General features: G+C 45.8%; 43 protein-coding genes and 1 pseudogene (1 of these 44 running past the window's edge). 31 read left to right on the forward strand and 13 right to left on the reverse strand.

All coding sequences use genetic code 11. From position 1 onward, the window contains the following. Positions 1 to 425: 425 nt before the first annotated feature. Both QUA34_RS18525 and QUA34_RS18530 read right to left on the reverse strand, forming a co-directional pair. Positions 426 to 2753 (reverse strand): S8 family serine peptidase, encoded by a 2328-nt coding sequence (locus QUA34_RS18525; protein WP_333388863.1) that lies wholly within the window; start codon positions 2751 to 2753, stop codon positions 426 to 428. A gap of 210 nt (positions 2754 to 2963) precedes the next feature. Further along, positions 2964 to 3362 (reverse strand): transcriptional regulator, encoded by a 399-nt coding sequence (locus QUA34_RS18530; protein WP_333388864.1) that lies wholly within the window; start codon positions 3360 to 3362, stop codon positions 2964 to 2966. Between the two features lie 325 nt (positions 3363 to 3687). On the opposite strand from QUA34_RS18530, the gene QUA34_RS18535 reads away from it, so the two are divergent. The 3 genes from QUA34_RS18535 to grxD all read left to right on the forward strand — a co-directional run bounded on the left by QUA34_RS18535 (position 3688) and on the right by grxD (position 5155). Beyond that, positions 3688 to 4311, forward strand: a complete 624-nt coding sequence (locus QUA34_RS18535; protein WP_333388865.1) for a hypothetical protein — start codon at positions 3688 to 3690, stop codon at positions 4309 to 4311. Positions 4312 to 4353: 42 nt separating this feature from the next. Beyond that, entirely contained in the window at positions 4354 to 4614 is a 261-nt protein-coding gene (locus tag QUA34_RS18540) for a BolA family transcriptional regulator (protein ID WP_333068825.1), read from the forward strand. 217 nt (positions 4615 to 4831) lie between these two features. Then, a complete protein-coding gene (grxD, locus tag QUA34_RS18545) occupies positions 4832 to 5155 on the forward strand; it encodes a Grx4 family monothiol glutaredoxin (protein ID WP_006634036.1) in 324 nt (107 codons plus the stop codon). Positions 5156 to 5455: 300 nt separating this feature from the next. On the opposite strand, the gene QUA34_RS18550 is transcribed toward grxD, so the two are convergent. Continuing rightward, the gene (locus QUA34_RS18550) at positions 5456 to 5704 is read right to left on the reverse strand and encodes a DUF6761 family protein (protein WP_006634037.1); all 249 of its coding nucleotides are present in this window, start codon (positions 5702 to 5704) and stop codon (positions 5456 to 5458) included. Positions 5705 to 6299: 595 nt separating this feature from the next. Between QUA34_RS18550 and QUA34_RS18555 the strand changes: the two genes are divergently transcribed. Continuing rightward, positions 6300 to 7034 (forward strand): response regulator transcription factor, encoded by a 735-nt coding sequence (locus tag QUA34_RS18555; RefSeq protein ID WP_333324629.1) that lies wholly within the window; start codon positions 6300 to 6302, stop codon positions 7032 to 7034. 26 nt (positions 7035 to 7060) lie between these two features. Here the strand turns inward: QUA34_RS18555 and QUA34_RS18560 are convergent, their stop codons facing one another. Beyond that, on the reverse strand, positions 7061 to 7411 hold the full coding sequence (locus QUA34_RS18560; RefSeq protein ID WP_333324631.1) for a 4a-hydroxytetrahydrobiopterin dehydratase: 351 nt from the start codon (positions 7409 to 7411) through the stop codon (positions 7061 to 7063). Positions 7412 to 7675: 264 nt separating this feature from the next. Next, positions 7676 to 9043: an aldehyde dehydrogenase gene (locus QUA34_RS18565; protein ID WP_333388866.1), complete on the reverse strand. Its 1368-nt coding sequence runs from the start codon at positions 9041 to 9043 to the stop codon at positions 7676 to 7678. A 163-nt stretch (positions 9044 to 9206) separates the two neighbouring features. Between QUA34_RS18565 and QUA34_RS18570 the strand changes: the two genes are divergently transcribed. Next, the gene (locus QUA34_RS18570; RefSeq protein ID WP_333324635.1) at positions 9207 to 10112 is read left to right on the forward strand and encodes a glycine betaine ABC transporter substrate-binding protein; all 906 of its coding nucleotides are present in this window, start codon (positions 9207 to 9209) and stop codon (positions 10110 to 10112) included. Positions 10113 to 10342: 230 nt separating this feature from the next. On the opposite strand, the gene QUA34_RS18575 is transcribed toward QUA34_RS18570, so the two are convergent. Then, positions 10343 to 12616 (reverse strand): bifunctional (p)ppGpp synthetase/guanosine-3',5'-bis(diphosphate) 3'-pyrophosphohydrolase, encoded by a 2274-nt coding sequence (locus tag QUA34_RS18575; RefSeq protein ID WP_333388867.1) that lies wholly within the window; start codon positions 12614 to 12616, stop codon positions 10343 to 10345. Between the two features lie 462 nt (positions 12617 to 13078). Between QUA34_RS18575 and patD the strand changes: the two genes are divergently transcribed. The 6 genes from patD to QUA34_RS18605 all read left to right on the forward strand — a co-directional run bounded on the left by patD (position 13079) and on the right by QUA34_RS18605 (position 18330). Next, on the forward strand, positions 13079 to 13465 hold the full coding sequence (patD, locus tag QUA34_RS18580; RefSeq protein WP_333324639.1) for a heterocyst frequency control protein PatD: 387 nt from the start codon (positions 13079 to 13081) through the stop codon (positions 13463 to 13465). 57 nt (positions 13466 to 13522) lie between these two features. After that, positions 13523 to 14107 (forward strand): zf-TFIIB domain-containing protein, encoded by a 585-nt coding sequence (locus tag QUA34_RS18585; RefSeq protein ID WP_333052547.1) that lies wholly within the window; start codon positions 13523 to 13525, stop codon positions 14105 to 14107. 262 nt (positions 14108 to 14369) lie between these two features. Further along, a complete protein-coding gene (locus QUA34_RS18590) occupies positions 14370 to 16043 on the forward strand; it encodes an ABC transporter ATP-binding protein (protein WP_333324641.1) in 1674 nt (557 codons plus the stop codon). Positions 16044 to 16169: 126 nt separating this feature from the next. Then, complete coding sequence (locus tag QUA34_RS18595) at positions 16170 to 17243, forward strand: RNA polymerase sigma factor, RpoD/SigA family (RefSeq protein ID WP_333324643.1); 1074 nt, start codon at positions 16170 to 16172, stop codon at positions 17241 to 17243. Between the two features lie 175 nt (positions 17244 to 17418). Then, positions 17419 to 17904, forward strand: a complete 486-nt coding sequence (locus QUA34_RS18600; RefSeq protein ID WP_333324645.1) for a GNAT family N-acetyltransferase — start codon at positions 17419 to 17421, stop codon at positions 17902 to 17904. 219 nt (positions 17905 to 18123) lie between these two features. Then, positions 18124 to 18330 carry a glycogen debranching protein gene (locus QUA34_RS18605; RefSeq protein ID WP_333038077.1) on the forward strand — a complete coding sequence of 69 codons (207 nt, stop codon included), beginning with the start codon at positions 18124 to 18126 and terminating at the stop codon, positions 18328 to 18330. A 151-nt stretch (positions 18331 to 18481) separates the two neighbouring features. Here QUA34_RS18605 and QUA34_RS18610 read toward each other — a convergent pair whose 3' ends face one another. Beyond that, complete coding sequence (locus tag QUA34_RS18610; RefSeq protein WP_333388868.1) at positions 18482 to 18637, reverse strand: hypothetical protein; 156 nt, start codon at positions 18635 to 18637, stop codon at positions 18482 to 18484. 67 nt (positions 18638 to 18704) lie between these two features. Here QUA34_RS18610 and QUA34_RS18615 point away from each other — a divergent pair, with 67 nt between their 5' ends. The 4 genes and pseudogenes from QUA34_RS18615 to QUA34_RS18630 all read left to right on the forward strand — a co-directional run bounded on the left by QUA34_RS18615 (position 18705) and on the right by QUA34_RS18630 (position 21957). Then, positions 18705 to 19700 carry an AEC family transporter gene (locus QUA34_RS18615; RefSeq protein ID WP_333324649.1) on the forward strand — a complete coding sequence of 332 codons (996 nt, stop codon included), beginning with the start codon at positions 18705 to 18707 and terminating at the stop codon, positions 19698 to 19700. 74 nt (positions 19701 to 19774) lie between these two features. After that, positions 19775 to 20616: pseudogene (locus QUA34_RS18620) on the forward strand (Uma2 family endonuclease). 76 nt (positions 20617 to 20692) lie between these two features. Further along, a complete protein-coding gene (locus tag QUA34_RS18625) occupies positions 20693 to 21106 on the forward strand; it encodes a nuclear transport factor 2 family protein (RefSeq protein ID WP_332978470.1) in 414 nt (137 codons plus the stop codon). A gap of 362 nt (positions 21107 to 21468) precedes the next feature. Then, on the forward strand, positions 21469 to 21957 hold the full coding sequence (locus tag QUA34_RS18630; protein WP_333324651.1) for a hypothetical protein: 489 nt from the start codon (positions 21469 to 21471) through the stop codon (positions 21955 to 21957). 123 nt (positions 21958 to 22080) lie between these two features. Here QUA34_RS18630 and QUA34_RS18635 read toward each other — a convergent pair whose 3' ends face one another. The 3 genes from QUA34_RS18635 to QUA34_RS18645 form a co-directional block, all read right to left on the reverse strand. Beyond that, positions 22081 to 22749, reverse strand: a complete 669-nt coding sequence (locus QUA34_RS18635) for a 2OG-Fe dioxygenase family protein (protein ID WP_333139431.1) — start codon at positions 22747 to 22749, stop codon at positions 22081 to 22083. Positions 22750 to 22936: 187 nt separating this feature from the next. Continuing rightward, positions 22937 to 23701: an aldolase/citrate lyase family protein gene (locus QUA34_RS18640; RefSeq protein WP_333324653.1), complete on the reverse strand. Its 765-nt coding sequence runs from the start codon at positions 23699 to 23701 to the stop codon at positions 22937 to 22939. Between the two features lie 92 nt (positions 23702 to 23793). Then, positions 23794 to 24306 carry a hypothetical protein gene (locus QUA34_RS18645; protein ID WP_333324655.1) on the reverse strand — a complete coding sequence of 171 codons (513 nt, stop codon included), beginning with the start codon at positions 24304 to 24306 and terminating at the stop codon, positions 23794 to 23796. 134 nt (positions 24307 to 24440) lie between these two features. On the opposite strand from QUA34_RS18645, the gene QUA34_RS18650 reads away from it, so the two are divergent. The 11 genes from QUA34_RS18650 (at position 24441) to QUA34_RS18700 (ending at position 47510) form a co-directional block, all read left to right on the forward strand. Then, on the forward strand, positions 24441 to 26576 hold the full coding sequence (locus QUA34_RS18650) for an FAD-dependent oxidoreductase (protein ID WP_445242831.1): 2136 nt from the start codon (positions 24441 to 24443) through the stop codon (positions 26574 to 26576). Between the two features lie 292 nt (positions 26577 to 26868). Continuing rightward, complete coding sequence (locus QUA34_RS18655; RefSeq protein ID WP_333388869.1) at positions 26869 to 32685, forward strand: HAMP domain-containing protein; 5817 nt, start codon at positions 26869 to 26871, stop codon at positions 32683 to 32685. Between the two features lie 180 nt (positions 32686 to 32865). Beyond that, the gene (locus QUA34_RS18660) at positions 32866 to 33693 is read left to right on the forward strand and encodes a protein-glutamate O-methyltransferase CheR (RefSeq protein ID WP_333324664.1); all 828 of its coding nucleotides are present in this window, start codon (positions 32866 to 32868) and stop codon (positions 33691 to 33693) included. Further along, positions 33647 to 34372, forward strand: coding sequence for a chemotaxis protein CheB (locus QUA34_RS18665; protein WP_333388870.1), 726 nt, complete (start codon positions 33647 to 33649; stop codon positions 34370 to 34372). Before QUA34_RS18660 ends, QUA34_RS18665 begins: the two co-directional genes overlap by 47 nt. Before the next feature lie 7 nt (positions 34373 to 34379). After that, positions 34380 to 36449 (forward strand): response regulator, encoded by a 2070-nt coding sequence (locus QUA34_RS18670; protein ID WP_333388871.1) that lies wholly within the window; start codon positions 34380 to 34382, stop codon positions 36447 to 36449. A 138-nt stretch (positions 36450 to 36587) separates the two neighbouring features. Next, on the forward strand, positions 36588 to 37415 hold the full coding sequence (gene map / locus QUA34_RS18675; RefSeq protein ID WP_333080703.1) for a type I methionyl aminopeptidase: 828 nt from the start codon (positions 36588 to 36590) through the stop codon (positions 37413 to 37415). A 159-nt stretch (positions 37416 to 37574) separates the two neighbouring features. Then, on the forward strand, positions 37575 to 38267 hold the full coding sequence (locus QUA34_RS18680; RefSeq protein ID WP_333080704.1) for a response regulator transcription factor: 693 nt from the start codon (positions 37575 to 37577) through the stop codon (positions 38265 to 38267). 131 nt (positions 38268 to 38398) lie between these two features. Continuing rightward, on the forward strand, positions 38399 to 38560 hold the full coding sequence (locus QUA34_RS18685; RefSeq protein WP_333324670.1) for a hypothetical protein: 162 nt from the start codon (positions 38399 to 38401) through the stop codon (positions 38558 to 38560). A gap of 344 nt (positions 38561 to 38904) precedes the next feature. Continuing rightward, positions 38905 to 39264 (forward strand): hypothetical protein, encoded by a 360-nt coding sequence (locus QUA34_RS18690; protein WP_333324672.1) that lies wholly within the window; start codon positions 38905 to 38907, stop codon positions 39262 to 39264. Between the two features lie 571 nt (positions 39265 to 39835). Beyond that, positions 39836 to 45022 (forward strand): nSTAND1 domain-containing NTPase, encoded by a 5187-nt coding sequence (locus QUA34_RS18695; protein ID WP_333388872.1) that lies wholly within the window; start codon positions 39836 to 39838, stop codon positions 45020 to 45022. 211 nt (positions 45023 to 45233) lie between these two features. Beyond that, the gene (locus QUA34_RS18700) at positions 45234 to 47510 is read left to right on the forward strand and encodes an FdhF/YdeP family oxidoreductase (RefSeq protein ID WP_333388873.1); all 2277 of its coding nucleotides are present in this window, start codon (positions 45234 to 45236) and stop codon (positions 47508 to 47510) included. A 158-nt stretch (positions 47511 to 47668) separates the two neighbouring features. On the opposite strand, the gene QUA34_RS18705 is transcribed toward QUA34_RS18700, so the two are convergent. Next, entirely contained in the window at positions 47669 to 48901 is a 1233-nt protein-coding gene (locus QUA34_RS18705) for a glycosyltransferase family 2 protein (RefSeq protein WP_333388874.1), read from the reverse strand. A gap of 422 nt (positions 48902 to 49323) precedes the next feature. Between QUA34_RS18705 and QUA34_RS18710 the strand changes: the two genes are divergently transcribed. Beyond that, the gene (locus tag QUA34_RS18710; protein WP_333388875.1) at positions 49324 to 49731 is read left to right on the forward strand and encodes a hypothetical protein; all 408 of its coding nucleotides are present in this window, start codon (positions 49324 to 49326) and stop codon (positions 49729 to 49731) included. Then, positions 49725 to 52268, forward strand: coding sequence for a protein kinase domain-containing protein (locus tag QUA34_RS18715; RefSeq protein ID WP_333388876.1), 2544 nt, complete (start codon positions 49725 to 49727; stop codon positions 52266 to 52268). Before QUA34_RS18710 ends, QUA34_RS18715 begins: the two co-directional genes overlap by 7 nt. 241 nt (positions 52269 to 52509) lie before the next feature. Here the strand turns inward: QUA34_RS18715 and QUA34_RS18720 are convergent, their stop codons facing one another. Next, the gene (locus tag QUA34_RS18720; protein ID WP_333388877.1) at positions 52510 to 53922 is read right to left on the reverse strand and encodes a hypothetical protein; all 1413 of its coding nucleotides are present in this window, start codon (positions 53920 to 53922) and stop codon (positions 52510 to 52512) included. A gap of 77 nt (positions 53923 to 53999) precedes the next feature. On the opposite strand from QUA34_RS18720, the gene QUA34_RS18725 reads away from it, so the two are divergent. Further along, complete coding sequence (locus tag QUA34_RS18725) at positions 54000 to 55025, forward strand: hypothetical protein (RefSeq protein ID WP_333388878.1); 1026 nt, start codon at positions 54000 to 54002, stop codon at positions 55023 to 55025. A 188-nt stretch (positions 55026 to 55213) separates the two neighbouring features. Here QUA34_RS18725 and QUA34_RS18730 read toward each other — a convergent pair whose 3' ends face one another. Continuing rightward, a complete protein-coding gene (locus QUA34_RS18730) occupies positions 55214 to 55537 on the reverse strand; it encodes a TMEM14 family protein (RefSeq protein ID WP_333080715.1) in 324 nt (107 codons plus the stop codon). Positions 55538 to 55663: 126 nt separating this feature from the next. Between QUA34_RS18730 and QUA34_RS18735 the strand changes: the two genes are divergently transcribed. Both QUA34_RS18735 and QUA34_RS18740 read left to right on the forward strand, forming a co-directional pair. Further along, a complete protein-coding gene (locus tag QUA34_RS18735; protein ID WP_333388879.1) occupies positions 55664 to 56968 on the forward strand; it encodes an ATP-binding protein in 1305 nt (434 codons plus the stop codon). A 385-nt stretch (positions 56969 to 57353) separates the two neighbouring features. Continuing rightward, positions 57354 to 57671: the 5' portion of a tellurite resistance TerB family protein gene (locus tag QUA34_RS18740; protein WP_333388880.1), read on the forward strand. The gene runs 129 nt beyond the window's last position; the window shows 318 of its 447 coding nt (coding positions 1–318); its start codon is at positions 57354 to 57356; the stop codon falls past the right edge of the window.

Raw genomic sequence — 57671 nt, forward strand, 5'->3', positions numbered from 1 at the left:
GAGATTGCACTCACTTTTTTCACTTCTCTATTTTATTGCGATCGCATTCCTCTTTAAAAACTGTCCGGAGTATTGATAGGTCTGTTCCACAGTAATGTTCACGATTGGCGCAAACCTTTACAAAAATTAATTCACCTTGACAATCGGCTTACCGAATATCTCTGATTCACTACGCACAGTTTTGGCTCATATTTCGCAGATGTAACTCATCTTATTGCAATAGTCCGGACAGTTTTTAATTCGCAGTCTGAAACCCGGGATTTCCGGGAAAGTAACTCGATATGTAAAGCTATCATCAAAAAAGCGATATTTTCGTCAGGACTTACGCAAAAAGTGGTTTGACTCGCCGCGAATTATAGTGGCTTCAGTCCTCGAATTTTATGAGGACTGAAGTCCGAACGATCGAACCAGTTTTCTGTTCTTAGCTAGACAATGTAGGGAGAATCGATCGCCTTTGCCCGATTAATCGCCACCAAAGTCTGGTAAATCAAAGCCGAAATCTCAGCGCGGGTAATATCCCGCTGCGGCGAAAGCCAATCGCGGGAAGGATAATTAACCACAATCTTCAAAGCAGTTGCTGTGGCGATCGCACTTAAAGCAAAATTAGGAATTTGAGAACGATCGTTGTAAACTTTCAAAGAATCAGGATTGCCGCCCTTGAGTTCCAAACCGTTAACCAAAGACACGATCGCCTCACTCTTAGTCAAATTCTGATTCGGCCCGAACTTCAACCCCGGAAACCCCGCCAAAAACCCCCCCCGATTTGCCCGTTCGATCGCACTTCTCGCCCAAAAAGTAGCAGAAACATCAATAAAATTTGTAGCCGGAACCCTCGGAATCGGACTAAACGCACTCACCAACAGCGCCGCATATTGAGCACGATTTAAACTGTCATCAGGCCGAAAAGAACCGTCAGGAAAACCGCTAATTATATTCGCCGCAGCCAAAGCTTCAATAAACTTCTGTGCCCAATGTCCAGAAATATCACTGAACACCGCACCGCCGATATTCGGATTGCCGCCACCCTTTCTCACCGCAGCTTGCACAGCTTTAAAAGCATTCACTTTCCCGTAACCAAACCAATCGCTGCGGCCGTTGTTAGGATCGTAATTTCCCAGGCGATTGCCCAACTGGGGATCGGGATCGGGATCGACAATTTTCTCAGCAGTTTGTTCGAGAATTCCCCGCACTTCCCGCGCCGTCAAACGGGGGTTAGCCGAAAGTATCAACCCTGCAACCCCAGCGACTACGGGAGTGGCGCTGGAAGTACCGCCAAAAGTATCAGTATAGTCCCCCCAGTCGTAGCCCCGATCGCCGACTCGATCGGCAGTAAACACCCCCAAACCGGGCAAATACTGCGTCACCTCCGGCGGCGTGCCGATAAATCCGGTTTCGGGCAACCAAGTTCCCGGCGGTGCGTTGTTGCTGGGGGCGCAAACCGAGATGCTGCTGCCCCAATTGCTGTAGGCTGCTTTTTTGTTGAGGGAAGTGGAAGCGCTGACGGCAATTACGTCGGGGTGAACGGCAAATCCGTTTAGCCATCTAGTTTGACCCTCCACAACGTTGTTTGGCCAGCCTTTCTCGTTAATTGTGCCGTTAACTGGGCGGTTGGCATTCCCCGCCGCGAACAGAATAACGCAGCCTCTGCCGCCCCGCCCTTGGGTTGCTGCTTTGGTGATAACGGCACTCTGCCGCAGGGAAAGGGGATAGTAAACTGCCGCAGGCCCCCAACTGCAAGAAATGACGGCGGCACCTTTTTCGATCGCCCAATTAAATATTTTTTCGACAGAATTGTCATCGAGAAAACCACTGGTACGGATGGGCATCAGGGCGCATCCGGGGGCGACGCCGACAATGCCATTGCCGTTTTCTTCAGCAACGGCCACGCCGGCACAACTTGTGCCGTGGTTGTCTGAGTCGGCGACTGGCATCGGGGAAGTGTCGCCGTCTTTGAAATCGATGGGGGAGACGATTTTGCCTTGGCCTTGAAAATCTGGGTGGGTGATGTCAACTGAATCGTCGGCGATCGCAATTACGATCGATCGAACTCCGCGAGTCATGTCCCAAGCTGGTTCGGCATAAATTTGAGCACCGCCGACAAGTTCCTTGCCGCCTTTGTTATTGAGATACCACTGTTTGGGATAAAGCGGATCGCGGGGCGTGTAATGCTGCTGTGTCTCTACTAAAATGTTTGGTTCCGCTACGAGAACTTCTGGATATCTTGTCAGGCGGTTGGCAATTTTGACCGGGTTTTCTGTTGCTTGTTTGGTGACTTCGCAGACGAAAGTGTTGGGAATTCCTTCTACTGGTCGGACTATTTTTAAAGCTGCTGCATTGGCGATCGTCTTTCGCGATTGTTCATCTACTTGTTCGCCAAATTGAATAGTAATTTGGTCGGTTAAATAAAAGAATGTACTCGGATTGTTCGCGGGGCAATAGACGTGGCTGGCAAAAGCTACGGCATCGCTGGCGCGGGCTGCTTGCATTGCTGCTTCTAGGCTAGAGGGCGCAACGAGATATTCTTCGAGATTACTTTGGCCGACGCGACGGTTGAGTTTTGCCCCAGTTGTTGCAGCCCAATCGTTTGAGGCTGATGCTGTTGATGAGGGGCGGACTGTAAAGCGATCGTCCGCTTTTGACAGCAGCAATTCATCACCGCCACGCTGCAAAATCACTGCCAGACTTTCATCGGGAACTCCAATCCCTTGATAGTTTTGGAGAGTCTCGGAGGTGGGTTTGCTTGGTTGTACCATCAGAAATGTTCCTGTTTGATTTTGATGTAGATTTATCACACATATTTATAAGCTGTCAGGGAGGTTTTTGCTATGAGGGGTTTGAAGCTGTAACTAACAGCGGTAGTTTTTCCATCAGTCCGCGTCGGACTTAGTTTGTGCGATCGCGTTGCTAGCGGTTTCAACCGCCGAGTCTTTTTCTATATCAGCGAGTTTTTCAGATAAACACGCTCAAATAAACACGCTAGGATTAACATTAAAAAATTCTCCCAGCGCGTTAGCTTGCGCCTTGCTAATCGCCCGTTTCCCATTAACCACCTCAGAGACTACTCCTTTGGAACCAATCACCCCCACTAAATCGGCTTGTTTGAGTTCACGAACTTCCATGAGATGCAATAGAACATCCTGGGGAGTCGCTTCTGGAATTGGGTAATATTTTGATTCGTATTCTTCGATCAACAGCCCCCAGAGACTCAGTAAAGTTTCTTCTTCTAGTGTTAATTCTTCCTGGGACATCAGAGATCCTAATTCTGCGAGGGCAAGATCGTAATCTTCTTCGTTCAGGATTGGCTTAGGCTGCGATTTCGCCAGCAGTTGACCGTAAGCTGTTCTTTGAATTGCGATATTCATGGTTCGTTCGATTCTTGAATTAGATGGGGACTTACCCATCAAAACCAAAAAAACCGGGTTTTCCACCATTTTTCAAGCCTCAAAGGCAGTATTTAGGTAAAAAAACCGGTTTCTGCATCCAGGACTATATTGCCGGGATCTGTCCAATCCCCCGCGATTTCTTTTTTCAATCCAAAATCTAAAATCCAAAATCTAAAATCCAAAATCGATCGCACCCTTTGACATTTCAACAAATTTGGTTTACACTTAGCCGGTTGCGATCGCCAATGGTAAGATCGGCTCAAGCTAAATATTTTTTTAAAGCGCACAGGCGCAAAGTAATTTCATGGTATACTCTGGAACTGTTTGCTGGCTTCGCTCCACTGCCCGGATTACGATCGGGGCGATCGCAGCTTTTACCCTATTGCAACCGCTCCAAGTCCAAGCACAACAACCTTCTGGGCCAGAGAACCAACAGCAAATCGAGCCCGCCGACGACCCCACAGACCCCAACAATCTTCGCCCTCTGACGCAAGACAGCAGCTTGCTGAGCGTCCCAGGAGGCCAGCGTTTGATGACAGAAGCCAGCAGTGCTATTTCCTCTCAGAATTACGCACTCGCTACTCAAAAGCTCCAAGAATCCCGCCAAATTTTCAATCAACTGTCCAACTTCTACCAACAACTGGGTAGCAGTTTTGCCGGAATTGACATTCGCTTGGCCGAAAGCCACCGCACCAAAGCTGTAGAAACGGCTCAAATGCGCGACGAAGCTACCTACCGGCTGGCGTTGGTACACCGGGCGCAAAATAAGCCCGAACTGGCTGTACCCCTGCTAATTCAGATTATTCGATCGCAGCAGCCAACTCGCGACTTGGGCAAGAAAGCTTACCAGCAGTTACTGGAATTGGGTTTTGTGGATTCGCCCTTTCCCCGGCCGGCCAGCGCTCAACCGAGTTCATCGACAAAATAGTTCCACTAAAATCTAAATTACAGCCGTTTATCAGAGAAACCAATGGTTACACCGTCTCAAGTAGCAGAAATGATTAAGGCAGGGTTGCCCGACGCTAAAATACAAGTTGAGGATTTGACCGGTGGCGGTGACCACTACCAGGCGAGAGTCGTCTCTGCAGCCTTTGAAGGAAAAAGCCGAGTACAGCAGCACCAACTGGTTTACGGCGCTCTCAAACAGGCAATGGCTAGTGAAGCCATCCACGCTTTGGGCTTGGAAACCTTAACTCCCGCAGAATGGGAAGCGAAAAGTCAAGTTGCTTAATTGTTGAGTAGCAATTGGATATCACAAGTTTGTGCTTGTGTCAATAGTTGCTTGAAATATAGTTGCTTGAAATACAACTGCTGCACTTACGCACAAAAACCACAAAAACCCGGTTTTTTTTACCGGAATCTATGGCTGTAACGAAAGATTTTCGTAAAAAACGCGGTTTCTGCGTCAGTCAACGTTTAAAAATTTTCAAACAATATTAGGACCTACCATGAGTACAACAGCACATCAAAGAATTGACGAGTTGGTTAAGCAAAACAAAATCATGGTGTTTATGAAGGGCAATAAGTTAATGCCCCAGTGTGGTTTTTCTAATACTGTGGTGCAAATTCTCAATACTTTGGGAGTGCCTTACGAAACTGTTGATGTTTTGGCAGACCAGGAAATTCGTCAAGGCGTTAAAGAGTATTCTCAATGGCCGACAATTCCCCAAGTTTATATCAACGGGGAGTTTATTGGCGGCTCGGATATTATGATCGAGATGTATCAAAAGGGCGAATTGCAAGAAGTTGTAGAAGTGGCTTTGGCTTCTTAAATTAGACCTAAAAAACATTTCCCCGACTTCTTTAAGAAGTCGGGGAAATAACAGCAATCGCGTTTTACGTTGAATTAGGTTGATTTACTTAATTATTCGTTACCAGGCAAAGCCTAGGAACGCAATGCAGTGGGCTAGGCATCGAATTTTTAGGCTCCCAAAGCGAGGCCGAGCCTGTGGACATCGGTTCCGAGGCATAGCCAGGGAACCCGTTAAAATTGCCAATTCCCAATTCCCAATTCCCAATTCCCAATTCCCAATTCCCAATTCATCAAGGGTTTATCAAACCGAATTTGCTATTTAATAGTAGTCTGCTTCAGTTTGGGTCTGTGGCATTGCAAAATTGGAGGGGTCGTGAATGTAACGCGCTGCTTCTTCCTCTAGTCTATGAATCAGATAGGGTTCCAGGCCGTTGGAATGCCGCAGGGCTGCTAAATAGCCGTCTAAGTAAAGCCGCAGGTCATCGAAGCGATAACCTCTATTCCACATTTCGACGAGGGCGTCGGTGAGTTTTTGGTAGTGCCGGATTGTTTGGGTGTCTTGTAGCATGGTATGAGCTTGAAATCCTTTGTGGTTTGTATAATGACGGCGGGATTTAGGAAAGGCCTCGATTGATGCTGAGTGGCTCAGCTTGAGGCTATTTCTAAATAAAAGTTTTTACCCTGCTCAACAGGCTACCCTCCATAAAAAATTTCACTCGTTGCAATGCAGTTGCTCGACTTTTTGCGCGCACCTAGATAATTCGCTGTGCGTTTAATTAAGTCGGGATGTGGCTGAATTTGACGGTCAAAGTGGCTGAGTGTTCCGGCTACCGAGCGAACGGTTGGAGGAATTCTAGTTTCACTTGCGCGATTTGTCAACCTCCTGGGAGTGGGGGCTGGGTCGGGGGGATCGCTTTTAGCAGGCGGTTGGGGCATGGGATCGATCGGCTTTACACTGTCTTATTTTCATTGTAAGCTTACCGCCAGAATGATTTCACCTTTCTGCAGGCTGACCCTGCCAAATTAACCCAATCTTTAAAATTCGTACCCTAGGTATGTCCGCTGCTTTAAATGCAGCTAATGCTTGAGTAGCGATGGTTACAAAAGCTTGACAAAAGCTCTGTTAACCTTGTAGCAATTAGTGATATGGGAAGCTCGCCTCTGTGGAATCTGCAAGTATTTCAATTGTTGAAGGGAATCCGCACCTGCGATCGCTCTTGGGCTGGCATCTACAGCAAGTCGGTCACTGGGTGCACCAGTCAGCGGATATCAGTCACGCTAGGGAAATATTTTTCAGCCGTCAGCCAACCCTAGTCATTCTGGATGCCCAATTGCCGGATGGGGATGGTTTGGAATTTTGCAACTGGCTGCAACAGCAGCAGCAGTCGCTGATTTTGATGCTGTCGGCGCGGAATTCGGAATCGGATATTGTTGAAGGTTTGAAGGCGGGCGCAGACGATTACCTGACTAAACCCTTTGGGATGCAAGAGTTTATGGCCAGGGTGGAAGCTCTGATGCGCCGTAACCGCACGATGGTACCGCCGGCGACGCTGGAGTGCGGGCTGCTGAAAATTGATTTGGTGCAGCGCCGAGTCAGGTTGTACGAGGAACATATTGAGCTGACTCCCCAGGAATTTAGCCTGCTGTACGTGCTAGCTCAAGCTGGAGGAGTGCCGCTGTCGCGCTCGGATTTGCTGCGTCGGGCCTGGCCCGATGCGATTGATAACCCCCGGACGATCGACACTCACGTACTCTCTCTGCGTAAAAAAATCGAAATCGACCCGCGACAACCGAGCCTGATTCAAACTGTGCGGAATGTCGGCTACCGACTCAATCTGGAGTTGTTGAATGGGAATCAACGGCTTTCTCCGCTGGTACCGGGAGCTGTGAGTTCTTAGACTACGATCGAGCTATAAGTAGGATTTTATTTTGAGAATTGATTGGCGATCGCATCTGTTTTCGCAGCCATAATAAAATCATTGCGATGCAGTCCAGAAATCGCGTGAGTCCACCAAGTCACGGTAACTTTTCCCCACTCGGTTAACAGTGCGGGGTGATGTCCTTCGGTTTCTGCTGCTTCGCCGACGCTGTTTGTAAAGGCGATCGCACTTTTGAAATCCGGGAATTCGTAGGTACGTTCTATTTTGGGAATGCCATTTTTTTCGATTAAATTCCAATCGGGAATTTGAGGTTTGAGTTGGACAATTTCGTAAGCTGTGACGCGGGGAGAGTTTGGGCGGCAGGCGGCACAGCGTTCTGTTGCTAAAGGTTCCATAAATTGCTTGTTAGCGAGAAGATGCTAAAAGATATTATAGACATTTCTAATCTGAATTATTTTGGGCGGGGCAACTGTCCTTTAGGAGTGACGTAGAGAGTGCGATCGAAATCGTTCAAAAAACCGATGAGCAATCATTTAAAGCTTTTGGAAATAATAGTTCACAGTGGAATCGCTTAAACCGATAATATCAGGAAGGGGCGGGTTGATTTGGCTATCTTTCTGAGATTGTAAACCTTGGTGAAGCCGCCCCTCCAAGTGCGCTTAACCGATAATTTTCTTAATCAAATCCAACTTACCTAGATAGGGAGCGTACCGCCATTTTAAGTCAAGTAAAAATGACTTTTGCAGCACGCTTTTGTAATGAGAAAAAGTATCAAAACTCGCTTTTGCGTGATAGCTACCGATGCCGCTTTCACCAACTCCGCCAAAAGGTAAATCTTTTACTCCCACTTGCATAACCGTGTCGTTGAGACAAACTCCCCCCGAAGAAGTTTCCCGCAAAACTCGCTCTTGTTTCTCTTTATCCTTCGAGAACAAATACAAAGCTAAGGGTTTGGGACGGGCGTTGATTTGGGCGATCGCCTCTCCAAAATCATCATACTCCAAAACTGGCAAAATCGGCCCAAAAATCTCATCCTGCATCACCGGCGAATCCCAGGAAACACGATCTAAAACCGTCGGTGCAATATATCTATCTTCCGGCTTAACTTCCCCACCGACGACAATTTCTCCATCTTTGATAAACGCACTCAAACGGTCTAATTGCCGCTGGTTGATAATCCGCGAATAGTCGGGACTTGTTTGCGGATTGTCGCCGTAAAATTCGTGAATGACTGTTTTAATTGCTGTCATCAAAGCAGGTTTAACTTTTTTATCAACTAATAGGTAATCGGGAGCAATGCAAGTTTGTCCTGCATTGATAAATTTGCCCCATGCAATGCGTTTTGCGGTGTATTCAACCTGAATGTCGGAGTCTACAATGCAAGGACTTTTGCCACCTAATTCCAAGGTTACAGGTGTCAGGTGTTTAGCGGCAGCTTCCATGACAATTCGACCGATTTTTGTGCCTCCGGTAAAGAAGATGTGGTCGAATTTTTCCGCTAATAATTGTTGGCTGATTTCGACTCCTCCTTCGACGGCGGCTACGTAGGCGGGATCGAAGGTTTTGGATATCATGTCGGCGACAACTGCCGAGGTGTGTGAGGCGATTTCCGAAGGTTTGAGAAGTGCACAGTTGCCGGCGGCGATCGCCCCGACTAAAGGTGATATCATTAGCTGAAATGGGTAATTCCAAGGCCCGATGATTAACACTACGCCCAAAGGTTCAGGGTAAATGCGGGCTGATGCTGGGAATTGATCTATCGAAGCAGGCACTTTTCTCGGCTTTACCCACGATTTGAGGTTTTTGAGGGCATAATTAACTTCGGCAATCGATGCGATTTCAAGATAAGCCTCGAATTCCGGCCGACCCAGGTCTGCCTTGACAGCCTCGACTATTCGTGATTGATTAAGTTCGATCGCACTTTTAAGATTCTTGAGTTCTTCGATCCGAAAATCGACATCCTTAGTTTTCCCAGTTGCAAAAAATTGCCGCTGCTGCTGGATAATATCGCTGACGCTGATTACCATCTTTTGTCCTCCATGTCTATAAATAAATGTTACAACAGTAAAAGGAAAGTCGGGTAAAGTGCGATCGGTGTTAAAGCGTAGACTTCTGGAATAAGTCTGCGATCTGGGCTTTATGCTATAACTTATAAGGTATTAATTGTAGATTTTTAATGTGAGTTAAGTCATGAAAATATCTAAGAACGATTTTTTTTTCTATTCCTGCTGGCTGCTTTGCTTGCTTGCAGTAGCAGGATGTACCTCTAAGCCCGCAAAGCAAGTTGTCATCTGCTCAAAAGACTTTACCGAACAAGCCATTCTCGCAGAAATTTTAGCACAGCACATCGAAGCTAAAACAGATATCAAAGTAGAACGAGAACTGAATCTCGGAGGTTCGCTTTGCCATCAATCCCTAACAGCAGGTAAAATCGATTTGTACGTCGAATATACGGGTACTGCTTACGCCAACCTGCTCAAACAGAAACCGATTTCTGACCCCAAAAAAGTCCTCGATTACCTCAAACAAGAATATCCCAAACAGTTTAAAGCAGAATGGACGGAACCGCTAGGATTTAATAACAGTTTTGCGATTATTGTGCGGGGAGACGATGCCAAAAAACTCAATTTACAAACTCTCTCGCAACTTGGGAAAGCTTCACCTAACCTCCGGGCTGGTTTCGGCCCAGAATTTAACGAGAGAGAAGATGGCTTTCCCGGATTGGCTAAAACTTACGGGATTAAATTTCGAGAACAACCGAAGGAATTGCTGTTAGGATTGCTTTATCAAGCGCTGCAACAAAAAGAAGTAGATGTGATTGCTGGTAATACGACGGACGGTTTGATTCAAAGTTTGGGTTTAGTAGTTCTCAAAGATGACAAGAACTATTTCCCGCCCTACGAAGCAGTTCCGGTTGTGCGATCGCAAGTTTTGGAAAAATACCCGGAATTGCGTCCAGTCCTCGCACAATTGGGTGGCAAAATCTCTGAGGAAGATATGCGACGACTCAACTATCAAGTTGATAAGAAACAGCAGGAAGCCGGACAAGTGGCGCGGGAGTTTTTGCAGCAAAAGTTGGGCGTGTCAAAGCCATAAGACCTGTTGCATAAATCTTTGATTGATAGGTCAACCGCAGATGTTAGGCAGATAAACACAGATAAACGCAGATAATGTTAAGAAGACCGGGCGCTGGAAACCGCGTCTATAAAAAGAAAACCCGCCTGGTGCGGGTTGAAGAACAGGCGGTTAAAATTACCTTATTTTTTTCAGTCCGCTTGGAGTGGAGTTCGTTTTTGTAGGCGCGGTTTCAACCGCCGTCTTTGCTCTTAATTCACTTCACTCAGCCTCCGCAAATTCAAAATATCGCTCATCTTTTTAATTTGCATACAAGTCCGCTCAAACTGTTGTTTATCCTGGATATCCATGCACAAGTCAATTAATGCCGGCAATCCGGGGTAGGTTTTGACTTGAGCGCTGCGGACGTTTACTTGGTTGTCCTTTAAATGCGATAAAACATCATTGAGAACTCCCACTCGATCGAGGGCTTCAATTTGAATGTTAACCGGATAAGTGTTGGGTCGAGATTCATTGCGGTTGCTGGAATTCCAACTCACAGGAACCAACCGATCCCCAGGTACGCTTTCAACATTTGAACATCCTTGCCGGTGAATCGAAATTCCGCGAGTGCGAGTCACAACTCCAATAATTGATTCCCCAGGAATCGGACAGCAACAGCCGGATAAATGGTAAAGCAATCCCTCTACCCCTGCGATCGGCGATTTGCTCGGAGACGAACTCGGTACTGGTTTCGGTGTCGTCGATGCAGGTATGAGCATGGGCACTTCGTGGGTTCCTGCGGGAGCAGCTTCAATTTTTTGCTGCACTTTTACTAAATCTCGCAGTCGATTTACTACGAGATTTAGGGTGACTTCGCCGTAGCCCAAACCGGCGATTAAATCTTCGACGCTGTGGTAGTTGCAGCGCTGAGCCACAGACTGCATGGGTTCAGATTTCAGCAAAGATTCTAATCCGTTTTTACCTAATTCTTTTTCCAGCAATTCCCGCCCGCGAGCAAGATTTTCATCTCGGTGCGATCGCTTCAACCACTGACGAATTCGGTTTTTTGCTCCGTTTGTCTTGACAAAATTCAGCCAGTCGGAACTGGGATGACCATTTTTTTGGGTCAAGATTTCTACAATATCGCCATTCTTTAAAACCTTGTCTAGTGTTACCATTCGCCCGTTGACTCTGGCACCGGTGCAGTGATTACCAATTTCGGTGTGAATGCGGAAAGCAAAATCTACGGGAGTTGACCCGCTATTGAGAGCAATTACGTCTCCGTTAGGAGTAAAAACGTAAATATCTTCGTCGAATAAGTTGTCCTTAATGCTTTGTAAATATTCGCGATCGTCTTTGAGGTCGCTTTGCCATTCTAGGAGTTGTCGCAGCCAAGTAAATTTTTCGTCATCGCCGGTGACTTTTGTGTTAGAACCGCCAGTTTCTTTGTATTTCCAGTGCGCGGCAATGCCGTATTCTGCAATGTGGTGCATTGCTACGGTGCGAATTTGCACTTCGATGGGGCGGCCGCTGGTTCCGATTACTCCGGTGTGCAATGATTGATAGCGGTTGGCTTTTGGTAAACCGATATAATCTTTAAAGCGGCCGGGAATCGGGCGGAAAGAATCGTGGACGATCGCCAAAGCCCGATAACAGTCATCATTAGTTTCTACTATGATCCGCACCGCCGCAATATCGTACACTTGCTTAAACCCTTTTTGGCGGCGCTGCATCTTCCCGTAAATCCCGTACAAATGTTTGGGACGACCGCTAACTTCATAGCATTTAATGCCTAAATTGTCAAGCCTTTCTCGCAAACTATCTGTGACTTCTGCGAGTTGAGTTTCTCGATCGGCCCGCTTCTCGGCCACCAATTCCTGAATTTCGCGGTAAGCTTCGGGTTCCAGGTATTTAAACGCTAAATCTTCCAATTCCCACTTAAAGCGGCCGATACCCAAACGGTTTGCTAGGGGAGCAAAAATATCTCGGGTTTCTAAGGCAATACTGCGCTGCTTTTCTTCGGACAAATGCTCCAAAGTCCTCATGTTATGCAGCCGATCTGCCAGTTTGACGACAATGACGCGAATATCTTTAGCCATTGCTAGAAACATTCGGCGGAAATTTTCCGCAAGGCGCTCTGTTTTGCTGGAAAAATTAAATTTAGAAAGCTTGGTGACACCTTCAACCAACTGTCGCACTTCGGCGCCGAACCGTTGTTCTATTTCTTCGAGAGTAATATCTGTATCTTCAACAATGTCGTGGAGGAAGCCCGCGGCAATCATGACGTTGTTGCCGCCCATATACCGGAGTATTCCAGCCACAGCTACCGGATGGCAAATGTAAGGTTCTCCCGATTTGCGGTATTGTCCTTCGTGCAAGTCGCGGGCAAATTCAAAGGCCCGACAAATTAAGCTGTCGTCAGTCGAACAATTCGGGTTAGAGCCCCCATCCGGCTGCGATCGATTATTCAGGCATTCTTGCAGCCAATCGGGAACTACGGCAGGATCGATCGAAGGAGAGGGAGTCAGAGTGTTCGCGTTCATGGGGTACACCTTTAAAACTTAGAAATACAAATGGTTAAAAGCCGGTTTCCGGTTGAATTGCCGAAATTATGTGTTTAGCTATACTAAACTAATTGAATGCCACAATTTGCAATTCAAAAAAATAGTCGATTTTTCTCAAACTATACCTATGTAATCCGGAGTCGCCCCCCCTCGGAGGTAGGAAAATATAGTGACACCACTGCCGCCGCCGCAGTCTGTCGAACGAGGAAAATCGGGTAAAATCAGCAGATTTGGGCGGTAGCCGTGGAGGTTGCGGGGGATCGGCATTTACCGGCAACGCTAAACTAAAAGCAGCAGCCAGAAGGGTAGAGTTAGGGCAGAAAATCGAAAAAAGTTCTCACAAAACAGGGAATTGCTCCAAAAACGCACCGCTTCCCTCCATATGAGCAAACTTAAGTAAGTATCTACTTTGATTATAAATACAAATTTGTTTACAAAATCATGATATTGTCCGAAGACCGCCGCCAGTGCTACCAAGAATTACAGCAAGCACTAGAACAACTACAAAGAACTGCTGCACAGGATAATGTGGATCGGGTCGCGCTGGCGATCGAATACACAAAAGTGCAACAATTTTTCGGAAACCAAATTATGAGAGCCGAAAGCGATGAGTTAGACGCCTCAGAAACACCCCCAGAGCAGTCCTATTTGACGGAAATTCACAAGCAACTGCGGTTATTGGGGACAGATGTCACCTTTTTGCAAGCGTCGCGCCAGCCAGCGACAGCAAAGGCGAGGCAAACTGCGGCGATCGCGCGGCTTAACACGCTAATTGGCTACTGTGGCGCGCTGCTGCAAAAAAATTCTGGTTCTTCAGGGCCCGCCTAGATACAGAATTAATAATTGAATTAACAGGGAATTAATAAGGCAAGGAGAAATAAAGCGGTGGAATGTCCAAAATGTAAACATCCCAATTTAGAAGGCGGTACCTTAGCCGGCCGTATGTCGGTGCAGTGGTGTCCCAACTGTTACGGTATCTGGATTCCAGGCCGAGAATACGAAGCTTGGCAAAAAGAGCAAAGCCAGTGGTACAACAAATCCGAGAAGCCTGATGCGACAGCGACTCTCGGCATAGAATTCACGCCGTCTCCCTACGACAGCAAAGCAGCGCTGTGTCCCGAAGACGGTCACTATCTGTCGCGGGCGAAAGTTCCTTTCAGCAGAGTGCCCTTTTACATAGAGCGCTGTATGTTGTGCGGGGGCATTTGGTGCGATAACGGCGAGTGGGACATTCTCGAAAGTCTGGGATTCCACACCGAGATTGACAAGATGTTTTCTCCGAATTGGCAAGCTAAGGCCCGCGTGCAAGAACTCGCCTCTAGGGAACGTCAAGTGCTGACTGAGAAGCTGGGGCCGGATATCGCCGGATATGTATTGGAACTCGCGGAAGTTTTAGCAGACCATCCTCACGCAGATTGTGCCGCTACTTACATACTGCGGAGAGCTGAGTTGAAGCGAAGGGAAATTTAGTCAGTTGATGGTTGTCAGTTGTCAGTTGTTAGTTGTCAGTTGTCAGTTGTCAGTTATCAGTTGCTCGGTGAATGATGTACTAATAAAAGCTTTGTTTGTAGCTATTTTTATTTGTATTTACAAACAGCAGAGCAGTCTCTTGCCAATAACTAATAACTCTGGAACACTAAGAAGTAACAACTAACAGCCAGTATATTGACCATTAAATAACAAATAACAAATAACAACTGACCACTGACTACTGACTAAGGACTAATGACTAATGACTAATGACTCTTCTCTATTTTCCGTTGACAATCTGCGAGTAGCTTATCCTCAGCGGCGGGGCCAATCCGGTTGGGCCGTTGACGGGGTTTCCCTGACGCTGAAACCGGGGGAAAAGCTCGGATTAGTTGGGGAGTCTGGGTGCGGTAAGTCAACTTTGGGAAGAGCGGCGATGCGGTTGCTGCCGGATTCAACGCTGATTGAGGGGCGAGTTAGTTTTGCTGGAGAGTCGGTGTTCGATATGAATGCTTCGCGGCTGAGACAATTTCGGGGCGAAGCTGTAGCATTGATTTTTCAAGATCCGATGACTCGTCTCGATCCTTTGATGACTGTAGGAGAACATTGCATCGAGACTTTGCAAGCTCACAGACCGAATTTGGATCGCAAGCAAGCTAAGAAACGGGCGATAGAAACTCTGGAAGCTGTGAAAATTCCCGCGTCTCGCTGGTCGCAATTTCCCCACGAATTTAGCGGCGGAATGCGGCAAAGAGTAGCAATTGCTTTGGCTCTTTTGCTCGATCCCAAATTAATTGTGGCGGACGAACCGACTACAAGTTTGGACGTAACTGTAGCTGCTCAGATTTTGCAGGAATTAACCAGACTTTGCGAGGAACGGGGAACGGCTATTTTGTTGATTTCTCACGATTTGGCGATGGTGGCTGAGTATTGCGATCGCATTGCGGTGATGTACGGCGGTAAAGTCGTAGAAACAGGGCCGGTGCTAAACGTGTTTGAAAAGCCGCAGCACGAATATACTCGATCGCTCCTCAAAGCAGCTTTGCACATTCAAGCCGATTCTGACAAAGGATTAGCATTCGAGGAAATCAGGACTGAAGCCGTTACTGCAAACTCAACAAATTCGCCTCTTTTGACCGTAACGAATTTGCAGCAACACTACAGTTTAGAAAGCAATTTATTAGATCAGTTGTTTTCCAGGAATCGCCAGGTAATTAAAGCAGTAGACGGCGTTAGTTTAGAGCTACAACGGGGAGAAATCCTAGGGCTGGTGGGGGAGTCCGGCTGCGGCAAAAGTACCTTGTCACGCACGATTTTGCAGCTAATTACCGCGACTGGTGGCAAAGTGGAATTTCAAGGAATAGATATAACTGCCCTGAACCGCGATGCTGTGAGGAAGCACCGCCGCGAAATGCAAATGATCTTTCAAGACCCCCACGCTTGCCTGAATCCGATGATGACTGTCGGGCAAAGTATTGCTGACCCTTTGTTTATTCACAAATTAGCTAATGGCAGCGAAGCTAAAAAACAAGTAATCCAAATGTTAGAGCGGGTAGGTTTAAGTCCAGGGGAGGATTTCTTTCGTCGCTATCCGGGGGAATTGTCAGGAGGACAACAGCAGCGAGTTTCGATCGCCCGCGCTTTAATTACTCGGCCGCAACTGATAATTTGCGACGAACCTGTGAGTATGCTGGATGCCAGCGTGCAGACTCAAGTTTTAGAGCTGATGTTGGAGTTGAAGCAGGAATTTAATTTGACTTATCTGTTCATTACGCACGATTTGTGGGTGGCGAGATTTTTTTGCGATCGCATTGCGGTAATGAATGCCGGAAAAATTGTTGAAATCGGTAAGACTAGAGATATTTTTACTAATCCGCAGCACCCTTATACTCAGCAATTATTGCAGGCAGCTCCTTTACTGGCTCGAACTCAATAGAAAGGTATAAAATTGGGGCCATCTAATTTCTGTCACGGGCTTCTAGATGGATTTCGGAAATTTCCGGTTAAATTGGTTAAAGTTAAGGGATACTTTTCAAATCCTTCCACCGACACCAAGCACGATATGGCAGAATCTGACCTAGGCAGTTTTGCGGTGGCACCCGAAGCCTCATTCGCGATCGCACAAGATGAAGACACTGAGATCGATCGTCCGACGGTAACTCGATCGTCAGCATACAACAACTGGTCTGCCGACGATCCAGTGGGAGCTTTGTTCAAGGAAATGGCTCGGTATCCTCTACTGACAGCAGCCGAAGAAGTAGAGTTAGCGCGCCGCGTTCAAGAATTGGTAGCCCTGGATGAACTAGAACAGCGTTTGCAGCAGGAATTCGACAGAGTGCCGACAAAAGCTGAACTCGCAACGGCTTTGGGGATAAGCGAAACTCAACTGCAACAGCTTCGCCACCAGTGTCAGTCGGCGAAACGGAAAATGATCAGCTCGAATTTGCGCTTGGTGGTTTCGATTGCCAAACGCTATCTTAATCGGGGCGTGCCTTTTCTCGATTTAATTCAGGAAGGAGCTTTGGGTTTAAACCGGGCCGCCGAAAAGTTCGATCCGGAGAAGGGTTACAAGTTTTCTACTTATGCCTATTGGTGGATTCGCCAAGGAATTACCCGGACAATTGCCAATCAAGGGCGGACGATTCGCTTGCCGGTTCACATTGTCGAACAGTTAAATAAACTCAAAAAAGTTTATCGCGATTTGAGGCGTTCTCTTCAACGCAATCCAACTGAAACTGAACTTGCTAGAGAAATGCAAGTTTCTTGCGAACAGCTTCGCTACCTCCAGCAAGTACGTCGGCAATCTTTGTCTCTCAACCACCGCATCGGCTCAGAAGAAAGTTCGGAACTTTTGGATGTTCTGGAAGATAACGCGACGCAATCTCCCGAAGCTCAGATGAATGAGATGATGATGCGCCAAGATATTTTGGAGGTGTTGGACAGTATTTTGACTGAGCGGGAAAAAGAGATTGTTGCTATGCGTTACGGTTTGCTGACGGGCGAACCTTACACTTTAGAAGAGGTCAGCAGTTTGTTCAATTTGTCCCGCGAACGAGTCCGTCAAATTCAAAATAAGGCAATGCGAAAGCTGCGCCGCCCTCAAGTGACGGAACGATTGAAGGGCTGGTTGAAATAAGCAAAAAAAATTGAGTTGGCATTGTGAAAAATATTAAAATTATTGTGGGTGGGCACTCCAAGGCTGCCCTAAATATGCTAATTCAAGGTTGACAAACTTAATTAAAAATTACAAATCAAAAATGTCTTGATGTGGTATTTTTAATTGTTGATTGTCGCGTCCTACTTACTTATTTATGTCTTCTGAGGTAATTTTGCGCCCAGCTACCCGCGCTGACGTGCCGGTGCTGTTTGATTTGATTAAAGCTTTAGCTGACTACGAAAAATTATCTCATGCCGTTACTGGCAATGCCGTTGATTTGGAGCATCATTTGTTTGGCGATCGACCTTTTGCTGAAGCGATTTTAGCCGAGTGCGAAAATCGAGTTGTGGGCTGGGCGCTGTTTTTTTACAATTATTCTACTTTTTTGACTCAGCCGGGAATTTATTTGGAAGATTTGTTTGTGATCCCTGAGTTTCGAGGGCGGGGAATTGGCAAGTCTTTGATAGTTTATTTAGCGCAGTTGACGGTGGAAAGGGGCTGCGGGCGTTTGGAATGGAGTGTTTTGGATTGGAATGAATTGGCGATCGGATTTTACAAGGGTATCGGTGCTGATGTGATGCCCGACTGGCGGATTTGCCGGGTTGCGGGCGAGTCTTTGGCAACTTTGGCATCGAAGTAATTCAGGGTGGGCTAGGAGCAACGCCCCACAAAAAATTCATCTGTTCCACACACAGGCATCTTGCCTGTGTGTGGAACAGGCATCTTGCCTGTGTGCGGAACAGGCATCTTGCCTGTTAAGCTAAAAGGCCGCACTCCGGTTAATTAATACCGACCTACTTAAGTGGCAAAAATATAGGAAAATTTAAGTAACAGTAGATTTTGATTGAGAGAGTAGATCGTGATTATTTGGGTAAACGAGCAAATCGATCCGTCTGGTATTCTTTATTCTTGCATTGCTTGTTGCGATGAGACTCAAGCGAAGGATTGCCACGAATCTTTTGAGAAGAATTTGACGGCAGAGCAAAAACAGCAGGGCTGGGTTGCTACTTTGCGGACTGTTAGTTCTTGGGATGAGGTGCCTGTTAATGCTTTGAAATTGAATTAATGAGTGCAAGTCATCAGCAGCTTTAGTGTCGCCCTGTTTCCGTTCGCTCGAAACGGTAGGAAAACGGGGGACATCTGTTTGGAAAAGGCAAGATAGCTCGATCGCACATTTGTCAAATTAAAAAAGGTTGTGTGAATCAGAAGGCAAAAAGCTACAAGCGTTTGGGGCTGCCAGTCTGAGCATTTTGCCCTGCAAGGTGGGGGAATTGGGGCGGAAATTTTCCGGCTTGCACTGCTGCGAACACGCTAGGACGAAAAAGCGTGCAAGTGCGCTCCTCTTCGAGGGCTCCGCTAACGACAATTCGCATTTCTTAAACGGATTTTAGCATTACTATTAATAGATAGAGGCATTTCCAATTGTCTAGTTAAATTTTTATGATTGAAACCTTATTTCACGCTTATACGCCTCTAGTTATCTGGACTGGCTTAGGACTGCTGCTGTTTCGGTACATCCCAGTTGACTTTCCCAAGCTGCTGAGCTACTTTCTTTTCTGGATTGGGATACCGCTGCAAATTCTAGTTTTAGCCCGTCACAGCGAATTTTCGGGTGCTGTGGGATTCACACCTGCGATCGCCATATTCGTGTTATTTCTGAGTACGAGTTTTGCTTGGCTGACTTGGGTATTATTGCGTAGGCTGAGTGCGGCCCACATCAAAAAGCCCTATTTTCAGGGCAAAAATTCTCTGGTAAATTTATTTTTATTAAATTTTAATTCCCTGAAGCGATCGAGCGAAGGGAGTTTTATCCTAGCTTCGATGTTAGGGAATACGGGCTTTGTTGGATTAGCAATCACCCCGTCTATCATCAGCACCGATAACACCAACTGGGCTGTCTTGTACAGCGTCACTAACAATGTTATTGGAACTTATTGTTTCGGTGTATTTATTGCTAGCTATTTCGGGAACTCCGAGCAAAAAAATCACTGGTGGACTCAGATCCGGGACGTGCTGACAGTTCCCGCTCTGTGGGCATTTTTAATTGGTTTTTATACTAGAAACATCCCCCTGCCCGAGATAGTGGAATCGGGATTGCAGACTGCTGTTTGGGTGGTAATTGCCAGTGCTTTGCTGCTGGTTGGCATCCGGCTGAGGTCTATTAAGAAATGGGAAAGTTTTGAACTGGCGTTAATCCCGTCGCTGTTAAAAGTGGTAATTGTGCCGGTGCTGATCGGATTGGGTGCTAGTTATTTCGGATTGAGCGGCGATCCGAGGTTCGTGTTGGTGTTGATGTCGGGAACGCCCACAGCTCTTTCTGTGCTGATTTTAGCAGAAGTCTACGAGCTCGATCGCGATTTGTTAGCTAGCAGCATCGCCATAACTTCCGTCGGGTTGCTGTTGATGCTTCCGCTGTGGTTAGCTGGGTTTAGTTAATATTAGCTAAAATTTCAAATCAGATGGCTCTAAAATTTCGCAGTACAATCAACAATAGCTGCACGGAAAAGACTATGAACGAGACAATAACTGCTACAGGTCTGCCTCCTGCATTCCCCGATCATACCCAATTGCCAGACGAAGACGGTACATTTGTAAAAAATTTTCAGGAGCATCCCCAGAGCATCATTCTGACAGATTCGATCGGGCCGGTTGTAGAGCGGCTGCATCCAGACGGACAATATGCGGGCAAGATTGCGGCATTTACTGGCGAGAAACTGACCCGCCAGAGCGAGGCGCAGAAGCACCGGATTGGTTTTACGTGCCGAATGTACCCGCAACACTTGACGGTTTTCGCCGTTCTTATGTACTTTGGCGGGAACACATGGCTCCGTTCATTGCTTTAGAATTTGCTAGCGGTAATGGAGATGAAGAGCGCGATTCCCTACCCTTCGGGAACCCCTACGGGGAACGGGATAGCTTCGCTTCACGTACTCCCTTGAGTGTGGCCGCTGACGGTACCACCACTAAACCGGGTAAGTTTTGGGTGTACGAGAGAATTATCCGCATTCCTTACTACGGCATTTATGAAATGAGAACGGGCAATTTAGAGGTCTATCACCTGATAGATTTTGTGTATCGAAGGATGGAGCCAAACGAACGCGGTCACTATCCCATTCCTGTACTAGATGTAGAATTGGGACTGTGGCAGGGAAGCTATCAAAATCAAGAACTGCTTTGGCTGCGGTGGTGGGATTCCCAGGGGAATTTGCTGTTAACTGGCTCCGAACAAGTTGAAATTGAGCGGGCTAGAACCGAGCAAGAACGGGAAAGAGCCGAACAAGCAGAGCGAAAAGTTACCCAGTTAGCCGATCGAATGCGAGCAATGGGAATCGATCCCGATGCTGAGGACTGATATCAAATTTTCAAAACTCTCTCTGTAGCGCGAGCATCCCGCACCTAATCTTTTATAATCACAAAAAACAAAGCTGATGGAAACTAAACCACCTCTACCGCCCTTTACGTTGGAAACGGCTAAAGCCAAAGTTCAAGCTGCTGAAGATGCCTGGAATACCCGCGATCCAGAACGAGTAGCCTTAGCTTATACGGAAGATTCTCAGTGGCGAAACCGTGCCGAATTCTTCAGCGGACGGGAACAAATCAAGGCTTTTTTAAGACGAAAATGGGCAAAGGAATTAGATTACCGTTTAAAGAAAGAACTGTGGAGTTTTACAGACAATCGGATTTCTGTTCGATTTGAGTATGAGTGGCACGATGATTCTGGCTACTGGTATCGCGCCTATGGTAATGAACAGTGGGAATTTGCAGAAAATGGGTTAATGCGAAGACGTGAAGCTAGCATTAATGATGTTCCCATTCAAGAGTCTGAACGGAAGTTTCGATAAAATTTATCTGTGAGTTGCTAGAGGCATAAACCTGGCTTTTTAGGAAAATATGCAGGTTTGTAGTGAGAACTTTAGTCATGATTGACTAAACGCCAGAAAGACGAATAAAGTCCTCACTACTAACGAAAGGTTTGTAGTAAGGACTTGAATCATGATTAGATTTATTGCAAAAATACAAGACACCCCACCCCAACCCTCCCCTTGAATCAGGGGAGGAGGCAAGATTATTCTTGTTTCCCCCCTGAATAAGGGGGGACTTGCGGGAGGTGAATTTGACTTTTGCAAGAACTCTAGAGAAGTTTATAGAGCATCTGCGATCGTGTAGAATCTGAAAAAACAATTTTAATGGAGTTTTGTTGCAAATGAAATTTTTGGCGATCGAAACACTAATTTTTAGTTCTATCCTTCTGTCAATCTCATCATTGTCCTCTGCTCAAAGTAATCAACAGGGATCTACAATTCTACCCACAGGAGCTTACTACGCTCAAGGAACAATGTTCAATAACTCCCGTAGAGAGATTGCACATCAAAACAATAGAATCTGCATCAAGATCGTCGATGGCCCTGCAACTCCCTACAAAGGAGTCGAATCTATCACAATTAGCAGCGTGTCTTTGGAAAATGGGAAATACTATATTGATGCAACTGGCACGGAGCTAGTATTAAAAAACAATGGAAAAGCATTCTCTGGCGACATTCGCGGTACATGGGAGTATAGAGGTATCTCCTCCGATCGCAGGAGTCAACCCATACAAGCTGAAAAAATGGCAGAATGTGTAGCTGCTCAAGGACGATATGTGCAGAAGATGGAAGGAATATCCATTTCAGGAATCGATTTTCCCAAGCATTAACCACGATCGAGATGGGTAAGGGCGCAACCAAAAGGTGCTCTGTGGGATGCAGTAATGGGTAATCGAAGTAAGGTGCGCGGCGCGCACCCTACATCATTAGGTTATTCGTGCCAGACTGTATCCTCAATCGGTAAGCAAACTCGGAGAAGTCAGCACAAAGACATCCCTGGTTCCCACCCCTTCAGATTCCGGTTTAATCGGTGTAGTGAAGTGGAAAAACTCGTGGTCGTTAACTAACAGCAATTCTCCCGGATGCAGAATTTTATTAAAAACAGGCTTCTCTTTTTTAGCCAAGTACAAATGCGTTTCCCCGCCTACAATATTAGTTCTGTCAACTGAGAAAATCCCGATAAAATCAGTACCGTCTTGGTGAATGCCTTCCGGTGCGGGGTTGCCAAAATTGTTTGGCGAACAAGTCGTCCTGATTTGATGGATGCCGATTTCAGCTTCCGGGTGAATTTTGCAGGAATCGAAAAAAGCAAAAATCATCTGTTTGAAATTATCGAGGGCGATTAGTCGATCGTCCAATTCGGCAAATTCCCGCCTGATATCACCCACTAGCGGATTGTATGTTTTGCTTTGATACAAATAGCCGTGAGGTAACTTAACTAACTCATTTCCGTTGACTGCAAACCGCGACAATCTTCTCGAACGATACTTACCTTTCACATACGGATCGACAGGCATATCGTCAAAAAATTCCTTGAAGCCTTCTAGCTTAATCGAGTTTACTTTTTTGAAAGTAAACATGAAGGCATAATCCAAATGAATGGATTCTAATACGGTTTTCATAGATTTTACTCCCTGAAGCCTTGCTCCCCTCCCTAAATTTGCCTGGAGGAGGTGTATGCTTCTACTCTAGCGCAGGATTTTTGTATGTGTCGTAAAAAACACTACAAAAATTGCAAAGATATCGTAAAGACGACAAGATGAATTGGGGGCTGGTTCTTCTTTTAATCCAAAATCCCCAATCTAAAATCTAAAATCGATTGACTGCTTTCACCAGCGACTGACAGGCCCGCAGGAAAACGGCAACATCGACCCCAAGTGCGACGTACTGAACGCCAGCATCAATCCACTGCTGGGCGATTTCGGGGTTTTCGGCAAAAGTACCGGCGGCTTTGCCTGCTTTGCGGATGGTTTGGACTGCCTCTTGCATCATGTCGATGACTCGGGGATCGCGGACTTGGCCGGGAATGCCGATCGACTGTGACAAATCGTAAGGCCCCAGAAAAATCACGTCCACCTCTGGCACAGTAACAATTTCTGCCAGGTTGTCGATGCCGCATTTGCCTTCGACATGAATCACAACTAAGGATTCTTCGTTGAGTCGATCGGTGATATTTGTACCTGCAGCGGTGTAAAGTCCTGCCCGCGTAGCAAAGGAAAGGCCTCGCGTGCCCAGAGGACTGTATTTAGCACTTTTGACAGCGGTTTCGGCATCGATTTTGCTTTCAATTTGAGGTACTTGAACTCCTGCACTGCCGATGTCGAGAGCTCGTTGAATTTGCGGCCCGTCGTTTTTGCGGACACGAACAATCGGTGCAATTCCGGTGCAGTCGGCGGCGCGACACAAATCTTCAGCAGCAAGCGGGTTCAGGGGGCCGTGTTCCATATCGATAACGGCGAAATCAAATCCAGCGTGACCGCAGATTTCCATGAATGCGGGATAAGCGCAGTTCATAAATAAACCGAGGACTGTTTCGCCTTGTTTAATTTTTTGTTTGAGTTTGTTTTGACGCATGGGTAATCCCGGAAAGTTTAGTTGTTTTTTACCGCAGATGAAGCCAGATTGTTTTTAATAATACAGCTCAAATATGGTCGTAATAAATTACTTTATGTTAAGAGAATAGACAAAAATTTTATAGCTGCTTTTGCCTCTATCTTAAATGGAATCAAGCACAAAATCCAGCCAAAAATAAACATTCCTAAAATTGGTAAAAATATGGCTCCCACGGATGGTTCAACTAACCAAGCAAATAAAGAAAACATTCCAATACTGCCAGTTGTCCACAGCCACAGAATCAGAAATCCTATAACTGTTGTATGTAAACTCATCCTAATTCTGATGGAACAACCGAACTGTTGATTATGTATATCTCCTTGTATAATTGGGAACAATAAATGTCTACCGATGATGATGCGATTAATTTTGAAGTTTTTGCCATAAATCGTTCCTTCATAGGGTTTCGCAGGGGGCTGACCAAAGGGTAAAATTATTCTAAAAACTTTGGGAGGAGTAACAACTTCGTCCAACCTGCGTAAAACTTCCGAATAAGTTAAACTGGTGGTAATTGTTAAAGTCTCAAAAGGAATAAATAACCTAAAAAATTTGACTATCTTGAGCATAAGGTTCATCCGGCTGTTCAATAGTTGTTGCTGGTATTAATGCCTCTTCTCTAAAAAAATTTTCCCTGACAACAGCGCGAAATACCAGTATACTGCAAAATAAACATTTAGATGGGATGAGTGTTTTTCGCGCTATGTCAAAATTAATTCCACAATCTCCGATGAAACTTCGACAGTATCTATTTTTGCTCAAAGGTCGATCGATCCTTAGCCTCACCCTCGGCATAATCTCCGCGATAGGGAGCATTTCGCCAGTATTTGCTGCACCTCCCCGCAATCCCGACACTGCTGAAACTTGCGACATTCTAGTAGCAGGCGGCGGGCTCGCAGGCGCTGCTACCGCTTACGAAGGTTTGCTGGCGGGGCGCACAGTTTGCCTCACTGAAATTACTGACTGGGTAGGCGGTCAAATTTCCTCCCAGGGAACTTCCGCACTCGATGAAAGAGATACTCAGCGATCGCTCTTATTTTACCCCCGTGGCTACCTCGAATTGCGGGAGCGGATCAAGGAACATTACGGCCGGCTAAATCCCGGAGGCTGTTGGGTTAGCTATTCGTGTTTCATGCCCTACGACGGTCACAAAATTCTCTTTAACATCTTGCAGGATGCCGCTAGAAAAGGCAAAGGCACGCTGAAATGGTTTCCCAATACGGTTATTAAAGAACTAGCAATTACTCCTGCTGTAGCGGGGAATACGGTTGGGGGTCAACAAATTAAAAGTGCGATCGCCATTCAACACAAACCGGCCACCAACACCCCACCACTCAACACCGAAACTCTTTCTCAAACTATCGAAGATGCCTATCGCTACGAAAATTCTCCGCGATTTAATAAAACTATTATTCGGTTTATTTCTAAATCATCTGGAACCCCCCCTAACCCCAGAATGGTGGGGAATGCCACAAGTTCCCCCCCTTTACAAGGGGGTGCTGGTTGGTACGTTGTAGATGCCACTGAAACAGGTGAATTGATCGGACTTGCCGATGTTCCCTACCGCCTCGGAATTGACCCGCGTTCCCCTCTGGAACCTTCCTCCGCTAGCCCAACCGGCGACCCTTACTGCACTCAAGGTTTTACCTACACCTTTGCGATGGAGGCAACGAAGGAACCGCAGCAGCATCAAGTGCCGTCTTTTTATCAACAATACGCTCCTTACTACAGCTACGAATTGCAGAGATTGGCGAGCTTTCCCTTAGTTTTCAGCTACCGCCAAATCAGGACCAGGAGACCGGATGAAAAGCGACCTTTAGACCCGAAGCAATTCCCGATTTATCCGGGGGATATTTCGATGCAAAACTGGACTTGGGGCAATGACTATCGTCCCGGTTCTGCTGAGGATAATTTAATTTATTCTCGCAAGCAGTTGGAAGAGTCCGGTCAACTGCAACCGGGGGGATGGATGGGCGGTTTGCGAACCGAAACTTTGCGAAAGGGAGAGGAAAATGCCAAAGGATTTTTCTACTGGCTGGTAACAGGAACTACTGACTCGCAGCTAGGAGAGGGAGTCAAAAAGCCTAATCCAAACAATCGTTTTTTGAGCGGGTTGGATTCGCCGATGGGGACGGTGCACGGACTTTCTAAATATCCTTATATGCGGGAGGGCCGACGTATTATTGGGCGGCCGAGTTTTAATCAGCCTCAAGGTTTTACGGTGTGGGAAGTTGATATGTCTCGCACTGACTTTACGGCTGATTTTTATCGCCAGAATTTGTCGGAGGAAGAGTATCGGAATTTGTGGTTAGCTGTGGGTGGTTTGAATGCGCCGGCTTTGGCTGTGGGAAGTCAATCTGTTGAGGATACAAAATCGCGATCGCGCGCTACGATTTATCCTGATTCTGTGGGTATCGGTCATTATGCGATCGACTTTCATCCCTGCATGACCAACAGTCCGCCGGAAGCACCGGGAAATACCGAACGCGAAGGCACTCGCAAAGGTCAAGGGCAAGCTTATCCCTTCCAAATTCCCCTGCGGGCAATGATTCCCCAGAAAATTGACAATATGTTAGTGGCGGGTAAAAGTATTGCTGTTAGCCACACAGCGGCCGCTGCTTATCGAGTGCATTCTTTTGAATGGTCTGCCGGTGCGGCGGCGGGAGTTACGGCTGCTTTTTCCTTGGAAAAAGGGATTCTACCTTATGAATTAGTGGACGAATTGCCGTCCCGCGAGCCGAACTTGGAAGTATTGCAGTTGCGGTTGCAACAAAATGCCAATCCGATCGCCTTTCCGGGTACTTCTATTTTCAATAGTTCGTGGCAAAATTGGAAATAATCGCAGTTGATAATCTGTAGGGCCGGCATCCTGCCCGCCTTACAATAAAATTCACTCTGTGTGGAACAGGGTGGAACAGGCTTTCGGGCTTGTTCCTGACACCCCACAATTAACTCGTTAGCAAGAAGAGTTTGCTAACCAGTATAAAATAACCAATAACAAAATAGCTGATAAACAGCAATTTGTCATCCATCTTTCGACAGAAGCAATCAGACACTGCTTTAGTTGGATAATATCAATAATCTCAAAAATATTCCCCCCTTCCCCTTCAAACTCGTCAAAGGTAACGCTCATGTCAACTGCACAGATAACCAGCCCCAATTCCAATAATTATGCCAAACAGTTACTTAGAACCTTAGTGGCAGTCAAAAAAGGGGACTTTTCAGTTCGGATGCCCATAGACCAGACCGGTCTAGCGGGGAAAATTGCTGACGAACTTAACGACATTATCGAGCTCAATGAGAGAATGGCGGCCGAACTCGATCGCATCGGCACAGTTGTCGGTAAAGAAGGCAAAATCGCCCAGCGTGCCACCATCGGCAGCGCCGAGGGGTCATGGGCAGCTAGCGTCAACTCTGTCAATACCCTAATTACAGATTTAGTGCAACCAACCTCTGAAACCGCCAGAGTAATTCGGGCCGTAGCAAAAGGAGATTTATCGCAAACCATCGCCTTAGAAATAGAAGACAGACCCCTCAAAGGAGAATTCCTCCAAACAGCGCAAATTGTTAACACAATGGTAGACCAGTTGAGCTCCTTTGCGTCGGAAGTAACGCGGGTGGCAAGGGAAGTGGGAACCGAAGGGAAATTAGGCGTGCAAGCTGAAGTTAAAGGAGTTGCTGGAACCTGGAAAGATTTAACGGATTCAGTTAACTCGATGGCGGGGAATTTAACAGCACAAGTGCGTAACATTGCCGAAGTGACGACGGCTGTGGCCAATGGCGATTTATCCAAAAAAATTACAGTAGATGTAAAAGGTGAAATTCTCGAACTGAAAAACACGATTAACATCATGGTGGATCAGTTGAGTTCCTTCGCATCTGAAGTAACGCGGGTGGCGAGAGAAGTAGGAACGGAAGGCAAATTAGGGGTGCAAGCTGAAGTGCGGGGAGTTGCAGGAACCTGGAAAGATTTAACGGATTCAGTTAACTCAATGGCCGGCAATCTTACCGCACAAGTACGGAACATTGCCGACGTGACGACTGCTGTGGCAAATGGTGACTTATCTAAAAAAATTACAGTAGATGTTAAAGGTGAAATTCTGGAGTTAAAAAACACGATTAACATCATGGTGGATCAGTTAAATTCCTTCGCATCTGAAGTAACGCGGGTGGCGAGAGAAGTAGGTTCCGAAGGCAAACTTGGCGGTCAAGCTGAGGTGAAAGGAGTTGCCGGAACTTGGAAGGATTTAACAGATAGCGTTAACTTCATGGCAGGCAGTTTGACAGCACAAGTGCGGAACATCGCTGAAGTGACAACCGCTGTGGCAAAGGGCGATTTATCTAAAAAAATTACCGTAGATGTTAAAGGGGAAATTCTCGAACTAAAAAACACCGTCAACACGATGGTTGACCAGTTAAATTCCTTCGCATCTGAAGTAACCAGGGTTGCTAGGGAAGTGGGAACGGAAGGGAAATTAGGTGTGCAAGCTGAAGTGCAGGAAGTAGCAGGAACCTGGAAAGATTTAACGGATTCAGTTAACTCAATGGCCGGAAATTTAACAGCACAAGTCCGCAACATTGCTGAGGTGACGACGGCTGTTGCTAACGGTGACTTATCTAAAAAAATTACGGTACAGGTAAAAGGCGAAATTTTAGAACTGAAAAACACCATTAACGTGATGGTCGATCAGCTTAATTCCTTTGCATCTGAAGTAACCAGGGTTGCTAGGGAAGTGGGTTCCGAAGGTAAACTCGGCGGTCAAGCGGATGTGCGAGGCGTAGCAGGAACTTGGAAGGATTTAACGGATAGCGTTAACTTCATGGCGGGTAGTTTGACAGAGCAAGTACGGAATATTGCGGCTGTTACTACTGCGGTGGCAAATGGCGACTTGTCGAAGAAAATTACTGTAGATGTTAAGGGTGAAATTCTGGAGTTAAAAAACACCGTAAACACGATGGTGGATCAGTTAAATTCCTTCGCTTCGGAAGTAACCAGGGTTGCTAGGGAAGTGGGGACGGAAGGGAAATTAGGTGTGCAAGCTGAAGTTAAAGGAGTTGCCGGAACTTGGAAAGATTTAACGGATTCAGTTAACTCGATGGCGGGGAATTTAACAGCACAAGTGCGTAACATTGCCGAAGTGACAACGGCGGTGGCCAATGGCGATTTATCCAAAAAAATTACAGTAGATGTTAAAGGCGAAATTCTCGAACTGAAAAACACGATTAACATCATGGTGGATCAGTTGAGTTCCTTCGCATCTGAAGTAACGCGGGTGGCGAGAGAAGTAGGAACGGAAGGTAAATTAGGTGTGCAAGCTTACGTGCGGGGTGTAGGGGGAACTTGGAAAGATTTAACCGACAACGTAAACTTGATGGCGGGGAATTTGACGGCGCAGGTGCGGAATATTGCGGAAGTGACGAAAGCGGTGGCAAATGGCGATTTGTCTAAGAAAATCACCGTGGATGTTAAAGGCGAAATTCTGGAGTTGAAAGACACTATTAACGTGATGGTGGATCAGCTTAATTCCTTTGCTTCTGAGGTAACGCGGGTGGCGCGGGAGGTGGGAACTGAGGGTAAATTGGGCGGTCAAGCTGAGGTGAAAGGAGTTGCGGGAACTTGGAAAGATTTAACCGACAACGTAAACTCGATGGCGGGGAATTTGACAGCGCAAGTGCGGGGTATTGCTAAGGTTGTGACGGCGGTGGCGAATGGCGATTTGAAGCGCAAATTAATGCTGGAAGCTAAGGGAGAAATTGCGACTCTGGCAGATACGATTAATGAGATGATTGATACGCTCGCGACGTTTGCAGATCAAGTTACTACAGTGGCGCGGGAAGTGGGAATTGAAGGGAAATTGGGTGGCCAGGCGAAGGTTCCGGGCGCGGCGGGGACGTGGCGAGATTTGACGGATAATGTGAATGAGTTGGCGGCGAATTTGACTACTCAGTTGCGGGCGATCGCAGAAGTGGCAATTGCTGTTACCAGAGGCGATTTAACGAGGTCAATTTCCGTCGCCACGGAAGGAGAAGTTGCGATCGTTAAGGACAACATTAACCAGATGATCGCCAATCTGCGGGAGACTACGCAGAAAAATACTGAGCAAGATTGGCTGAAAACAAACCTTGCTAAGTTCACTCGAATGCTACAAGGTCAGCGGGATTTAGAAACTGTTTCTAAACTAATTCTCTCAGAATTGACGCCGCTGGTGTCTGCTCAGCATGGCGTCTTCTTTATGATGGAATCAGTCGAACATGATCCGTTTCTCAAACTGTTAAGTACCTACGCCTACCGCGAACGCAAACAGTTAGGAAATAGATTCCATTTAGGCGAAGGTTTGGTAGGGCAGTGCGCCCTGGAAAAGGAACGGATACTGTTGACAGAAGTGCCGGAAAACTACGTTAAAATTGGTTCGGGACTGGGAGAATCTACGCCGCTGAATGTGGTAGTTTTACCCGTATTATTTGAGGGACAAGTGACGGCAGTAATCGAGTTAGCTTCGTTCCGCCGATTCAGCGAAATACACTTGACATTCCTCGACCAACTTACAGAAAGTATCGCCATTGTCTTAAATACAATTGCGGCGAGTATGCGGACGGAAGAGTTGCTGAAACAGTCACAGTCTTTGGCAGAAGAGTTACAAACTCAGCAAAAAGAACTAACGGAAACTAACAAGCGTCTTGAACAACAAGCGCAGTCGCTCCGCGCATCTGAGGAACTGTTGAAGAGTCAGCAGGAAGAGTTGCAACAAACCAATGAAGAACTAGAAGAACAAGCGGAATTGCTAGCGCTGCAAAATAAGGAAGTTGAGCGGAAAAACCGAGATATCGAACAGGCGAGAGGGTTGTTGGAAGAAAGAGCCGAACAGTTGGCTCTAACTTCTAAGTATAAGTCGGAGTTTCTGGCAAATATGTCTCACGAGTTGCGAACTCCGCTGAATTCGCTGTTGATTTTGGCTCGATTACTTTCTGACAATACAGAGGGTAATTTGACTCTGAAGCAAGTTGAATACACGCGCACAATTTACTCGGCAGGAAATGATTTGCTGGGGCTGATTAATGACATCTTGGATCTGGCTAAGATTGAATCGGGCACGATGTCGGTGGAAATTGAGCAAGTGTTGTTTACGGACTTGCGAGATCATTTGGATCGGACTTTCCGCCAAATCGCCCAGGATAAGAAGTTGAGTTTTAAAATAGAGCTTGAGGCTGGGTTGCCAAAAGGTCTCTATACTGATGCTAAACGGCTGCAACAAGTTTTGAAGAATCTCCTCTCTAATGCGTTTAAGTTTACAGAGCGAGGTGAGGTGAAATTGCGTGCGGAAGTAGCGCGGGAAGGGTGGAGTTTAGAGATAGAAAGTTTAAGGAGTTCCCCTACTGTTTTGGCTTTCTCAGTTAGCGATACCGGGATTGGGATTTCTGCTGAAAAACACAGGGTTATTTTTGAGGCTTTCCAACAAGCAGATGGTAGCACTAGCCGCAAATACGGGGGCACGGGTTTGGGTTTGTCAATTAGTAGAGAAATCGCTAATTTGCTAGGCGGAGAAATTAAATTAACAAGTAGCCCTGGTGAGGGTAGTAGGTTCACGCTTTATCTGCCACAAACTTACCAAGAATCGCGAATAATAATCACTGATACGGGCTCGGGAACGGGCAAGCAAACGCCTCAATTACCCTCTGCTAATTCTCCCGCACTTCCTTTGCCGAATTTCCACTTGCCGATCGCGCCTTACCCCTCACCTTTAATCTCTGATGATCGAGAAAATATTGAGAGTGACGATCGCGTGCTTTTGATTATTGAAGATGATGTAAACTTCGCTCGAATTCTGTTGGATATGGCGCAGGAACAGGGTTTTAAAGGTTTGGTGGCTTTGCGGAGCGATATCGGTTTGGCGATGGCGCGAGAGTTCAAGCCAACTGCGATTATGCTGGATCTAAATTTGCCTGTGATGGATGGCTGGACAGTGCTCGATCGCTTGAAGCACGATCCAAGTACGCGCCACATTCCGGTTCACATTGTATCAGTGGAAGAAGGGCGGCAGCGCAGTTTGCAGTTAGGGGCGATCGCCTACTTACAAAAGCCTGTCAGTCGCGAAGCCTTGAGCAAAGCTTTGACTGATATTAAGGGTTTTGTGGAGCGGCCAGTGAAGAATTTGCTAGTCGTGGAAGACGACGAAACACAGCGTCTGAGCATTGTGGATTTAATCGGCAATCACGATGTTTCTACAACGGCTGTGGGGAGTGGTGCAGAGGCACTAGCAACTTTGAAATCCGGGCATTTTGACTGCGTTGTACTCGATTTGGGACTACCAGATATGACTGGTTTTGAACTGATCGAGCAGATCAAGCAAGAGGCTAATTTGAAAAGTCTGCCGCTTATTATTTATACGGGCAAAGAGTTGACACGATCCGAAGAAACTCAACTCAAGCGCATGGCGGAAACAATCATTGTTAAAGATGTGCGCTCGCCGGAACGTTTGTTAGATGAAACCGCTTTGTTTTTGCACCGAGTTCAAGCAAATTTGCCGGAACCCAAGCGCCAAATGCTAGAGCAATTGTATCAAACAGATTCGACGCTCGCGGGCAAAACAGTCTTGATTGTTGACGACGATATGCGGAATATTTTCGCCCTCACAAGTATGCTGGAGCGCCATAAAATGGAAGTTGTGTATGCTGAGAATGGCAGAGAGGGCATTGCTAAATTGCAAAATACCCCTGGCATAAATATTGTGTTGATGGACGTGATGATGCCAGAGATGGACGGTTACGAAACAATGCAAGCTATTCGTAGTATGCCTCAATTTGCTTCGTTGCCAATGATTGCTCTTACTGCGAAAGCTATGAAGGGCGATCGGGAAAAATGTATCGAAGCTGGTGCGTCTGACTACATTACCAAACCTGTTGATACGGAACAGTTGCTCTCGCTGCTGCGTGTCTGGCTTTATCGATAATGGAAGTCCGTTGTCAGTTGGCAGTTGACTGTTGGCAGTTGTCAGCAGTCAGCAGTCAGCAGTCAGCAGTCAGCAGTCAGCAGTCAGCAGTCAGCAGTTAGCAGTCAGCAGTCAACAGTCAACAGTCAACAGTTAACAGTCAACAGTCAAAAATGCCCAATAACCAATTAGTCATTAAAAATGTCCGAAAGCCATGAACTTGAAACAATCGAAATTCAACTCCTACTAGAGGGAATGTTTCGCTATTACGGATTTGATTTTCGTAATTATGCTCTTGCCTCTCTCAAGCGCCGTATTAGGAACACTATTCGCTCGGAACAGCTCACCACTGTCTCTGCACTTCAGGAAAAGGTACTTCACAATCCTGCTTACCTAGATCGTTTACTGCTGGATATTTCTGTCAATGTAACGGCGATGTTTCGCGATCCCAGCTTTTACATTAGTTTCAGAAATAAAGTGGTGCCGCTGCTGCGTACTTATCCTTTTATTCGGATTTGGCACGCTGGATGTTCAACGGGCGAAGAAGTCTATTCTATGGCAATCTTGCTGCAAGAAGAAGGACTTTATGACCGTTGTCGGATTTACGCTACGGACATGAATGAATTAGTGTTGAAAACAGCCAAAACAGGGATATTCCCGCTGAAACAAATGCAAGAATATACGCAACTATACCACCAAGCGGGGGGCAAGAAAGCGTTTTCTGAGTATTACACTGCTGCCTATGAAAATGCGATTTTTCGCTCTTCACTTAAAGATAATATTGTCTTTGCTCACCACAACCTAGCAACGGATAATTCTTTTAATGAATTTAATGTTATTTTGTGCCGTAATGTGCTGATTTATTTCAATTCACACCTCCAAGAGCGGGTACACAAGCTTTTTTATGAGAGCCTGGGAATGTTTGGAGTTTTAGGACTAGGACATCAGGAGTCTCTGACTTTTACACCTTATGAAAAATACTATGAACCAATTGAAAGTAGTGAGAAACTCTACCGGAGAATTAAATAAGAAAAATTTTCAAATAGTGGTTGTGGGTACGTCTTTGGGAGGGCTAGAGGCTCTGACTGTGCTGCTGGCAGATTTGCCCCAAAGCTTTCCTTTGCCTGTAGTTATTGTCCAACACCGCCATAAGACTTCTGAGAATAGGCTTACTTATTTTTTACAAAAGCAAAGCTCTCTCCAAATCACAGAGGCAAAAGACAAAGAGCCGATCGCACCTGGACGGGTTTACTTGGCTCCCGCTGACTATCACTTGCTAATAGAATCTCCCTGTGAGGAGGAGTTTAGCCTGTATCAAAACAACTTTACAGAATGGGGGAGCGTGGCAGTGGAGTCAATCCATAATTCAAAATCCCCAATCCCCAATCGCGGAACTCCTACATTTGCACTATCAACTGAGGCTCCTGTCTGCTACGCGCGGCCCTCAATCGATGTGCTGTTTGAGTCTGCTGCGGATGCCTTTGGGGAGAAAGTTATCGGCATAATTTTAACGGGAGCGAATTCGGATGGTAGTAAAGGGCTGGCAAAAATTAAAGCTGAAGGAGGATTGACATTTGTGGAGGAACCGGCTTCAGCTCTGTGCCCGACCATGCCAGCGTCAGCGATCGCAAATGTTGAAGTAGACTGGATTTTACCCCTCTCTAAAATTGCTCCCTGTTTAGTCAATTTGCTAAGAATTAAAGATTAAAAAAATTATGAATCAGCAGTCCCCCCATCGAGTAAATGTCCTTTTAGTTGACGATCGCCCAGAAAATTTGATAGCTCTAGAAGCTATTCTCAACAGCCCCTCTTATAATCTAGTACAAGCTAGTTCGGGCGCGGAGGCTCTGAGATGTCTGCTTAATGAAGATTTTGCAGTAATTTTGCTTGATGTGCAGATGCCGGGAATGGATGGATTTGAGACAGCAACATTGATTCGCTCTAGAGATCGATCGCGAGCGACTCCGATTATTTTTATCACAGCATTCAGCAGTAATGACACCCACGTGTTTAAAGGTTATTCTCTGGGTGCAGTGGATTACCTGTTCAAACCCTTGGAACCGGAAATATTGACATCGAAGGTGCAGGTATTTGTGGAATTGTTCCAAAAAACCGTCGAGGTGAAGCAGCAAGCAACACAGTTAGCGGCTGTTAATAGTGAACTAAGTAAAAGTGAAGAGCGGTTTCGCACTTTGTGTGCTTGTTCGCCACTGGGAATTTACTTAGCTGACGTTGAAGGCCGCTGTACTTACATTAATCCCCGTTGTCAAGCGATTTGCGGGTTAGCTTTGGACGAAAGCTTGGTAGAGGTTTGGCAGCGGGAAGTTCATCCAGAAGATCGCGATCGCGTAGTCACAGATTGGTTAGCTTGGATTAAAGAAAGTCAGGAATATTCTAACGAGTTTCGATTAGCTGGTAGCGAAAGCGTGCGTTGGGTTCACGTGCAGTCGTCACCAATGTTTTCGGATTTGGGAAAACTTATCGGTCATGTGGGCACGGTTAGAGATGTCACAGACCGCAAGCAAGCAGAGGAAGAACGCGGGAGACTAATCCGCGAACAAGTGGCGCGGCAAGAAGCGGAGAGAGCTAACCAGATGAAGGATGAATTTCTAGCTATTCTCTCTCACGAACTCCGCACTCCTTTAAATGCAATTCTCGGCTGGTCTAGGCTGCTTCGTACCAAAACATTTGACCAAGACACTATTGAGAAAGCCCTAGAAACAATTGAGCGCAATGCTAAATCTCAAGCTCAACTCATCGAAGATATTTTAGATGTTTCGCGGATTTTGCGGGGTAAACTAAATTTAAATAAGCATCCGATTCGGTTGGAATCTGCGATTAAGCTGGCAATAGATTCTTTGGAGCCGCTGACTGAGGAAAAATCCATAGTCATAGAATTAACGTGCAGTCCCAATGTAGGTGAAGTTATCGGCGATCCCGATCGCTTGCAGCAAATTGTGTGGAATTTGCTGTCAAATGCGATTAAGTTTAGTCCGCAAGAGGGTAAAGTAGAGGTGCGGTTAGAGTCAGTTGGAGATGAGGCTCACATTCAGATAATTGATAGCGGCATTGGTATTGAGCCTGATTTTCTGCCTTATGTTTTCGATCGCTTCCGCCAAGCTGATAGCAGCACAACTAGGTCTTACGGAGGTTTGGGACTGGGATTGGCGATCGTCCGTCACTTGGTGGAACAGCACGGCGGTAAGGTGCATGCAGAGAATAATCCGGGCGAGGGTGCGAAATTTACGGTGGCTCTCCCTGTGGCACAGAGGAACGCCCTCGCTACTGACGATGATTGGTCGCACCTCAATGACCAGGCAGAGACCCTTCCCACTCTGGCTAATTTGCAATTGCTGGTGGTGGATGATGACGATGACACGCGGGAGTTTTTGATTGCTTTACTTGAGGACGAAGGAGCTGTGGTGCGATCGGCTGCATCGGTTGCCGGGGCTCTAGCCGCACTGGACAGTTATTGGCCGGCTCTGCTGCTGAGCGACATTGGAATGCCGGAAGCAGACGGCTATGAGTTGATCGCGCGGGTGAGAGAAATGGAAAGGCTCAGGGGTGGAAAGATGCCTGCGATCGCTCTGACGGCCTACGCGAGAGAGGAAGAGCGCCAGCAAGCGCTGGAAGCTGGTTTCCAGATGCACTTATCTAAACCAGTTGACATAACTAAGTTAATTGCAGCAATTGCTAACCTCACAGGAATACTCGGAAATCCTGAGCCGACGGACTCGGCGGTTAAAACCGCTTTGTTGACCCCCCAATCCCGTGCTGATTACTGAGAAAAATATTAAGCTAGCTTAAAGGACACGCGATCGACAGTTCGGAACAAGACACCCATTTTTCCACAAAAAGCTGGATATTTGCCGTTTTTTGCTTCAACCTGCCGTCCAACTACAAAATTACCCGCCCATCAATACATGAATATTTTTAGCAGTCTGCTTTCTAGCCCAACTCAAGCACCCCAAGTCAAAAAACAGCGTCGAGGCATTGAAATTAAGTCGGAACGCGAAATCGAAATTATGCGGCAAGCAGCGAAAATCGTTGCAACGGTACTCAAAGAAATTTCCCAAATGGTGAAACCGGGAATGACTACTGCTGATTTGGATGCTTATGCCGAAAGACGCATCCGCGAAATGGGTGCAACTCCCAGTTTTAAAGGCTATCACGGTTTCACGGGATCGATTTGCTCTAGCATTAATAACGAAGTTGTTCACGGCATCCCCAGCGCCAAAAAAGTAATTCGGGCCGGAGATGTTCTCAAGGTAGATACGGGGGCATATTACCAAGGTTTTCACGGCGATTCTTGCATTACGATCGCAGTTGTGGAAGTGACTCCCGAATCGGCAAAATTAATCCGAGTCGCAGAAGAAACGCTCTACAAAGGCATCGAACAAGTCAAGGCGGGAGCTTATTTGCTAGATCTGGCTGGTGCGATGGAAGATCATGTCAAAAGCAACGGTTTTAGTATCGTTGAGGAGTTTACCGGCCACGGTGTCGGGCGAAATTTGCACGAGGAACCGTCGGTTTTCAATTTCCGCACGCGGGAAATGCCGAACGTGAAATTGCGAGCGGGCATGACATTGGCGATCGAACCGATTCTGAATGCCGGTTCTAAGTACACTCGGACGCTTTCTGACAAGTGGACTGCTGTAACAGTTGACAATGCTATGTCGGCTCAGTTTGAGCATACTGTGTTGGTGACAGAAACTGGCTATGAAATTTTGACCGATCGTTCCAAAGTTTAAGGGGAACAAAAGACAATAGTTTTGAGTTTTGAGCTAAAGTTTTTATTCTGTAGGTTGGGTTGAGCGATGGCGAAACCCAACACCTTATTTAAAATGAAGATTTGGGTTTCGTTCCTCAACCCAACCTACAATATTTACACTATTAAGAAGGTAACAGAGATGTCAGCACGATTATTATTGGTAGATGATGAACCGGGCTTGCGGGAAGCAGTACAAGCTTATTTGGAAGATAGCGATTTTGCGGTTGAGGTTGCCAGTAATGCTCGCGACGGCTGGGAAATCTTGCAGCAGACTAATCCGGATTTGGTGATTTCAGACATTATGATGCCCCAGGTGGACGGTTATCAGTTTCTCAAGCAAGTGCGGGAAGATCCTCGCTATAAAGCTTTGCCGGTGGTGTTTTTGACGGCTAAGGGGATGACGAGCGATCGCATTCAAGGCTATCAAGCAGGCTGCGATGCTTATCTTTCTAAGCCCTTCGATCCCGACGAATTAGTAGCAATAGTAACCAATTTGCTGGCCCGCCGCGCGGCTGCTAAGGAGACAAGCGAAAATGCTGAAAGTCCAGATATTGCTGCTTTGACAAGCCAAATGGCGAGAATTGAGTCTTTGCTGAGTGGGCGGAGTTCGATCGCCCAAAGTCCTTCGCCGATTAAAATTGATTTGACTCCGCGAGAACAAAGTGTTTTGGATTTGGTTGCTCAAGGTTTGATGAATAAGGAAATTGCCCGCCGCTTGGAAACTAGCGTGCGTAATGTGGAAAAGTACGTCAGCCGTTTGTTTAGCAAGACGGGTACTAACAGCCGTACTGAGTTGGTTCGCTTCGCTCTCGAACACGGCTTGACGAAATAGGAGTCCTCTAGACTTGGCTGGAGGCTCTGCCTCGCCGAGCTGCGTTACCAGGCTCTTCCTGGTAACGAGAATTATGCAAAAAATTAGAAATGTTAAGATATAAGTATTGACAGATATTCCGTGGCTGTGGTATGTCACATCAGCTTGCTGGTGGCAGCGCGGGAGTGCGAAAACGGGTGTGCGAAAACGGGTGTGCGATTCCCTACGGGATAGCTACGCAGGCGCGGACTTCTCACCCACTTTGCTTCGAGTCTGAGATGAACACTCGCAAACACCGGGGAATTACTTCTTAACGGGAAAACCTGACTGTTTAAGAGTTTTCACGTAGTAAATAGAAAGGCAAACACTTGACCGGATATGCTCCGTTAAACAAACTTGCCACAAACAGTTACAGATCAGGTTATATCCTGTGGAAAAACAAGCCACTATTAATTAATGACTCTGCTCAAAAACGGATACTTGCGAAGTGCCGGAGTGTTAAGCAGCGCACAATTTTAGACCCTAGTTAAAGCTCTCAGATTCTTCTGTGGAGTCAATCTAAAATCTAAAATCTAAAATCGACTGAAAGCGCTCTAAAGTAGGCGCAGATGTTGAATGTATAGCAGCACCAAAAGTTAGTTTATACCAGGAAGATACCATGAGGAAAATCACGGCGCGACAAACGATAAGTGCCATAGTAGCACTGCCGCTCGTACTAATAGCCAATACAACTCAAGCTTTAGCGACTGATACCGATCAGAAAATAGAGCCAATTAAGAAAGTTTCGGATTTTGGCGATGAGCTAGATTTTGATATTGGGCCACCAACAACAATTAGCATTGAAGAAAGCGAGGATTGGGATGAACCTGATTTTACAGCTACTTTAGATATGGAGATTAATAAATTTATGACAAAAAATCTTCAAGCTGTAATTGATGAGCCGCCCCCGGTAGTTTATCTCAGTGCGGCGAGGGGTCAGTCAACCAGGGAATGCCGGATTTCCGGGATATGCGAATAACTGAATCGGATTGGTGCGATTTTGGCGATGGCTGGGACTCCTGCAAACAAAGACTCATTTGCTGGGTAGAATTGGAGCAATTATCAAGATTTCAGTAAACTCCGGTTGATTTTGCTGGGAATATGCGAATAACAGAGTATGTATTTATTTGGGTATGCTTTAATTGCGATCGGCTAACATAATAAGTATGCAGGCTGAAATAAACTTAACTATTTTATGGTTCCCAGTGATGGGAAATCGCCCAAAATGGCAGAAATAAAATTAATCATGTGATTCTTCGCTCTGATTGGCAAACGTAAAAACGGGTAAAAGTAAACTTAGAGCAACCGCCAAAATGGTTAGGACGTTCTTAATTGCACTTTCCCCTGCCGTCGATTCCTTCCATCCGTTACATCCCTTACATCCGTTAAATAATCCGTTGCCGAACTGCCATCCGTTACATCCGTTACATCCGTTAAATAATCCGTTGCCGAACTGCCATCCGTTACATCCGTTAAATAATCCGTTGCCGAACTTCCTTTTTTCGGCAGTTGACAGCACCTATCCTGAGAATATTTTTCAAATATTAATTATGCTTAATTCGCACTGCCAGCAAGACACCGCAGCACAGCAAAACAAAAGTTCGCTGCAAACTCTCTCCCGGACTCTGAGAATGTCTCAGGGGCAATTTTCCCTGATTTTGGTGCGGTGCAATTACAGTGCGATGAGAGAGGAAATTGTAAGGCAATTGCGGGAGGAGTCTGAGATCGAGATTCGAGAAATTGTCCTCCCGCCCTCTGTTAAAACTCTTTACACGACGATAGAAACCAAAATTTCCTGCAGCCATCCGGCAGCTTTAATGGTGTTGGGATTGGAATCGGTAAGTGCGATCGATCGACTCCTGACTTCTACCAACTACGTGAGGGAAGAATTTCGGAATAATTTTCCCTTCCCGGTGGTGCTGTGGGTGACAGACAAAATCTTAAAAAAACTGATTCGGTTAGTAACAGATATCGAAACTTGGACGACAAGTGTTGAATTTGTGATTGGCCCCGACGACTTAGTGGATTTCCTGGGCAAAAGTGCCGATCGCATTTTTTCCAACATTTTAGAAAGTGGCAATTGGCGTTTAACTAATTCTGCCATTCTCGGAGCCAATTCTTTGACTGAACTAGAGTCTGCCAGCCAAGACTTGCAAACTTGCAACATCAGGTTAGAACCAGCTATTGAAGCAAGTTTGCAATTTATTCGCGGTAGGCACGAATATGCTTGTCACCGCATCCCGGCGGCTATTGAATTGTATCAAAAAAGTCTCAGTTTTTGGAAGTATCAAGTAGCATTTGTTGGGGTACAAAAAACCGAATTTAGCGATTTGTTATTTACCGTTCACCCAGCACCGGTGTTAGAGGGAATTCTGCTATTCCACATCGGTCTTTGCTACCGCTTCCAAGCAGAACAACATCGCAGCGGCAACCGTCCTTACTGGACGGAAGCTAAGAATTATTTTCAGGAATGTATTGATGTTTTAGAACGCGCGGGGCGGCCGGATGCCGTTGGTATATTCATCAATCAACTTGGCGAAGTATTGCAGCATTTAGAAGATTGGGATGCACTCTGGAATTTAGCTATCAAAGCTCGGAGGTTACATGAAAATATGGAAAATTCAGCAGTTAATTTGGCTCAAGATTACGGCTTTTTGGCTAGAGTAGCCTTAGAGCAAAAGAACTGGCAAGGGGCGAAAGAGTGGGCTTTAATCGCTCTAGACGTTCTCAACTCAAATTTAGAAGCGACGGGACAGGGAACCCATGTAAAGTCGCAGCATCTAGGCTTGTATCTGTTAATTTTAGCAGAGGCCCAGAGTCAGTTAGGTGAGGTACAAGAGGCGATCGCGCATTTAGAGCTTGCTCGCTCGGAAACCGAACCTTGCTACAACCCGCAACTGTATTTGCGGGTTTTAGAAATGCTGCGATCGCTCTATTTTCAGCGGGGAGAATATCTCCAAGCATTTCAAATTAAACAAGATTATCGAGCGGTGGAACACACGTATCGGTTCCGAGCTTTTATTGGAGCCGGAAAATTGCAGCCGCACAGAGAAGCGGTTAATTCCGTCGCCGAAACTCTTGCAGGCGCTGCTACTATTGCTGACGAAATTACAGCTTCCGGCAGAGAGCAAGACCTCAACCGCTTGATATATAGGATGAACAATACCCCCGACAAACTGACAGTAATTTACGGTCAGTCTGGAGTTGGCAAAAGTTCAATAGTCACGGGAGGATTAGTACCAGCTCTCAAACAAAAAAAAATAGAAATGCGGACTGTTTTGCCCGTAGTGCTGCAAGTTTACAACAACTGGCCGCGGGAATTGACCAGACAGTTATCTGCTGGGAAAGCTGAAATATTCGATCCGGAAAATTCCGAAGCCTTACCAGAAACTGATCCGGTAGATTTGACCGTAGAAGCAGGTGCAGTCAAGGGAAATCTTATTTCGGGATTTCAGGGTGGCTCCACTGGGAATAATGAGGATCAAAGGGAGCAGTCACAGCCAATAGAATTAATCATACAACAACAGGCGATCGAATACGAAAATATTCTCAACGAGCTGCAAATAAATTCAGAACATTTAGTGACTGTTCTGATATTTGACCAATTTGAAGAATTTTTTTTCGTGTGGAAAGAGCCAGCGGAAAGACAAATATTTTTTGATTTTTTGCGGGAATGCTTGAAAATAAAATATTTAAAAGTCGTCCTGTGTTTGCGGGAAGATTACCTGCACTATTTGCTGGAATTTTCCCGACCAAAAAACCAGACAGGATTCGTTAACAATGATATTTTGGAGGACATTCTCAGCAAAAACATTCTGTTTTATTTGGGAAACTTTTCGCTGGTCGATGCGCGATCGGTAATTCGCACTTTAACTGAGCGAGCGCAGTTTTACTTAGAACCGGAGCTGATCGAAGAATTAGTCCAAGATTTAGCTGGAGAATTAGGAGAAGTCCGCCCGATCGAACTACAACTTGTCGGGGCTCAACTGCAACAAGAGAACATTAGAACTTTAACTCAATATCAGGAACTTGGCAACAATCCGCAACAAAAATTAGTCGAAAGGTTTCTCGAAGAAGTCATCAAAGATTGCGGCCCGGAGAATGAAGTAGCTGCACGCAGAGTATTGTATTTGCTCACAGATGAAGAGCAAATACGCCCCTTAAAAACCCGCGCCGAATTAGCTTCAAATCTAGCGACATTTGCTGAACCTGATAAACTAGATTTAGTCTTAGAACTTTTAGTAAACTCTGGTTTAGTTTTTCGATGGATGGAACTGCCTGCTGAGCTTTATCAGCTCGTTCACGATTATTTAGTTAGCTTCATTCGCCAGCAGCAAGAATTAGATAAAAAGGCAGAAGTTGAGGAACTGCGAAAGCAAAACCAAATTAACCGAGATGAAATTGAACAAATTCGCAAAGACAGAGAGCAAGATGCTTTGCTGTCGGAAGCTAGAGAGAAACAGCACGAAGCGGAAGCTCAACTTTACCAATCTCGGAGATGGCAATTGCGGGCGGCGGTTCTAGGAGTGCTTGTACTCGCAGGTGTTTCGGGGATGGCATTCGAGCAAGCAAAATTAGCAGAAAGCGCACGGCAAGAAGCAGAAAACAGTCGGACTGATGCCCTAAATTCGGCGTCGGAAGCTTTGGTGCTTTCTAATGAAAAAAACCAATTAGGAGTGTTGGGAAATAGTATCAAAATTGGTCGTGATTCTCTGAAAAGTACAGCGCTGCCTGTGGAGACTAAAACTCAAATTGCAGAAAGACTCAGACAAGCAGTTTCCGGGGTGCAAGAACGCAACCGTTTCGAGCAGCACAGCAAGTTTGTTTTGGATGTGAGTGTCAGTCCCGACGGCAATTCAGTTGCTTCGGCAAGTGCTGACAAAACTGTTAAATTGTGGAGCAAAGAAGGTAAGTTATTAAAAACTTTCAATCACCCAGATAGCGTGACGAGTGTTAGTTTTAGTCCCGATGGGAAAACGATCGCGACTGGTTGTGCAGATCGCACAATTAGAATTTGGCAAGTAAATAACGACAAAAGTGCGATCGCCATTTTATCCAGCCACCGCGATATCGTCACCAGCGTCAGTTTCAGTCCCGACGGCAAAACCCTAGCTTCCGCCAGTCACGACAACACAGTCAAAATCTGGAACCTTGCGAACAAACAATTGCTGCAAACCTTAACCGGACACAAAGACTGGGTGCTCGGTGTCAGTTTCAGCCCCGACGGCCAAACAATAGCCTCAGCAAGTGTTGACAAAACTGTCAAACTTTGGAACAGAGAAACTAAAACCCAGAAATTTAAAATTAATCCCAAAACACTAACCAAACATTCTGACATTGTGTACAGCATTAAGTTCAGTCCAAATAGTCAAGAACTCGTCTCAGCAAGTGCCGACACCACAGCCAAAATTTGGAACCGCAATGGTGAGGAAATCAGAACTCTCAAAGGACATAACGATGAAGTTGTCAGCGCGAGTTTCAGTCGCGACGGCAAACAAATTGTCACCGGCAGTGCCGACGATACGGTGAAAGTTTGGAGTCGCAGTGGCACTTTGCTCAATACTTTTCGAGGACATCAAGACGACGTAAGGGCCGTAAGTTTCAGCGGTGACGGCACTATTGCTTCCGCAAGTAAAGACAAAATAGTGAAAATTTGGAAACCGGACAGCACTCCGCTGAATAAGATTTTATCGGGACACGGAGACTGGGTTTACAAAGTCACTTTTAGTGCTGACAGTAAAACAATTGCCTCTGCTAGCGGGGACAAAACAGTGAGACTTTGGCGGGATGATGGCAGTTTATTCACAACTTTAGAAGGTCACAATGATTCTGTTACCTGGGTGAGCATTTCACCTGATGATAAAACTGTTGCTTCTGCCAGCGATGACAAAACAGTGAAAGTCTGGAGTTTAAACGGCAAACTGTTAGATACTCTCAGCCACAGCGGTATTGTTAAAAGCGTGAGTTTTAGTCCGGACGGAAAGATAATTGCCGCCGCCAGTGCCGAGCGCAAATTGTACCTATGGCGGTGGAACGGTTCTAAAGCAACTTTGTTTGCAAAACTCGATCACACCAATCCAGTAATTAGCGTTACCTTCAGTCCCGACGGCAAATTTATTGCTACTGCTACCGCTGCTGAGGACAAGGCAAGCGGGAAGAAAAAGGCTTTTGAAATTACCGGAGAGAAGAGAGTTTACCTGTGGCAATTTAACGGTGCGTCGGCGAAAATCCTGAAAACTCTCGACCACCAAGACAGCGTTAAAAATGTTAGTTTTAGTCCCGACGGTAAGACTATTGCTGCTGCTTGCGCTGACAAAAAAGTTTACTTGTGGGGGTTTGATGGAAAGGTGGCGAATTTAACTGAAAAACTAGACCACAGCGATACTGTAGAAAGCGTGAGTTTTAGTCCAGACGGCAAATTGATTGCGGCGGCGAGTGGGGGAAATACTGTTAAGCTGTGGGATTTTGACGGCAAGAAGGCGCTGCTATCTAAGACGTTAGAATCGAGCGATCGCGTGTTGAGCGTTACTTTTAGTTCTGACAGCAAAACTCTGGCTTTTGCTAGCAGCGATAGGACTATAATTCTGTGGCCTTTGGAGAATTTTGAACTGAATAAAATCATTGCTCGGAGTTGCGAATGGTTGGGAGATTATTTGCAGAATGACCCGAATGTTGCTGAGGGCGATCGGCTGCTGTGTCTGGGATTTGGCAAGCAGGCGTTAAATAAGAGGAAATAAATCCTTTAGTGAGGACTGCATTCCTCTGTCGGCGGATGAATAAAAACTTGCATTCGTGACGGCGAACATCGAGTTAAATTTAGATTAAAAAATCTATCTGTTGACTGGTGTTTTGGGCTGTAAATTTGCGGTAAAATTCCAGTAATAAATTTAACTCATTTGGCGGTTCGCCCGCCCCATCAATCCGCAATTCAAACAAAAGGTCAACCACATGGATGTCAACTCCCAAAATGTCCAACCAATCCCGCCATTCAACGAGACAAACGAGGAAACACCAGACATAGGTGGCGGTTTGCCCGTAATAGAATATTGGGCAGAACATACATTGTCCCCGGAAGGGCCGAAACTTTGGAAAACTTTGCTGCACAAAAGTGCTTGTTTGTCATGTTCTTGGGGCACTGGCGGGCAGAAAGGAGGTTTTACAAATGAAGAGGGTGAAAAACTTCAGCGCTGCATGAAAAGCGTCGAAGCCATCTCCGCTGAAATCAAGCCGGCTATCTCAACTCAATTTTTTGAAAAGAAGAGTATTGCAGAACTACAGCAATTAACTTCAATGGAAGCCGATAGGCTGGGAAGGCTGAGTTTTCCGATGATTTTGCGGGCTGGTTCATCTCATTACGATCGCATTTCTTGGGAAGAAGTTTATCAAATTGCCGAAGCTGCTTTTCGCAAAACCCCCGAAAGAGTCGCATCTTACAGTTCTGGTCGCTCTTCCAACGAAGCGGCTTTTCTGCTGCAATTGATGATGCGGGCGATGGGTTCCAATAACTTAGCAGATTGTTCCGATCTCTGTCACGCTCCCTCGACAACTGGCTTAAGCGAAATGTTTGCCACACGCACCTCGGTAGTGAGTCTAGAAAACTTGAAGGAAGCAGATTGCGTCGTGCTAGCGGGCAGCAATTCTTCCTACAACCATCCCCGCTTGATGAACGAGTTAATTAAAATTCGCGACAAAGGCGGTAAAATAATTGTAATCAATCCGGTGATGGAAATTGGGTTAGTCAAGTTTGGTTCTCCCGCATTTCCTGTCAAGTCGCTCATCCCCGGTTCCGATATTTCCTCCTTATACTTGCAACCAATTCCCGGCAGCGATACGGCGCTATTTGTCGGCATTCAAAAGGCTATAATCGAACAAGGTTTGCTGGAAGAAAGCTATTTGCAAGCTCATACAGAAGGCTGGGAAGCAGTAGTCCAGCACGCCCGCGAAACCTCTTGGGAAACTATTACTAAAACCTGCGGAGTTTCCCAAGCAGAAATTGAGGCAGCAGCCAAAATCCTGGGCACTTCAAAGCGAGTTGTATTCGGTTGGGCGATGGGAATTACCCAACACGGTAACGCTGTAGATAACGTTTTCAGCATCGCCAATACGGCATTGATGACGGGAAATGTCGGCAAAGAAGGGGCGGGATTAATGCCAGTCAGAGGACACTCAAATGTCCAAGGATTCGGCTCTATGGGCGTCACTGTCAAGCTGAAAAAAGAAATTCAACAAGCTTTAGAAAAGTTATTAAATCGTCCCCTCAGTCCTGTTAAGGGTTACGAAACTCGATCGCTCATTGAAGCAGCAGATGCAGGCAAAGTCGATACGCTGATCTGTCTGGGCGGCAACTTGTACGGGGCGAATCCAGATTCAACGCAGGCAAAACGCGCTTTAAGCAATGTTGAAACCGTTATCTACCTCGCAACCAAACCGAACTTAGGCCATTTTCACGGATTGGCAAAGCACAATACAATTGTGATTCCTGTACTGAATCGCTTTGAAAATCCCCACAAAACAACGGTGGAATCGGGGAATAATTTTGTGCGTTTAAATGATGAGGGAGAAACTCATCTCCAGAATTCGGATTTGATTCCTGAAGTGCATTTTTTAACAGAATTAGCCAGCCGAATTCACGGTAATTTTCCCGTTGATTGGCGCCAACTTCAAGACACAAAATACGTTCGCCAATTGATTGCTAAAACTATTCCGGGCTATGAAAAAATAGCCACAATTGATGAAACAAAAGAGGAATTCACGATCGGCGGTCGCATTTTTACAGAACCTAAATTCCCTACAGAGTCTGGGAAAGCGAAGATGTTTGTCACGCCTTTACCTAAGCTGAAATTACCGGAAGCGAAAGAATTTGGAGTATCGGAGTCAACACAGGGTATTGTTGTGGCATTGATGACGGGACGCAGCTATTCTCAGCATAATACTGTCGTCTACAAAATTGATGACAAGTACCGGGGAATGCCGCACCGCAACTGCATTTTGATGAATCGCGCGGATGCAGAAAGCACTGGTTTTCAAGAACATCAGCGCGTGACGGTGCAGGGAAATGTGGGGAAAATGGAAAATGTCGAGGTGATTTACGGGGCGGTTCGTGAGGGTGCTGCTTTGATGTTTTATCCTGAAGTTAATGTGATTTTTCACCCGGAGATTGAAAAGCGATCGGGCACGCCTGCTTACAAGCGCGTACCTGCTTTTGTATACGCGGAAGTTCGGTAACGGATGTAACGGATGTAACGGATGTTATGATTAGCTCTGCCTTCGGTCTTCTATAACTCACATTTTCGATGATTTTTAAGAACAGGCAAGATGCCTGTTCCACAAGGAGTTAATTTTTTGTAGGGTGGGCATATTGCCTGCCCCTATGCAAGTCTTAATTAACTCTTAATTTGCAAAGTTCTACCGCGCCAAGTCCATCCCCAACCAGTTTCGGTTTTAATCGCAGAACCGATCGCCATCGCCGCCACTAACGCACCTCCCAAACCTCCTAACCACCAGTATTTCGTCGGACATTCAGAAATCTCGGCACCCAAGCGGCGCAAATTGTAATGCTGCCAAATTACGATTATTACTAAGAAGGAAGAAGGAAGAAGGAAGAAGGAAGAAGGAAGAGAGAAGACGGAAGAAGAAAGAGGGAAGACGGAAATTATTTGTTTCAGAATAATGAATAATCCTATCCACGGCATAGGATAAATAAAGAACATAATTGCAGCCATGTAAACCATCAAGCCCCAACTGCGGTTAGCGCCGAGATACAAATTCTTTGTCCAGCCTTCCCACAATGCGCTCCAAGACCGATACATCCGCACGGATGCCAAATTTGACCCGGAATAAAGTCCGAGCTTTAAACCCGCACGTTTGATGCGTCTAGCTAGTTCCACATCTTCCACAATTTCGCCGGCAACTGCTTCGTGACCGCCAATTTTTTCGTAAGCCGATCGCCTAAATAACATGAACGGCCCGCCCGCAAAAGCACTGTCTGTTTTCGAGGGATCGTTGACTGCGGTAAAGTCGTAGCAAACTGCTAGGTGATTGAACATTATCGGCTGTACTAACCACTCGGCCAAACACTCACAAACCAGTGCTGGCATACAGGTGAACAAGTCTATTTTCTCGGTTTCGGCTGTGGCAATAGCGGTTTCGATCGCACCTGGTTTGAGTCGCACGTCGGCATCGATAAATAATAAGAAGTCTCCGGTTGCTATTTGAACAGCTTGGGCGCAGGCCCAGTTTTTGCCCGCCCAATATTGGTTGGTTGGTCGCGGCTGACCTGCTAATATTTTAAGCCGGGGGTCGTTGAGATGCTGTTGCAGGGTTTGCCCGATCGCTAACGTGTTGTCTGTCGATCGATCGTCTACAATTAAAACCTCTAGGTTGTCCACAGACAGCGGTGTACTCTCCAAAATGGCGATCGCGCAATCCCGAATATTCTCTGCCTCGTTGTATGCTGGTACGATTACCGAAACTTTAGGGAACTGCGCGGCGGACTCCGGTGACAGCTTAGCCAAACTTCTGTCGGTTCGAGGCGCATTTTCGACCGATCGGCGCAAATTCTTAGTGTAAGCTCTACTTACAATCAGAGAAAAAATTAGCAGGGTTAACAATATCAAAGCGAACTGACCTCAAAATTTCGGTACAGGATTTGTCTCCCTAAATATTAAAAAATATTAAAACAAAAAGCTAGTCGATCGCCCGAAAAGTTATTTTGACCGAAAGCATCCAGGATACAAGCCCCCGGATTCATCCGTGGGGTCAATGCTTCAATCTAAAATCTAAAATCTAAAATCTAAAATCGATTGACCAACTCTTTTGCTATAATTTGTGAGCATCTTTCGGCTCGCCCGCAGCGAGGGGCAAGACCCCTCACCCAGACAGCGACCGAAAAGCCGAGGATAGATATCAGTTTTCAGAGGATATTGCAATGGGCGAATTTTTTACAGTCGATGTGTTTGCGAACACGATAGCGGTACTCGGCGCTTTGGGTTTTTTCTTTTTGGGATATCAAGCTTTGCAGATGTTGAAAAAATAAAGTATGTCAGAACTGAGATGTTACACCATTGTCAAGAACGGGCAAGATGCCCGTTCCACAAAGAATGATTTTTCTTGTGGAACAGGCATCTTGCCTGTTCCTCAACAAGTAATTGAGAATGGTGCAATATCTCAGTCAGAAGTCAGAAGTCAGAAGTATGAAGGAAAGAGGTCTGAAGGAAAGAAGTCAGAGGGAAGAAGTCCGATGGAACTCGGAATAAGGAAAGAAAGAAGAAGGAAAGAAACAACTATTCCGAATACCCAATGCCCTGTTTTGCCAATGCCCAATGCCCTGTTTTGCCCCTGCCCAGGAAGACCTAATTCACCTGAAAAAGGCTATACAACTGACTCAACATTGCAACTGTTTCTTGCGAAAATCAACCAAAAAAAGGCTGCGTTATTATCATGGTGAGCCAACTTTTAGATGGACGCTATCAAATCATTGAAGTCATAGAAACAGGAGAATTTGGACAAACATATCTTGCCAAAGATATTCGCCGTCCGGGAGAACCGCAGTGCTTTGTCAAGCACCTGCGTCCCGGTACGACCGAACCGAAATTAATTAATACTACGCGCCGTCTTTTTCAAAAAGAAGCAGAAGTTCTAGAAAAGCTCGGTCAACACGACCAAATTCCTCAGCTATTCGCTTATTTTGAAGAAAATGAAGAATTTTTCTTAGTTGAATCCTTTGTTGCCGGTCACTCGCTATCAACAGAGATTGTACCGGGCAAGCCTCTAACTGAAGAAAAAATGATTCCTTTGCTGAAGGAACTGTTAGAAATTTTAGTGTTTGTACACGGCCAGGGGGTAATTCACCGAGATATTAAACCGGCAAATTTAATCCGTCGCTATTCAGACAACAAGTTAGTTTTAATCGACTTTGGCTCGGTGAAAGAAATTCACATCGCTCAAAGACAAGCGCCGGTAACTGTGCGGATTGGCACTCTGGAATATATGCCGATCGAACAATTTCAATACAACCCGCAACTCAACAGCGATATCTACGCTTTGGGAATGATTGGCATCCAAGCAATGACGGGTTTGCCGGCTTACGATTTGCCGAAATTGCGGGATTTGAAAAATTCTAATAAAGGCGAAATTGTTTGGCGGCATTTAGCCACGTGTTCCCAAGCGCTGGCTGATGTTTTGGATAATATGGTGCGCTACGATTTTCGGGAGAGGTACCAGTCGGCGGCGGAAGCTTTAGCCGATTTGAGGAAAATTGGCGATCGCTCGCGGGCGCGGATTCCCAAGCTAACAATATATCGCGAAGAAGTCGATCGGCGCAGCAGCAGCCGGGGTGATATTACCGTCGTCGGTCGTAGAATATTAGATGAACTGCGCGTCAGTTTGGAATTGCTGCCAGAAGAAGCAGAGGCGATCGAAGATGAGGTATTGAACCCTTACCGAAAATACAGGGAAAAAGGCGAACGCTACGAACAATCACTGCAAGAAGCAATGCAGCAAGAATATCCATTTTCTCTGGAAACTCGCGACGAATTAAAACGCTTGCAGCAAGTTTTAGGGCTTACCGACGAAGATGCCGCGAAAATCGAAGAATTAGTCATTCCTAAATCTTTATTTGCTAAATTGTACAAGGCGATCTCCACAGTTTTGGAGGGACACCGCAACCCCAATGGGCCACCAGCCAGCAGTGCCCCTCAACTCGAATTGCAGGCAGGCTCGGCGCTATCCTCGCAGGTAAATCTGAACGGAAAAACCGATTTCTCGTTAGCGCAGCCCGCCCCTACGGGGGCTACGCCAACGGAGAGGATCGCCAGCCCAGCAGCACTTGTCCCCAAAGAAACTCGCAAATTCAACCCTTATCTCGCCGGGGCAACAATTGCGGCTATCTTAGCTGCGATCGGGGGAATTTACGGATATCTCAAGTGGCAAGAATGGCAGCAGCGAGCCCAGAAAGAATCCCAAGAACTCAATCAAATTGAAGCTCTTTATAAAGGCAGTAATTATGAAGACTGCATCAGCCAAATACCAACAATTGCCAACACTTCCAGCAGCTATTCATCCGCTCAAGAGTTACAGGAACAGTGCCAAGCAGGTCTGCGGTGGAAGAACGCCAAAGTCAAAAATTTCGCTCAGCATTCAGATGCCGTTGGGTCTGTTGCTTTCAGTCCAGACGGTTTAATGTTAGCCAGCGGTTCTAAAGACAAAACCATCCAAATTTGGGATTTAGCTACAGGCAAGTCTATCCGCACTTTTCCAGGAGATTCCTCCACCATTTGGTCGGTTGCTTTTGACTCAAACGGTACGAAACTGGCGACGGGAACCGGTTTTTGGCGAGTCATGCTGTGGGATTTAAAAACAGGGCAAGTGATTCGCAGTCTCGACCACACTGCTTCTGTGTGGTCTGTCGCTCTCAGCCCCGACGGACAGCTTGTGGCTAGTGGCAGCGGAGACAAAACCACAAAGATTTCGGAGGCAGCAACTGGCCGTTTGATTCAGAGTTTTCCAGACCATACAGATTTTGTTTATTCTGTTGCTTTCACTCCAGATGGAAAAAGTTTGGTTAGCGCTTCTAAGGATAAAAAAATTACAATTGTTGATGTCGCAACAGGGGCGTTGCTCAAAACTATTGAGGGACACGGCGACCCCGTGAGGTCGATTGCTGTTAGCCCAGACGGCAAGACCATTGTTAGCGGTTCCTACGATGAAAGTATTAAAATCTGGAATATCGAAACAGGAGATTTAATTCGCTCGATCAAGGGACATTCTGACGATATTGTCTCGGTTGCTATCAGCCCGGATGGGAATTTTATTGCGAGCGGGAGCAAGGATAAAACTATTAAAGTTTGGGATTTTGCTACCGGAGAATTGCTGAATACTTTGACGGGACATTCCGATGAGGTTTATGTGGTGACTTTTAGTCCTGATGGCAAAACTATTGCTAGCGGTTCTAAAGACAATACTATTAAGTTGTGGTTGAGGTAATCAGAAGGAAGAAGGAAGTTCGGCAACGGATTATGTAACGGATGTAACGGATGTAACGGATGTAAAGGATAGAAGGAAGAAGGAAGAAGGAAAAATAGTCCTTGACGCACAGACTATACTTGTAGGGTGGGCAGTGTACACCTTACTACTACAGATAGTGTAACAATTGAAAAGTTGTGTCTACGAGGGAAGAAGTCAGTCAACAGTCAACAGTCAACAGTATCCATTAGTCATTAGTCATTTAATTGCTGTAATTCAACTCGTTTTTTAAGGTTTTGGGAAAGTGCCAATAAGGCGTTTCTAATTCGTCCTCAGTTGGATAATTTTCAGGGGATTCCTCTCGAATTTGAAAAAAGTGGTAGAGGTTAGCCACAGTTAAATCGGATATTTCTTGCCAATTCGAGGCAGCTAAAGCTTGATAGCCAGTAGCGATCGCCTGCTGGCTGATATAAAATTCGTATCCCCGGCGGATTTCCGGGGACACAGCGAAGGTTAGCTGGTCGCGCAAGGATAGAAAGTGAGACTTTTGCTTTAAAGTTTCATAAAGGGAAGGTTCCGCAGCTAATACCGCGAATGTAGTGTACACGCTGCTTTTTAAACTATCGGCGGTGAGTTTATCTAAACTAGCTAACTGGTGCTGCTCTTTTGGAGACAAAGTTTCCATCCAATCAACCTCATTTTGCCAAAATTCTATTACACTTAAATCATGACCGAGAATCCTAGTAACTTCAGGAAATAAAAAATCTAGTTCTGGTTCGGATTGACATCCTTTAACAACAGTTAGAAGATTTTGACAAATTTTTGATTGGAGTTCCCGCAGGCGATCGCTCACCATATCGTAGGCCCGCTGCAAGTGAAACGTGACGCCGATCGCCTGCTCGATCGCCCAAACACATTCCATGTGCCTGAGTTGTCCGGCAGAACACACCCCCTCCAACAAACTGGGATTGTCATAAATTTTTAAAGCCTCAAACAGCATATCCCTCCCGCTATTAATTTCGGAATTCCGAAGTTTAATATCTGGCACTGTCAGGGCTGACTGACAGCGTTTAATAGCTTTAGAAAAAATCTCATAACCGTTAACCAGTTTCTGGCGGTGCATTTCAAAACTAGAGTCGTGAGCCACCTTAAAAATCTGCTGGATCACCTCTACTCCCCTATCTTTGAGGATGTGTCTGAGATCGATAAATCCGTCTTTAATTTTTAGCTTCTGGTGCTTTGCCTCTTCTCGGATTTTTAATACTTGGTTGAGGTTTACTGCTGACAAAACTGTGCTCGATACAGTGCCAATACCAATGACAGCAGCAGTTGCTTGGATCACTGCCAAATTAATTTTCAGAGAGTTAAGCATTCTGTATATTTTTTGAAACCCCTGATGAGTTTGAGCCACCTGCAACGGCGCCACAGTCACGTATACGGGAGCTACCAGCGGCTGTATGGGGCCACCTCCGGCTAACTGTGCGAGCAATCCTATAACTCCGCGCGAGGATAGAGTTTCACTTCTTGATTGATAAAAAATTTTTGCAAGCTCCACAAACTCCCCTGTCACCGGATCTCTAGCTGCCGGGAGCAATTTTCCTGTTTTGGTAGCAGGCTGTACAAGGTTGCCACTATTGAGTCGCGCCTGAGTTGCAGGAGTGAATATATAATCCATGTGGTGACTCAGTTTCCATTCAAAAACGCAGATGTTCTGTATTGTATGCTGTTTAGGGAAACGAGGCATGAAAGGAAATGAATGAGTATCTCAAGGCATTCCAGGCTATTACCCAGTTTAGCGATCGATTGTTGGCAGACGAATATCAATCCGTGGAGATTAAACAGTCAGCTACCCAACTCAGTTTAGATGTGGAACCTTGTATTGACGAAATTAAGCAATCTGCCATCAGACTCAAGGGGTTACTTCAGGTATGTTTCAAAGATGTATCTCATGCTGAGGATGTCTGGAATAGCAAGCCGAGAATTGCTGGATCATCTCCTGTTGATGTCTGGGAGCAAATTGGCGAACTAAGCGGATGCGATGTGAGAATTCGCAGTTTAGGAAAGCAGGGCAAATATGATGCTGTTGTTAAAGTTCGCAAATCTTGGAGCGACAAGGCGACTAAGTTAAAAAATCAGTGGTTTTTGTGGGATAAAAACGCTCAAGTCTTTCAAAGAGATACTATTGGTTTTTTTGAAAAAGATAATTTGCACAAAGAGTTGCGGAATGAAGTTGATGCCCAAGCCGAGCGAGTGATTTTAATTATGGAGAATGAACTAACTTTAATTTTTCAAGAATTACAATCTATAGATATAGAAAAATTTGAAATTTGTATTGAATGCTTCGACCTAAAGAGTCAGTCGAAATTTAGAGAGCGACTACAATCAATAGGCGGGGAGATTGTATCGAAGTTTACGGAGCCACTGAAATATTTGCCTGATTCTTATATTAAAACTTTTAAAGAAACACTGAAAGAACCTGTAGAGAATTTGGTTCACAAAAGCAAGATGGGAATCAGTTTGGTCGATTTTGAAGAGTCCTGTAAAGTGATTGGGTTAATCCTGGATAATGTGATTATAGCAATTTTTGAGGAGCGCATGAAACTGGCAATTCAAACAGTTGAAAAAGCGATTAAATTCTACAATAATTTTTTAGAGAAGCAGGCGCGGTATCAGAAAGAGACGCCGGAACAGCGATCTGCGGAAAAAATTTGGATCGAATGCCAGCGGCAGCAACTCAGGGAAGTTCAGCAGTATATTGATGCAGTCATTAGTCATTAGTCATTAGTCATTAGTCATTAGTCATTAGTCATTAGTCATTAGTTATTGGTCACTGGTTATTGGTTATTGGTTAGTAGTTATTGGTTATTGGTTATGGGTTATTAGAACGAACAACTAACAATTAACAAATAACCACTGACCACTAAAAACAGTCAACAGTCAACAGTCAACTGTCAACTGTCAACAGATTATTGATATTGACCGCTGATTTCGTAAACGATCGCGCCCAAAGACGCTAAGCTAGCTAAAATTAGCATTCCGGCCGGCATGAATTTTTGAGTTTTAACAAGGCGCACAATAAAGACTATTACTAAAACAGCGGAGATGGCTGCTGCTAATGTTAAACCCCAACTTTGTCCCATAAGCTGGGCGGTGCCGGCAAAAATTAGCAGGGAACCGCTAATCAGGCCGGAAATGAGTGAGGCTTGGCTTTTGGCCTTGATATAACCCATGATGCCGCCAACCAGTGTTAAAATGCCGTAGCCGATCGCGGCTGTTGTACCTAAATTCATTTTTAATCCTCCCGATTTCACTGTTTGCATCTAAATTTATACAGCGCAGCCTGCAATTAGTGTCACGAATTGTTAGAAAATTTATTAAAGCCAGTCAGGATATGTAACTGTTATACAATTGCCATTATGTCAGCCCTAACTTCTGGTGCGATCGCCCAAATCCGTTACCTCCAGCGCCAAGCAGCATCCCTGCTGCTGTATCAATCAGTTCTCAAAAGCCCCGCAGGTCAAGCTTTTCTCGATTTGCTGCAAGCCCTTCATCACAGCGAAGTCAGCGGTTTGGAATGTCAGATAGCTTACGGAAACTGGTTCAAACTTCAGGCTGCTAAAAATTTAAGCTGGAAAGATTCTCTGATTTCCGAAATTCTCAAAGACGAAAACCCCTTTTCTCGCCGAGCTCAGCAAACAGATTTTGCAAGTTTGCCCCCCGCTTTGGTGGAAGCCGCCCGACATGATTTAGAAGTGCTGCAAAATATTTACGAATGCAGCAGCGAACAGTTGAGCAAGTGGGTGCGCGTAGCGGGTCAACTTGACGCAGTTCCTCCGATTTGGCATTCAGAAACTGTAGCAGAACCGGGAGATTTGCCGCTGCACGGAAAACTGGAAAAATGGTCGAGCGCGGTGGAATCTTTGGCAGTTTATTACCGACAGTTTGGCACAGGTTTGTTTGCTGAATATCGCGCTTTTAGGTGGCGGGGAGGGCAGTTGGCGAGTATTTCGCATCCCGATGGTATAACTTTAAAAGAGTTGGTTTGCTGCGATTGGCAGCGGGATGCTCTGGTGAAAAATACGGAGTTTTTGTTGGCCGGTTATCCGGCTTTGCACGTCTTGCTGTACGGCAGCCGCGGTTCGGGCAAGTCTTCTTTGGTGAAGTCGCTATTAAATGAATTTGGCTCTCGCAATCTGCGCTTGATTGAAGTATCTAAATCGGATTTGCAAGATTTGCAGCTAATTGTCGAGCAGTTGCGAGGAGTTCCTCAAAAGTTTATTATTTTTGTGGACGACCTTTCCTTTGAGGAAGATGACGATGCTTTTAAAGCTCTGAAAGTTGTCTTAGAGGGGAATGTCACTGCTCGCTCTCAAAATGTGGTAGTTTACGCCACATCTAACCGCAGGCATTTAATTCGAGAGTTTTTTGACGACAGACCTCGCCCCCGCGATGGAGACGAAGTTCACGCTTGGGATACTGTGCAGGAAAAACTTTCATTTAGCGATCGATTTGGCTTGACTTTAACTTTTGAACCGGCCGATCAAAACACTTATTTAACAATTGTCCGACATCTCGCAGAACTTGCTGGAATCAAACTCGCTCCCGATGATTTGGAACACCGCGCTAAAGAATGGGCAACTCGTCGCAATGGGCGATCGGGCAGGACTGCGCGGCAGTTTGTTGATTTCCTGAAAGCAGAGTTAGCCCTTTTTGACAAATAGATGGTCTGCGTTAGGAGGGCGGGTTTCACTTTCCATATGGAAAGGCAATTCAGGATCTGAAGAAACCCGCCATTGCGTCGATCGGGCAGGACTGCGTGGCAGTTTGTTGATTTCCTGAAAGCAGATTTAGCCATTTTTCACAAGTAGATAGTCTGCGCTGAGAGGGCGGGTTTCACTTTCCATATGGAAAGGCAATTCAGGATAGGAATTAACCCGCCATTACAGCACCCAAGGGCGAAATAAAAATTCTTAATTTTTTCATAATTTTATTGATAACAACTAACTAACAAAATTTGATATAATTATCAAAATCTCCCAAGAAACCTCCAGAGCCAGAACCCATCCTGACTCCATAAATCGACCACTAAATAATGAGGAAAATATCATGGGTTTATTTGATAAAGTAGCGCAGACTCGTCAAGAAACGGACGTAACGTTAGGGCCGGCCGAAGCATTTGCGGCGATCGCGCTAATTGCCGTAGCAGCCGACGGTTACATCAATGACAGCGAAAGTAAAGCGATTAGCATGACGCTATCTCGGATGCAACTGTTCCGCAGCTATCCCGATGACGTAATGAGAAAAATGCTCGAGCGCCTGCTGATGATTCTGCAACGGCAAGGAGTTGAGGTACTGTTTAATGCAGCTTTGGCAACCCTTCCCGACGAACTTAAAGAAACCGTTTTTGCTGTGACAACTGATATC

The organism is Microcoleus sp. POL10_C6 (genome assembly GCF_036701585.1).
Lineage (GTDB): Bacteria > Cyanobacteriota > Cyanobacteriia > Cyanobacteriales > Microcoleaceae > Microcoleus.

Coding starts and splice junctions, on each gene's coding strand:
- QUA34_RS18640 (WP_333324653.1), bottom strand. CDS start 23,701: ATGCGTCAAAACAAACTCAAACAAAAAATTAAACAAGGCGAAACAGTC.
- QUA34_RS18735 (WP_333388879.1), top strand. CDS start 55,664: ATGTCAGCCCTAACTTCTGGTGCGATCGCCCAAATCCGTTACCTCCAG.
- QUA34_RS18565 (WP_333388866.1), bottom strand. CDS start 9,043: ATGGTAATCAGCGTCAGCGATATTATCCAGCAGCAGCGGCAATTTTTT.
- QUA34_RS18650 (WP_445242831.1), top strand. CDS start 24,441: ATGTCAAAATTAATTCCACAATCTCCGATGAAACTTCGACAGTATCTA.
- QUA34_RS18710 (WP_333388875.1), top strand. CDS start 49,324: ATGTCAGAACTGAGATGTTACACCATTGTCAAGAACGGGCAAGATGCC.
- QUA34_RS18575 (WP_333388867.1), bottom strand. CDS start 12,616: ATGAACGCGAACACTCTGACTCCCTCTCCTTCGATCGATCCTGCCGTA.
- QUA34_RS18660 (WP_333324664.1), top strand. CDS start 32,866: ATGTCCGAAAGCCATGAACTTGAAACAATCGAAATTCAACTCCTACTA.
- QUA34_RS18680 (WP_333080704.1), top strand. CDS start 37,575: ATGTCAGCACGATTATTATTGGTAGATGATGAACCGGGCTTGCGGGAA.
- QUA34_RS18725 (WP_333388878.1), top strand. CDS start 54,000: ATGAATGAGTATCTCAAGGCATTCCAGGCTATTACCCAGTTTAGCGAT.
- QUA34_RS18625 (WP_332978470.1), top strand. CDS start 20,693: ATGGAAACTAAACCACCTCTACCGCCCTTTACGTTGGAAACGGCTAAA.
- QUA34_RS18690 (WP_333324672.1), top strand. CDS start 38,905: ATGAGGAAAATCACGGCGCGACAAACGATAAGTGCCATAGTAGCACTG.
- QUA34_RS18535 (WP_333388865.1), top strand. CDS start 3,688: ATGGTATACTCTGGAACTGTTTGCTGGCTTCGCTCCACTGCCCGGATT.
- QUA34_RS18630 (WP_333324651.1), top strand. CDS start 21,469: ATGAAATTTTTGGCGATCGAAACACTAATTTTTAGTTCTATCCTTCTG.
- QUA34_RS18685 (WP_333324670.1), top strand. CDS start 38,399: ATGTCACATCAGCTTGCTGGTGGCAGCGCGGGAGTGCGAAAACGGGTG.
- QUA34_RS18715 (WP_333388876.1), top strand. CDS start 49,725: ATGGTGAGCCAACTTTTAGATGGACGCTATCAAATCATTGAAGTCATA.
- QUA34_RS18665 (WP_333388870.1), top strand. CDS start 33,647: ATGAACCAATTGAAAGTAGTGAGAAACTCTACCGGAGAATTAAATAAG.
- QUA34_RS18540 (WP_333068825.1), top strand. CDS start 4,354: ATGGTTACACCGTCTCAAGTAGCAGAAATGATTAAGGCAGGGTTGCCC.
- QUA34_RS18570 (WP_333324635.1), top strand. CDS start 9,207: ATGAAAATATCTAAGAACGATTTTTTTTTCTATTCCTGCTGGCTGCTT.
- QUA34_RS18655 (WP_333388869.1), top strand. CDS start 26,869: ATGTCAACTGCACAGATAACCAGCCCCAATTCCAATAATTATGCCAAA.
- QUA34_RS18530 (WP_333388864.1), bottom strand. CDS start 3,362: ATGAATATCGCAATTCAAAGAACAGCTTACGGTCAACTGCTGGCGAAA.
- QUA34_RS18720 (WP_333388877.1), bottom strand. CDS start 53,922: ATGGATTATATATTCACTCCTGCAACTCAGGCGCGACTCAATAGTGGC.
- patD (WP_333324639.1), top strand. CDS start 13,079: ATGATATTGTCCGAAGACCGCCGCCAGTGCTACCAAGAATTACAGCAA.
- QUA34_RS18635 (WP_333139431.1), bottom strand. CDS start 22,749: ATGAAAACCGTATTAGAATCCATTCATTTGGATTATGCCTTCATGTTT.
- QUA34_RS18645 (WP_333324655.1), bottom strand. CDS start 24,306: ATGCTCAAGATAGTCAAATTTTTTAGGTTATTTATTCCTTTTGAGACT.
- grxD (WP_006634036.1), top strand. CDS start 4,832: ATGAGTACAACAGCACATCAAAGAATTGACGAGTTGGTTAAGCAAAAC.
- QUA34_RS18590 (WP_333324641.1), top strand. CDS start 14,370: ATGACTAATGACTCTTCTCTATTTTCCGTTGACAATCTGCGAGTAGCT.
- QUA34_RS18615 (WP_333324649.1), top strand. CDS start 18,705: ATGATTGAAACCTTATTTCACGCTTATACGCCTCTAGTTATCTGGACT.
- QUA34_RS18730 (WP_333080715.1), bottom strand. CDS start 55,537: ATGAATTTAGGTACAACAGCCGCGATCGGCTACGGCATTTTAACACTG.
- QUA34_RS18595 (WP_333324643.1), top strand. CDS start 16,170: ATGGCAGAATCTGACCTAGGCAGTTTTGCGGTGGCACCCGAAGCCTCA.
- QUA34_RS18670 (WP_333388871.1), top strand. CDS start 34,380: ATGAATCAGCAGTCCCCCCATCGAGTAAATGTCCTTTTAGTTGACGAT.
- map (WP_333080703.1), top strand. CDS start 36,588: ATGAATATTTTTAGCAGTCTGCTTTCTAGCCCAACTCAAGCACCCCAA.
- QUA34_RS18525 (WP_333388863.1), bottom strand. CDS start 2,753: ATGGTACAACCAAGCAAACCCACCTCCGAGACTCTCCAAAACTATCAA.
- QUA34_RS18610 (WP_333388868.1), bottom strand. CDS start 18,637: ATGCGAATTGTCGTTAGCGGAGCCCTCGAAGAGGAGCGCACTTGCACG.
- QUA34_RS18700 (WP_333388873.1), top strand. CDS start 45,234: ATGGATGTCAACTCCCAAAATGTCCAACCAATCCCGCCATTCAACGAG.
- QUA34_RS18695 (WP_333388872.1), top strand. CDS start 39,836: ATGCTTAATTCGCACTGCCAGCAAGACACCGCAGCACAGCAAAACAAA.
- QUA34_RS18550 (WP_006634037.1), bottom strand. CDS start 5,704: ATGCTACAAGACACCCAAACAATCCGGCACTACCAAAAACTCACCGAC.
- QUA34_RS18600 (WP_333324645.1), top strand. CDS start 17,419: ATGTCTTCTGAGGTAATTTTGCGCCCAGCTACCCGCGCTGACGTGCCG.
- QUA34_RS18560 (WP_333324631.1), bottom strand. CDS start 7,411: ATGGAACCTTTAGCAACAGAACGCTGTGCCGCCTGCCGCCCAAACTCT.